This is a genomic window from Streptomyces sp. NPDC059003, assembly GCF_042740445.1.
GTDB lineage: Bacteria > Actinomycetota > Actinomycetes > Streptomycetales > Streptomycetaceae > Streptomyces.
In genome coordinates, this window is the sequence record NZ_JBHYJH010000043.1 from 8,120 (window position 1) to 61,005 (window position 52,886).

Annotated in this window: 26 protein-coding genes and 4 pseudogenes; 19 read left to right on the top strand and 11 right to left on the bottom strand. The window is 70.7% G+C overall.

Annotation, left to right across the window (positions count from 1 at the left end):
* Together ACFWZ5_RS17500 and ACFWZ5_RS17505 are read right to left on the bottom strand one after the other, a co-directional pair.
* Positions 1-972, bottom strand: a 972-nt coding sequence (locus ACFWZ5_RS17500; RefSeq protein ID WP_384890830.1) for a sugar ABC transporter permease, incomplete at its 3' end; no start/stop codon positions are given.
* Between the two features lie 176 nt (positions 973-1,148).
* Entirely contained in the window at positions 1,149-2,279 is a 1,131-nt protein-coding gene (locus ACFWZ5_RS17505) for an MFS transporter (protein ID WP_384798370.1), read from the bottom strand.
* 356 nt (positions 2,280-2,635) lie between these two features.
* On the opposite strand from ACFWZ5_RS17505, the gene ACFWZ5_RS17510 reads away from it, so the two are divergent.
* The 9 genes and pseudogenes from ACFWZ5_RS17510 (at position 2,636) to ACFWZ5_RS17550 (ending at position 24,099) form a co-directional block, all read left to right on the top strand.
* The gene (locus ACFWZ5_RS17510) at positions 2,636-3,523 is read left to right on the top strand and encodes a hypothetical protein (protein ID WP_384798353.1); all 888 of its coding nucleotides are present in this window, start codon (positions 2,636-2,638) and stop codon (positions 3,521-3,523) included.
* Between the two features lie 483 nt (positions 3,524-4,006).
* A pseudogene (locus tag ACFWZ5_RS17515) lies at positions 4,007-4,546 on the top strand (sigma-70 family RNA polymerase sigma factor); the annotation flags it as partial.
* 183 nt (positions 4,547-4,729) lie between these two features.
* The gene (locus tag ACFWZ5_RS17520) at positions 4,730-6,166 is read left to right on the top strand and encodes a glycosyltransferase 87 family protein (RefSeq protein ID WP_384798350.1); all 1,437 of its coding nucleotides are present in this window, start codon (positions 4,730-4,732) and stop codon (positions 6,164-6,166) included.
* A 38-nt stretch (positions 6,167-6,204) separates the two neighbouring features.
* Positions 6,205-7,515, top strand: a complete 1,311-nt coding sequence (locus tag ACFWZ5_RS17525) for a sensor histidine kinase (RefSeq protein WP_384798348.1) — start codon at positions 6,205-6,207, stop codon at positions 7,513-7,515.
* A complete protein-coding gene (locus ACFWZ5_RS17530) occupies positions 7,503-8,177 on the top strand; it encodes a response regulator (RefSeq protein WP_384798345.1) in 675 nt (224 codons plus the stop codon). Before ACFWZ5_RS17525 ends, ACFWZ5_RS17530 begins: the two co-directional genes overlap by 13 nt.
* 607 nt (positions 8,178-8,784) lie before the next feature.
* A complete protein-coding gene (locus ACFWZ5_RS17535) occupies positions 8,785-12,117 on the top strand; it encodes a type ISP restriction/modification enzyme (RefSeq protein ID WP_384798342.1) in 3,333 nt (1,110 codons plus the stop codon).
* Between the two features lie 1,383 nt (positions 12,118-13,500).
* Positions 13,501-14,934 (top strand): serine/threonine protein kinase, encoded by a 1,434-nt coding sequence (locus ACFWZ5_RS17540; protein WP_384798339.1) that lies wholly within the window; start codon positions 13,501-13,503, stop codon positions 14,932-14,934.
* A gap of 260 nt (positions 14,935-15,194) precedes the next feature.
* Positions 15,195-18,308, top strand: coding sequence for an SNF2-related protein (locus tag ACFWZ5_RS17545; RefSeq protein ID WP_384794873.1), 3,114 nt, complete (start codon positions 15,195-15,197; stop codon positions 18,306-18,308).
* Positions 18,309-18,381: 73 nt separating this feature from the next.
* Entirely contained in the window at positions 18,382-24,099 is a 5,718-nt protein-coding gene (locus ACFWZ5_RS17550; RefSeq protein ID WP_384794871.1) for an Eco57I restriction-modification methylase domain-containing protein, read from the top strand.
* Between the two features lie 82 nt (positions 24,100-24,181).
* Here the strand turns inward: ACFWZ5_RS17550 and ACFWZ5_RS17555 are convergent, their stop codons facing one another.
* On the bottom strand, positions 24,182-24,391 hold the full coding sequence (locus ACFWZ5_RS17555) for a DUF397 domain-containing protein (RefSeq protein ID WP_384794877.1): 210 nt from the start codon (positions 24,389-24,391) through the stop codon (positions 24,182-24,184).
* Positions 24,355-25,259: pseudogene (locus ACFWZ5_RS17560) on the bottom strand (helix-turn-helix domain-containing protein). Before ACFWZ5_RS17560 ends, ACFWZ5_RS17555 begins: the two are co-directional and overlap by 37 nt.
* Positions 25,260-25,495: 236 nt before the next feature.
* Between ACFWZ5_RS17560 and ACFWZ5_RS17565 the strand changes: the two are divergent.
* The 6 genes and pseudogenes from ACFWZ5_RS17565 to ACFWZ5_RS17590 all read left to right on the top strand — a co-directional run bounded on the left by ACFWZ5_RS17565 (position 25,496) and on the right by ACFWZ5_RS17590 (position 38,548).
* Positions 25,496-25,932, top strand: a pseudogene (locus ACFWZ5_RS17565) (ATP-binding protein).
* A 103-nt stretch (positions 25,933-26,035) separates the two neighbouring features.
* A complete protein-coding gene (locus ACFWZ5_RS17570) occupies positions 26,036-33,247 on the top strand; it encodes a DEAD/DEAH box helicase (protein ID WP_384794869.1) in 7,212 nt (2,403 codons plus the stop codon).
* Positions 33,240-35,759 carry a UvrD-helicase domain-containing protein gene (locus tag ACFWZ5_RS17575; RefSeq protein WP_384794867.1) on the top strand — a complete coding sequence of 840 codons (2,520 nt, stop codon included), beginning with the start codon at positions 33,240-33,242 and terminating at the stop codon, positions 35,757-35,759. Before ACFWZ5_RS17570 ends, ACFWZ5_RS17575 begins: the two co-directional genes overlap by 8 nt.
* A gap of 59 nt (positions 35,760-35,818) precedes the next feature.
* Positions 35,819-37,411, top strand: a complete 1,593-nt coding sequence (locus tag ACFWZ5_RS17580; RefSeq protein ID WP_384794865.1) for a CBS domain-containing protein — start codon at positions 35,819-35,821, stop codon at positions 37,409-37,411.
* Between the two features lie 75 nt (positions 37,412-37,486).
* Positions 37,487-38,237 (top strand): annotated as a pseudogene (locus ACFWZ5_RS17585) (alpha/beta fold hydrolase); the annotation flags it as partial.
* Positions 38,234-38,548, top strand: a complete 315-nt coding sequence (locus ACFWZ5_RS17590; protein WP_384794863.1) for a hypothetical protein — start codon at positions 38,234-38,236, stop codon at positions 38,546-38,548. The pseudogene ACFWZ5_RS17585 and the gene ACFWZ5_RS17590, both read left to right, overlap by 4 nt.
* Before the next feature lie 934 nt (positions 38,549-39,482).
* On the opposite strand, the gene ACFWZ5_RS17595 is transcribed toward ACFWZ5_RS17590, so the two are convergent.
* From ACFWZ5_RS17595 to ACFWZ5_RS17605, 3 genes are all read right to left on the bottom strand, one after another.
* Entirely contained in the window at positions 39,483-40,814 is a 1,332-nt protein-coding gene (locus ACFWZ5_RS17595) for a class I SAM-dependent RNA methyltransferase (protein WP_384794861.1), read from the bottom strand.
* 139 nt (positions 40,815-40,953) lie between these two features.
* On the bottom strand, positions 40,954-43,002 hold the full coding sequence (locus ACFWZ5_RS17600) for an APC family permease (RefSeq protein ID WP_384794859.1): 2,049 nt from the start codon (positions 43,000-43,002) through the stop codon (positions 40,954-40,956).
* Between the two features lie 205 nt (positions 43,003-43,207).
* Positions 43,208-45,502 (bottom strand): MMPL family transporter, encoded by a 2,295-nt coding sequence (locus tag ACFWZ5_RS17605; RefSeq protein WP_384794857.1) that lies wholly within the window; start codon positions 45,500-45,502, stop codon positions 43,208-43,210.
* Positions 45,503-45,703: 201 nt separating this feature from the next.
* On the opposite strand from ACFWZ5_RS17605, the gene ACFWZ5_RS17610 reads away from it, so the two are divergent.
* From ACFWZ5_RS17610 to ACFWZ5_RS17625, 4 genes are all read left to right on the top strand, one after another.
* Positions 45,704-46,042, top strand: a complete 339-nt coding sequence (locus tag ACFWZ5_RS17610; protein WP_384794855.1) for an ArsR/SmtB family transcription factor — start codon at positions 45,704-45,706, stop codon at positions 46,040-46,042.
* Positions 46,039-46,278, top strand: a complete 240-nt coding sequence (locus ACFWZ5_RS17615) for a hypothetical protein (RefSeq protein ID WP_384794853.1) — start codon at positions 46,039-46,041, stop codon at positions 46,276-46,278. Before ACFWZ5_RS17610 ends, ACFWZ5_RS17615 begins: the two co-directional genes overlap by 4 nt.
* Positions 46,279-46,515: 237 nt before the next feature.
* Entirely contained in the window at positions 46,516-47,184 is a 669-nt protein-coding gene (locus ACFWZ5_RS17620) for a potassium channel family protein (protein WP_384794851.1), read from the top strand.
* A complete protein-coding gene (locus ACFWZ5_RS17625; protein ID WP_190139791.1) occupies positions 47,184-47,849 on the top strand; it encodes a TrkA family potassium uptake protein in 666 nt (221 codons plus the stop codon). Before ACFWZ5_RS17620 ends, ACFWZ5_RS17625 begins: the two co-directional genes overlap by 1 nt.
* 131 nt (positions 47,850-47,980) lie before the next feature.
* On the opposite strand, the gene ACFWZ5_RS17630 is transcribed toward ACFWZ5_RS17625, so the two are convergent.
* From ACFWZ5_RS17630 to ACFWZ5_RS17645, 4 genes are all read right to left on the bottom strand, one after another.
* Positions 47,981-48,721: a DUF3159 domain-containing protein gene (locus ACFWZ5_RS17630; protein ID WP_384794849.1), complete on the bottom strand. Its 741-nt coding sequence runs from the start codon at positions 48,719-48,721 to the stop codon at positions 47,981-47,983.
* A 3-nt stretch (positions 48,722-48,724) separates the two neighbouring features.
* Complete coding sequence (locus tag ACFWZ5_RS17635; RefSeq protein ID WP_384794847.1) at positions 48,725-49,123, bottom strand: OB-fold nucleic acid binding domain-containing protein; 399 nt, start codon at positions 49,121-49,123, stop codon at positions 48,725-48,727.
* 155 nt (positions 49,124-49,278) lie between these two features.
* Positions 49,279-49,962, bottom strand: a complete 684-nt coding sequence (locus tag ACFWZ5_RS17640) for a response regulator (RefSeq protein WP_384794875.1) — start codon at positions 49,960-49,962, stop codon at positions 49,279-49,281.
* 86 nt (positions 49,963-50,048) lie between these two features.
* Positions 50,049-52,595, bottom strand: coding sequence for an ATP-binding protein (locus ACFWZ5_RS17645; RefSeq protein ID WP_384794845.1), 2,547 nt, complete (start codon positions 52,593-52,595; stop codon positions 50,049-50,051).
* Positions 52,596-52,886: the final 291 nt, after the last annotated feature.

The following is a 52,886-nucleotide window of genomic DNA, read 5'->3' on the forward strand; positions in this document are numbered from 1 at the left end:
CCGGTGGGGGTGAGCTTCGGTGGCCGGGCGCGGCGGCGCGCTGGCGCCGGAGCTCGGCGGCTCGGCAGCGGTTCGGTGCGGGTGAGCTTCGGTGGCCGGACACGGAGACGCGGCGACCGCCCCGGGGCGCGGCGACAGAGCACCGTACACATGCGGCCGTACGTCGGCGTCCGGCCGCGGCGGTGAGCTGGTGCCGGGGCCCGGCGGCTCGGCAGCGGTCCGGTGGGGGTGGGCTTCGGTGGCCGGGCGCGGCAGCGTCTCCGCGTCCACGCGGATCAGGGCGTCGGCGATGGCCAGGAGCAGCCAGGCTCGGCCGCGGCTCCAGCCGGGGGGTGGGTCGGTGAGGGGGCGCCAGCCGGTGGGCGGTTCGTGGTGCCAGGCGACGGCGCCCCCGCGGCACAGGTCCAGATGGCGGTGCAGGTGCGCGGCGGCGGCCGCGGTCCCGCGCGGGCCCGCCGTGGCGAGCAGCGGTACGAGGCCGGGTACGGCGTCCGCCCGCGCCACGTGCCGAGGGCCACCGAAGGCCGCGCCCCAGGGGACGAGGCCGAGTTCGGGGTCGAACGCGGCACGGCAGGCGTCGGCCGCGCGGGCCCGCAGGGCGTCGGCCGCCGGGTCGTCGACGGCGGCCGCGGTCCCGTACCAGAGGATCAGCCCCCGGGTCGCGGTGTCGGCGTCGACCCACTCGGCGAGCCGCGCCGTGCACGCGGACGCGGCCTCGCGGTCGGCCGCGGCCCCCGTATGCCGGGCCCGCAGCCACAACAACCCTGCCCAGAAGCCCCCGGTCCACGACCCGCGCCGTGTCGTCGTCCACGCCCCGGTGCCCGGATCGGCGGACAACGGGAAGCGCGCGCCGACGTCCGCCAGGGTCACCCCGACCCGCCCGAGCACGGCGTCGAGTGCGGGACGGGCCCACGCCGCCGCGTCCCCCACAGACGTCCCGTCCCCACCGCCCACGTCACCCCGCACGGCCATGCCCCACCCTCACTCCCCTGCCTCCCACAGCACCGTCACCCCGTACCTACCGAAGAACGCCTCCGCCCCCGCACACCCACGTCACCCGCACGACCACGCCCCGCCCCCACACAGCCACGCCACGCCACCCCACACAGCCACACCCCACCCCCGCTCCCCTGCCACCCACAACACCGTCACCCCGCACCCACCGAAGAACACCCCCGCTCCCGTACCGCCCACCGCAGCCCCACCCCGCACGCCGTCGCGAACTCCGTCGCCACCAGGGCCCAGCCCCAGCCGTACCGGTCCGCGTCCGCGAGGAGGCCGAACAGGGGCGGGCCCAGGGCGAAGCCCGCGAAGAAGCCCGCGGAGACCAGGGCCGAGTCCTGGCCCGCGCGGCCGGGGGCGGCGCGTTGCATGACGAGGACCATGGAGACGGCGTTCGCCGAGACCGCGCAGACGCCCACGGCCACCGCCGCCACCCACACCAGAGGGTGCACCCGGGCCGCCGCCACGAGCAGCAACGCCGCGCCGACCGCCCCCGCCGCGAGCCACCCCGGCAGCCACTCGGCCCGCCCGGGCCTGGCCGCCCTCGACCAGCCGATCCGGCCCACGACCCCCGCCACGCCGAGGACCGCGACGAGCGCGCCGGCCGCCGCGGGGCCGAGGTCGAGGCGGTGGGACCCGTACAGCGCCAAGTACGTGTTGACCGACGCGATGCCGCAGCCGAGGAGGAGCGAGAACGCCGCGAGCCAAGCGATGGTGCCGCGCGGCCGGAGCCCCGCGCCCGCGGCGGGCGGCCGCGCGGGCGGCGCGTCGGCGGGCAGCGCGCGCAGCGCCCACACCGCCGTCACGACCGCCGCACCCGCCGCCGTCCACACGGCGCCGCGCCAGCCGAGCCACCCGGCGAGCGCCGCGAGCGGCAGCCCCGCGGCGAAGGCGCCCAGCTGGACGCCCGACTGCTTGAGGCCGGTGACCGCGCCACGGCGCGCGGGCTCCACGGCGGCCAGGATCGCCTTGTTCGTGGCCGGGTTGGCGAGCGCCTGCGGCAGGCCGCCGAGGGCGACCGCCGCGAGCAGGAAGCCCGCGCCGGGCGCGGCGCCGATCAGCGCGAGCGCCGCGGCGGACAGCAGGAGCAGCGCCGCCAGGGCGCGGCGCGGGCCCACCCGGTCGACGATCCGCCCGCCCGTGGGCGACAGGACGGCGGCGGTGCCGAACCCGATCGTCGTCGTCAGACCGAGCACGGTCGGCGACACGTCGAGGTCGTCCACCAGGCGCGGCCCGAGCGCGCCGAGCAGGAACAGCTGGAGCATCGAGAACGCCATGGCGCAGGTGAGCAGCGCGGTGGGCGCGGGCCGCGGACGTGACTGCGTACGGGCCTTCGTCGGCTCCGTCTGCTCTGTCCCCACTCGTCCGCTCCCCTGGTTCCCTGGTTCCCTGGTTCCCGAAATTCCCGAATTCCCGATAGTGCTTCGGTGCTTCTTCGCTGGCTCTCGACGGTTCTTCGAGCTGGACCGTCCAGGGTGGACGTCCAGAAGCCAACTGGCTGCCGCAGCAGTCGCGCGCGGGGCCGGGCCAGTTCCCGGAGGGCATCGTGAGCTGGGCCACACGCCGGGCGCACGAGGAACATTCCGGACCCGCCGGTGGGCCGTGTGAAGGGGATGCAAAGATGAGCCCCGCCATGACTGGGGGCCGAAGTTGTCGCGCGGTACGGGCTGCGGTGTTCGCGGCCGCCTGTGTGCTGCTCGCGGCCACCGGCCACGCCCTCATGTCGGCGTCGCCGCTGCCGTGGTGGGCGCTGCCCGCCGCGGGCGGGGTGACGTTCGCGGGCGCCTGGTTCCTCGCCGGGCGCGAACGGGGCGTACTCGTCGTCACCTCCGCGTCCGTCGTGGCCCAGGCCGCGCTGCACGCCTGGTTCTCGCTCGCGCAGGCCACGGCCCAGGCGTCGGGGTCCGGCGGGGTGTCGCTCGCCCAGCAGTGGGCCCGCCATCTGCTCTGCGGGGCGGGCGGTTCGCAGCCCATGTCGGAGGCGGACGCGGTCCGCGCCGTCACCGACGCGGGCCTGGCCGACCGGCTGCATGAGTCCGCCGGGCACGTCCGGCACTCGATGGGCATGCAGGAGACGGTCTCCTCGGGCCCAGGCTCGGGCCCGGGATCCGCATCCGCCGCGCACGACATGAGCGGCATGGACGGCATGGGCGGCATGAGCGACGTGGCGGGCACGGGCCACGGCATGAGCGGTATGGACGGCATGACTGGCATGGGCGGCATGCACGGCGGTCATGACATGGGCGGCATGTCGCCGCTCGGCATGCTCGCCGCGCACCTGCTGGCCGCGCTGCTGTGCGGGCTGTGGCTCGCGTACGGCGAGCGCGCGGCGTTCCGCATCGGGCGGGCCGTCGCGGGCTGGCTCGTCGCGCCGCTGCGGCTCGCGCTGCGCCTTCCGCCGCCCCCGCACCGGCCGCGCCTGCGCCCGCGCCGCGACCACGGCGCCCGCAACGCGCGGCGCCTGTTCCTCGTCCACGCCATCACCTCACGAGGTCCGCCGCACGGGATCGCTGTCATCTGACAGCCGGTTACTCCCGGCCCGCCCCACGGACGGCACCCGGCTCGGCGCCACGTCAGCGCCGCGCCGCGGCTCGTCCTACGCGCGACCGGGCACCGGCCCGCACCGCCGCACACCCTGTGCGCGCCACCGGGCCGTACGACACCGTCACCGCCCGCCCTCCGGCGCGGGCGGATCCCGCACGCGGATTCCCGTATCCCGCATTCCTGTAAGGAACATCTGGCGATGGCCCCTGCCCTGAAGGCACCCGCTGCCCAAAAACTCACGAAAGGTTCGGAATGTACGGCGACGGCGACGGCCCCGGCCTCAGCCCCAGCCCGGCCGCTCACCACCACACCCCGCACCACCACACCCCACGCCACGACACCCCGCGCCACCGCAACCCGCGCCACCGCACCCCGTGCCACCGCAACCCGCACCACCACACCCCGTGCGGGTGCAACCCGCCCCACCACGTCCCGCCCCACCCCGCGCCGCACCGACGCCACCGCCGACGAGTCCGTCACGCGGCTCGCGCTCGCGGCGCGTGACGGTGACCCCGAGGCCGTCGACCGGTTCGTGCGCGCGCTGCACCGCGACGTACTGCGCTACGTCGCCCACCTCAGCGCCGACCCGCAGGCCGCCGACGACCTCGCGCAGGACACGTTCCTGCGGGCGCTCGGCAGCCTGCACCGGTTCGAGGGCCGCTCGTCGGCGCGGACCTGGCTGCTCTCCATCGCGCGCCGCACCGTCGTCGACAGCCTCCGGCACGCGGCCGCCCGGCCGCGGCTCGCGGACCGCGACGACTGGCAGACCGCGGCCGAGCAGGCCCAGCCGCGCGGCCTGCCCGGCTTCGACGACGGCATCGCCCTCGCCGAACTCCTCGACGCGATACCCGCCGAGCGGCGCGAGGCGTTCGTCCTCACGCAGCTCCTCCAGCAGCCGTACGCGGAGGCGGCCGCCGCCATCGGCTGCCCCGTCGGCACGGTCCGCTCCCGCGTGGCCCGCGCCCGCGCCACGCTGATCGAGGCGTTGGCGGCCGCCTGATCCGGTACGACAGGAAGGGGGCCGATGCCGCGTGGTGCGGGGTCGGCCCCCTCGGTCCGTCCGGCGCCGCCCGGCCCTGCACGGGTGCCGCTCGCCCCCGGACGACGGTCGGGTAAACCCGACCGCGAAGTGTCGATCTGCCTGTCATGACCGCACCGGTGCCACGCGGCTGCAATGGTCGACGTGCTGATACGCCGCGCGCCGACGCCCTCACCGACAAGCCCCGCCACCAGCCCCGCCACCAGCCCCTCCGCGCCCCTCCTCCGGGTCGGCGGGTGGCTGGCCGCCGCCCTGTGGGCGCTGGCGTTCCCCTTGGTCTCCACCCTGGGGCCGCACCGCGTGTGGGGGATCTCCGCCGCGGCCGGGTACGCGGGAGCCGCGCTCGCCGCGTGGTGGCTGCCCCGACCCCGGGCCCGCGCGGCGTCCGTGACGTGCGCACTGCTCGGCGCCGTCGTCGTCCCCCTCACGCTGCTCCTGCTGACCGGTCAGGGACAGAGCGAGGTCGGCGTGATCGAACGGTCCGGTGTGCTGCTCGTCCGCCAGGCGAGCCCCTACCTGACCGACCCCCAGGACGTCGGCGACTACACCCCGTACCTGCCCGGCATGGCCCTCTTCGGCCTCCCCCGGGCCGTCCTCGGCGACGAAACCGCACCGGCGCGACTGCTCGGCGACGCCCGCCTGTGGTGCGCGGCGGTGTTCCTGCTGTGCCTGGCGGCGGGGCGGTCCGTGCTGCGGGGCCGGGCGCGGGACGGACGTACGACAGGCGCGGCGCGGGACGGACGTACGAGCAGCGCTGCGCGGAACGGACGTACCGGAGACGCGGCGCCGTACCGCACCGGCCTCGCCGTCCTCGTCGCCTCCCCCGTGGTCGCGCTGCCGCTGTGCGTCAGCGGGGTCGATCTGCCGCTCGCCGGGCTCTGCTGCCTCGGGCTCGCGCTCGCGGCGCGGGACCGCCCGGTGGCGGCGGGCCTCGCGCTCGCCGCCGCGTGCTCGCTCAAGTGGACGGCGTGGCCCGCGGTCGCGGTCGCCGCGTCGCTGCTCGCGAGCGGGCCGGGCACGCGGGCAGCACCGTGCGACGCACGGGCGACACTCCGCCGCACCCGGGCGGCACTGCGCTGCGCCGCCACGTCGATCACCGGGACCCTCGTCCTGACTCTCCCCAGCGCACTGCTCGCACCGGGCCCGATGGCGCACCAGGTCCTCGCCTTCCCGACCGGACGCGCCGACGTGGCGACGCCCGCGGCGAGCCCCCTGCCGGGCCGGCTGCTCGCGGACCTCGGCCCATTCGGCTGGTACGTGGCGACGGCGCTGCTCCTGTGCGGCGGGGCCGCGGTCGCGGTGACGCTGGTGGTGCGGCCGCCGTCGGATGCCGTGGCCGCCGCGGACCGCCTGGCGGCGGGGCTGTGCGTGGCGTTCCTGCTGGCGCCCGCGGGACGGTTCGGCTATCTGGCACTGCCGGTGGTCCTGGTGGTGTGGACACGGCTGGCAACGCCTGGGGCGCGGACGCGGCTGGCAACACCTGGGGCGCGAACACAGCGGACCGTACCTGGGGAAAACCCTCCCCCCAAGACACCGGACCGCCCCAGCCCCACCCCCCATCCCCTCGACTACGCTTCTTGACGATCACGTATCGAGCGGTGCCACGGGAGGCCACACACATGTCGGGGCAGCCCGTGGGCGCGGCGGCGGACGAGCGGGGGGTCGCCGTCCGGCAGGCGATGCGCGGGTCGCCGCGGCGGTTCCTGCTGTCGTCGTGGCCGCTGCGGTGCTGGGCGTTCCTCCTCAGCGGGACCCTTGTCGGGTACGTACTCCTCGTACTGCTCCTCGCCCTTGCCGTCGGCGGGTTGCTGCTCTCGGTGGTCGGGGTGGGGCTCGCCGTCCTGACGGCGGTGGCTGTCAGCGGCGTGCCCGTGGGGCGGTTCGAGCGGTGGCGTCTGCGGCTCGTCGAGCCGAACGCGCTGCCGGACGGGCACAGTTCGCTCACGGGCGGCGGCGTACGGGGATGGCTGCGGGTCCGGCTCCGGGAGCGGGCGACCTGGCGCGAGCTCGGCTACGCGTGGCTGCTGGCCCTGGTCTTCTCCAGCGCGGGCCTCGGCATGACGCTGCTGCTCTTCTTCGCGGGGGTCCTCGTGGCGACGCCGCTGATCGTGGCGGCGCTCGCGCCGGAGTCGGTAATGATCATCCCGGGACAAGCGGTGCCGAGCCCGCTGGCGGGCCTCCCCTTCACGGCCGCAGGCGTCCTGCTGCTCGCCCTGGCGGCGTACGCGGCGGGGCTGCTGGCGGGCGCGCAGGTGCGGACGGCGCGGTTCCTGCTCGGGCCGCGCGACGAGCTGAGCCGGCGCGTCCTGGAGCTCACCCGGTCCCGGGTACGCCTTGCCGACGCCTTCGAGGCCGAACGGCGCCGCATCGAACGCGACCTGCACGACGGGGCGCAGCAACAGCTCGTCGCCCTGACGATGACGCTCGGCCTCGCCCGGATGGAACTCGGCGACGCGCAGCCGGCGGCGGCCGAACTCGTCGAACGCGGCCGCGGCGAGGCCCGCCGCGCCCTCGACCAACTGCGCGAGCTCGTCCGCGGCATCCATCCGCAGGTCCTCACCGACCACGGCCTGGCCGCCGCCGTCACGGAGGTCGCGCTGCGCCACCCCGTACCCGTCGCCGTCGACATCGACCTGCCGCGCCGCCTGCCCGACGCCGTGGAGACCACCGCGTACTTCACGGTGACGGAGGCCCTGGCCAACGCGGCCAAGCACAGCGGCGCTTCCCGGGTCACGGTCGTCGGCAGGCTGGAGCGCGCCCGGCTCAGGCTCTCGGTCACCGACGACGGTCGCGGCGGGGCCGACCCGGCCCGGGGCACGGGCCTGACCGGCCTCGCGGACCGCCTGGCGATCCTGCAGGGCCGTCTCACCGTGTCCAGCCCGGACGGCGGCCCGACCGAACTGAGAGTGGAGGTGCCGTGCTCCGCGTAATCCTCGCCGAGGACGCCGTGCTGCTGCGGGCGGGGCTCGTGGAGCTTCTGACGCGCGGCGGCCACGAGGTGATCGCTGCGGTCGGCGACGCCCCGTCCCTGGCCCGCGCCGTGGACGACGAACGTCCCGACATCGTGATCACCGACGTACGAATGCCCCCGGACTTCCGCGACGAGGGCCTCCAGGCCGCGCTCGAACTACGCACCCGACACGGCCAATTGCCCATCCTGGTGCTCTCCCAGTACATCGCCACGGCGTACGCCGCACAGCTCCTGAGCGGCGACGCGGCGGGCGTGGCGGGACTCGGCTACCTGCTCAAGGACCGGGTGGGCGAGGTCGCGGAGTTCCTGGACACACTGCACCGGGTCGCCGCGGGCCAGACCGTGATCGACCCGGAGGTCGTCCGCGTCCTCCTCACCCAAAAGACCCGGACCACCCCCCTGAACCGCCTCACCCCACGCGAACGCGAAGTCCTGACCCTGATGGCCCAGGGCCTCAACAACCACACCATCGCCCACCGCCTCACCATCACCGAGGCATCGGTGGTCAAACACTCCAGCAACATCTTCACAAAGCTGGACCTGGACCCCACAGAGGGCAACCGCCGGGTCCTGGCGGTACTGGCCCACCTGCGCGGCGGCACGGAACCCCCACCACCGTGACGCGCGCCAGATCGCGCCGGTCGAGCGTAAGCTCCGCGCCGGTGTCGCGCTCAGAGGCAAGGGCCACCTTCGCCACGTCCGCGAGGTCCAGGTCCGAGTCGCGATAGTCGGCGCGCACCGACGGGGCGACACGCAGATGACCCTCCGTGCTCTTGGGCAGAACGACACGGTCTCGTCGCACCCGGTGTTCGGATGCCGTCGGCCGCACTGAGCACCGCTTCACGGCCGAGCTCGCGCATGACGTGGTCAATCTCCGAGAACAACAGCGGGGAGATCCCCCAGGAGACCCGCAGCCATGACGGCTTCGTTGACGCACGCACGCAGTCCCCCCGATCGACTCATCCAGCGCGCCTGCAAGATCTCCGCACCTTCCACCGATGGCGCTCCGCACTCTGACGCAAGCCCGGGACGCACTCCCGGACATGCTTCAACGCACCTCCACACAATGACCTTTGACTACATGTCACCAATCAACCTACATCCACTGGCGTTTGCCACTTGGGATGTCATGGGCATTCTGTATGGGTCTGATCGTCGGCGCGGGTGCAACCTTGGGGGGCCGATGGCAAGAGGGGACGCCTGGGCACGGAAGGGCACGACCACATCGGTGGCGGACCTCGTCGCCCGGTTCGGCGAGGAGGTCCGGGCCAAGCTGCAAGGTCCCGCAGGGGCGGTCAGCAGTAGAGAGGACAGCCTCACCGCGCCCGTGGAACAACTGCTGCGCGGTATGGCCTCCCGGCAACGCCTCAAGCTCATCGCCCACGGTCAGAGCCGTGTCAAGGAACTCGGGATACGACCCGACTTCGCCATCTCCTGCGACGGTCGGACCATAGGGCACGTCGAACTGAAACAGCCTGGTTCGGGCGCCGATCCGGAGAAGTGGTCGGTGAAGACCCACGACCGGAAGCAGTGGGAGAAGATCAAGGCCCTCCACAACGTGCTGTACACCGACGGATACCAGTGGGCGGTCTACCGCTTCGGTGCGCAAGTCGGCCCAACCGGAATACTGGCTGGAGACCTGGAGTCCGGTAGCCAGCAACTCATTGCCCCGGACACCGGGTTCGAGCGCGCCCTCACCCACTTCTTCATGCCGGCGCCCATCGACCACGGCAGCATCGACGAGCTGGTCAGGCGCATCGCGAGAATCTGTGCCCTGCTGCGCGACGAGGTCACCGAACGTCTCACCCGTGAGGAGCACGGGGAGGCTGACGCTGCGTTCTCGATCCTGGCCGGGAACTGGAAGGACCTGCTCTTCCCCGACGCTCGCCCGGAGGAGTTCGCGGACCAATACAGTCAGACGCTGACGTTTGCCATGCTGCTGGCTCGTCTTGAACACATTGCTCTGAGCCGGCTTACGCTCCCCGAGGTCGCGCTCCGCCTAGGCAAGCGGCATTCCTTGATGGGCAAGGCGCTGGCGGTGCTGACGGACGACGCCCTCGACGATCTGCGGGGCGTCATCGACCCGTTGATCGACGTCATTTCGGCCGTCGACCCCGAGATGTTCAAGGACGAGTCCGGAGACGCCTACCTCCACCTGTACGAAGGCTTTCTGACCGCCTACGACCCGGAACTGCGGCGGCGGACGGGTACGTACTACACGGCCGGAGAGGTCGTCCGCTTCATGGTCGGCTTCACCGACGAGGTGCTGCGTGACCGGCTCGGCCAGGAGGACGGGTACGGAAGCGAAGACGTCACCGTCGTCGATCCGGCCATGGGCACCGGGACCTTTCTCATCAACATCATCGACCACGTCGCCAAGTCCCTGTCACTGAAGTACGGCAGGACCCTCAAGTCCGGGCTTCTCCGGGAACTCTCGGGCCGACTAGTTGGACTGGAGAAACAGACCGGGCCGTACGCGGTCGCCGAACTCCGTGTGCACCACGCCTTCCGGTCCCACGACGCCGACGTCACGCGCCGCCCGCCGAGGCTTCTCGTCGCCGACACACTCGACGATCCCGCTGTCGAGCACCACTTGGGCTTCATGTACGAGGCGATCGCCCGCCACCGCCGAATGGCGAACAAGATCAAGGCGGACGAGAAAGTCATGGTGGTCATCGGTAATCCGCCCTACCTGCGGGGTGCGAAACAGTCGGGCGTCGGACGTTGGGTCACCGAGGGAAACCCGAACGATCAGGGCCCGATCCTTGCTCGCTTCCACCCGGAGGACAACGGGCGCGTCGGATACGCCCTCGACAACCTCTACGTCTACTTCTGGGCGTGGTCCACCTGGAAGGTTTTCGACCAGTTGACTGCCTCGGGAGCACCGAAAGCCCCCAGTGGAATCGTCGCCCTCATCACCAACTCCGGATACCTGGACAGCGAGGGCTCGGCCGGCATGCGGCACTACCTGCGTGAGGCCGCTGACGAGGGCTGGGTCATCGGTCTCTCCCCCGAGGGCGCCTATTCCGACACTCGCACCCGTGTCTTCCAGGATGTCAAGCGGGAGATCTGCATCGCCGTCTTCGTCCGCCATGGCGCCCCGGACGCGGGTACACCGGCGCGAGTCTGGCGACTCGACGTCCCCGCGGGTACACGCGAGGAGAAGTTCGCCTGGCTGGAAGGGCTCGGCCTCGACGGCCATCGCGACGGGACCTCCTGGCAGCTCTGCCCCACACAGTGGACGGCGCCTTTTCACATCACGTCCGGCTCCGCGTGGTCGGCAATGCCACCGGTGGACGCCCTGCTGCCCTGGACGAGTTCCGGCAACAAGAACAACCGCAACTGGCCCGTCTCACCCAGCCGGGACGTCCTGGAAAAGCGCTGGCGCAGGCTTATCCAGGCTCCCGCAGAGGCCAAGGCGGCGCTGATGAAGAGCACCGGGGACCGCCGGCCGGAGAAGCCCGAACCACCCCTACCCGGCCAGCAGGAAAAGGGCCCCCTCGCTGAGGAGGACGAAACGGTTCCGGTCGTTGTCCCGTACGGGCGAATGACCTTCGACCGGCAGCACATCATCGCGGACCGGAGAGTGATCGACCGGCCGCGACCAGCCTTGTGGTTCGCCCACAACGACCGACGCCAGATCTACTTGTCCGAACTCCACACGGAGTCAGGTCGCCCCGGCCCGGCGGTGACCTTCACCGCCCTTCTGCCCGACATCCATCACTTCAAAGGCACCGAAGGTGGCCGCGTCGTCCCTCTCTACCGCCACCCCCACAAGCCTGAACCAAACGCAACCCCTGGCCTGCTGCGGCTGCTCACCAAGACGCACGGCGTGACGGTCACCGCCGAGGATCTCTTCGCATACATCGCGGGAACAGCCAGCCACAGCGGCTATACCCGCCGCTTCGCCGCGAACCTCGCCGAGCGGGGTGCCCGTATCCCTATAACGCGCGACCCGGCTCTATGGGCGGAGGTCGTGGACGTGGGACGGCGCACGGTGTGGATCCACACGTACGGCCAGCGCTTCGCCGCCCACAACGACAGTTCGCCTGGATCGACCCCGAGGCTTCCCCCTGAGGAGCAACCGGAATGTGTCGTCGTGATCGGAGACGACGACGGTCTACCTGAAGACATCTCCTACGACGCGTCCACGCGAACCCTCACCGTGGGCACGGGCTGCATCTGTCCGGTGGCGCCGGAAGTCTGGGACTACCGGATCGGTGGGGTGCAGGTGATCCGCAAGTGGTTCAGCTTCCGCAAACGCAAGCCAGACGTGGAGCGGCAGACTCCATTGAACGACATCCTGCCTCCGACCTGGCCTTCCCGGTGGACCGTCGACCTGCTGGATCTCATCAACGTACTCGGGCTCCTCGTAGCCCTCGAACCGCGACAGGCCCAGCTCCTGAACGCCGTGAGCAGCGGCCCGCTCATCACCACCGACGACCTATGGGGCGAGGGCATCCTGCCCGTACCTGCCTACGCGACCAAGGAACCGAAGCCGCCGCGGAAGTCTCGACGCACCCCTGGCCCTGGTCAGGAGAGCCTCGACTTCTCGGACTGACACCCGCGTGCTCGGCGGCTGCTCAGGACGGGCACCGCTCGAGCGTCAAGACTTCCGAGAAGCGCAGTGCCTCGCAGACGGCCTGGCTGCCACCTCTGCATGACATCGCTGGCCAGACCGCCCCTCAACGGAAGAACGGCCACCCAACCCGATGAATGATCTGAAACAGGTTGAGCAGTCGGCGAACACTACAAAACCACAGTTCAGGAGCCCTACTTCGCAGGCTCCAAAATCGCCACGCACTCCACATGATGCGTCATAGGGAACAGGCCCAAAAATCGGATCATCTTAAAATCCCAGGTCAGGCGGCACTTTCGGGCCCACCCACCTGGCCGAAACCCCCTTTGAGCGTCAGACGAGCGTCAAGCGATTCCGTCTGGCCAGCACCTTAGGACCGGACGCCTAGAGACCTCACCTTTGATCGCGACAGGCACGAAGGGGTCACCGTTCCACCGGACAGCCGCCTGAGCACTGCACATACTTTGGGGGGCACCTGATAGCTGCCTCCCAGGTGGGCACGGCAGCCTCACCCTCTGCACGCCCCCACTGCCAGGCCAAACAGAACCCATGCACTAGCTTTGCGATCGCCGCCATACGCATTCGCACCGGCAAGCTTGCCGCCGGGAGTGCAGCCTCTCGCCCTTCCTGAGACAGCCCGACCGGCCTGAGGGTGCTCGGAACGCACCGAGCTGAGAAAGACACAGCAGTCTCTCCCTCGTCGCCGAGTCCGGCTACTCCACGCCTTGTCGGCGAACTACGCGACGAGACTCAGTCGCGCACCCATACCTTCCCACGCATCAAGTACCGCTTCGTGGGCTCCGGGCTGGAGATGCGCATAGCGCTCGGTCGTCTGATAGTTCGAACATGAGAGGTCATGGCAAGAGGATCGGCGATGGCCTGCTCGGCTTGTGGCGCAGGTCAGCACCCCATTTGCCATTGCCGGGCGATCTCCAAAACCCGCAGAAGCGTCAAGCGAGCGTCATGCCACAGATACATCAAAGCGACCCATCACAGGTGCCCGTGCGAGCGTCTGGCAGCCTTCCGCTTCACCGAGAGCGGTACCAGTTGGCTCCAACGCGGCGTGCTCGTCGTTCGGGAACGGGTTATCGGACGGACGCGTGCCGACCATCATGTGTGGTCCCCGATTTTCGCCTACACGCTGACGTGCCCGCTCACGCTCGGCGGTAAGGTCCGGGGGCAGAGTCCGTGAACCCAGCCGAGTCCTGCCGGCCTCCGCCCCGCACCGGGTTCCCCGGTCGTAAACTGAAGCCCTTTCCGTAGCTGGTTGGGGGCACGAAAGCACCGATGAACCCGCTGAATACTGCGATCGATCCACGAGCTGTCGGCCCATTCGAACTGTTGCGCGTACTCGGACAGGGTGGGATGGGCCGCGCCTACCTCGCGCGGCGGCTGCCCCTGGAGCGACTGGGACCGGAGTACGAGGCCGCCTACCACCTCGCGGAGCCGGACGACGACAGCGCCGGGCCCGGACTCGCGGTCGTCAAGGTCATCAGGCCGTCGGTGTTCACCGAGTACACGGCGGCCGACCAGCAGAAGGCGCGTGACCGCTTCGAGCAGGAGGTCGACGCGATCCGCTCTGTGCTGAGCGCCCGCGTTCCCGCGCTGCGCGGGGCCGACGTCGCGACCGATCGGCCGTGGCTCGCGATGGACTACGTACACGGGCCCACGCTGCACAGACTGGTGACGGGGAACGGACCTCTCGACGTCGTTCCCTTCGCGGGGCTCGGCCTCGCTTTGGTGGAAGCGTTGCGAGCCATCCACGGCGAGAAGATCCTGCACCGGGATCTCAAGCCGAGCAACATCGTTCTCGGTCCGGCCGGACCGGTGGTCCTGGACTTCGGCCTCGCGGTCCTCTCCGAGCGCCGGTCAAGCGGGGCCCTCACCGAGACCGGCGCGTCCATGGGCACTCATGGCTACACGCCGATGGAGCAGCTTCTCGATGCGAAGCACGTCGAAGAGCCCTCTGACGTGTACGCGTTCGGGGCGACCCTCTACTTCGCGGTAACCAAGGCTCCTCCGTACCCCGTCGCGCCGACGGGCTCACCGCCCGACTGGGAAGGTATCGACGACGGAATCCGTGAGCTGCTCGCCCCGATGCTCCTGCACGAAGCCGGGCAGCGCCCCGTCCTGGACGTGGTGGAGGACCGCCTCACGGCCCTGCTCGCCGCGCACGGCTCGTCGCCCGAGGAAGCGGACGAGGCGCTGGCCATCCTGGTCCGCGACTCCGGGCTCATCCCGGTGCTGCCTCCTGAGGCCCTGACTGATCAGCCCGATCCGAAGGTCCGGGAACAGGCGCAGCGGGCGGTCGACGACGGTGCGGCGCCCGACAGCCCCTGGGCGGCGGCTGGGGCTGAACTCTTCCATGAGCTCTTCGCCGCCTCCGCATCGGATGGCGGCGATGAACTCCCGGCATCGGACGGGGGCGAAGTCGCGGACGACACCGAGGGGGAGAAGAACCTCGTGCCGGGTGGGGACGGCGTGCATCCGGGGGCGAACGGTCACATGGCGACCCCGGCCGATGTACAGCCCCCCGGCCAGGACGGCCCCACCCCGAACGGCGCCACCCCGGTCCCCGCGCAACCAGTGGTCTCGCCGAAGCCCGCACTGACCGCCAGGGACGGCGCCGCACCCTCCGCCCCCACCGTGGCGACCAGCTACCGGCTTCAGCCCCCGGCGCCGCGCGCTTCACAGAAACGGGAGGCGGCGTTCAACGCCTCGCCCGCCACCGTGCCGCCCGCCGCTGCGAAGGCCGCTGACCGTCTACGCCGCGACTACGCGCACAGCCGGCATCTGTAGGGCACGGCACGGCCTCCCGGCGCCGGGAGGCCGTGCCGCCTCGCGCCGTAACCTCATCCGAGCCACCCGACTCTCCCGGGTGTCCAGAACCTCGCTACCCGACAGACCGACAGACCCCGATCGCCACCGACTCTAAGGACCCTCACCCGATGCCCGACGCAGCGCCCGCCGACAGCTCGGTCACTCCTGTCGGGCCGCCCCCGGCCGGGACCGTTATCGAAGTGAGGGACGAGGAGTGGCTGGTACGCAACAGTTCTACGATGCCGAATGGCGAGTACGTCGTTGAGGCCACCGGAGCCTCCGAGCTGGTACGGGGCCGTACGGCCCGTTTCCTGAGCTCGCTCGACGAGCCACGTGTCCTGCGCCCGGAGGACACGGTGCTGCTGCCCGACTCCTCGCAGCACTTCCGGCGCAGCCGTCTCTTCCTGGAGGCGGTATTGCGCCGGACTCCGCTCCCGCAGATCCAGACGGGGCTCGCGCTCACCGATGGATTCCTGCTGGACCGGATGGACTACCAACTGCGCCCGGCGGTGAAGGCTCTGGCGGATCCGCTCCGCCCGCGGCTGCTGATCGGTGACGTGGTCGGTCTCGGTAAAACCCTCGAAATCGGGGTGCTGCTCGGCGAGTTGGTACGCCGGGGACGCGGGGAGAGAATCCTGGTCGTCACTCCGGCCCCCGTTCTGGAGCAGTTCCAGCACGAGCTCTGGACGCGTTTCTCGCTGCCGCTGGTCCGGCTCGACAGTGTCGGCATCGCGCGGATCGAACGGAAGGTGCCGGCCGGCCGGAACCCGTTCACGTACTACAAGCGCGTGATCGTCTCCATGGACACCCTGAAGAACCCGAAGCGGTACCGGCCCTGGCTGGAGGACGTGCACTGGGACGCCGTCGTGATCGACGAGTCACACAACCTCATCAACCGGGGCAGCGACCGCCGGGCTCTGGCCAACCTCCTCGCGGACCGTACGGACGCCCTCATCCTGGCCAGTGCCACCCCCCATAACGGCGACATGGCCTCCTTCACCGGCCTGATGCGCCTTCTCGACCCCATGGCGGTCAAGGACCCGAAGCATCCCAAGCCGGAGGAACTGCATCATCTGATGCTGCGCCGGACGAAGACCAGCACGGAGGTCGCCAAGGCTCTCGACGGGGCCTGGGCACCGCGCGGCGGCTCGTATCCGGTGCCGTGCGCGGCGAGTGACCTCGAGGAGCGGATCTTCGCCGAGCTGGCGGGATTCTGGCTCGCGAAGCCCGGCGAGGAGGCCACGGCCGCAGGGCCGGGCGAGACGGTCCCCGCTCCCATGGCTCCGGCCAGCCGGGCTACCGACGACCGGCTTTTCCCGTACGTCCTGCTGAAGTCCTTCCTCTCCTCCCACCGGGCCCTGTTCGCCACCGTCCGCAAGCGGCTCACCGGACTCGGCCATCGGCTCCCGAAGGAGCACACGGAGATCACCGACCCGCCGGTGCCCAGTGCGGCCGACGCTCTGGCCACGCCGGAAGTCGCGTCCCTGCTGCGTCTCGCCGATCTGGCCCGAGCCCTGGAGGTCGCCACAGCTGACGCGCTGCGGAGGCCCGACGCCGAGCGTGATCTGTCGGCCACCGCCAAGCTGGCGGGTCTGGTCACCGAGCTGCGGCGGATCGGGGTGGGGGCGGGCAGCCCGCGCCGCGCCGTGGTGTTCTCCGAGCGCCGCGAGACGCTGGCCTGGCTCGGCGCCGTCCTGCCGCCGCTGCTCGGCTGGCGGGACGGGGACGAAGCCGCGGCTGCCGTGCGGGTCCTGCACAGCCTCGTACCGGACACCGTCCAGCAGGGGTACGTCGACGAGTTCGCGCGGGCCGGCGGCGACATCCGGCTGCTGCTGACCGGTGACGGCGCCTCCGAGGGCGTCAACCTCCACCGCCAGTGTCACCACCTGATCCACTGGGACCTGCCGTGGAGTCTGATCCGCGTGGAGCAGCGCAACGGCCGCATCGACCGCTACGGCCAGAGTGAGCCGCCCGAGTTCCGGGCCATGGTCCTGACCTCGACAGTGGAAGGCGCGTTGGACGACACCGCCGTCGCCGTGAAGGTGCTGGCCCGTGAGGCTCGCGTCCACGAGATCCTCGGCGCGGTCGAGGCCGCGACGAAGGAGAACGACGCGGACCGCGAGGAGATCCGTGTGATGGAAGCGCTGTTCACGGGCGCTGCCCCGGACGACGCGGTGCGTGACCTGGAGGCAGTACCCGCCGCCACGGACAGCGATGAGGTGCTGACGACCGGACTGCCCGTCGAGCGGCAGACTCTGGCCGAGTTCGGCACGGGCCCGGACGACTTCGGTTCCTTCGAGGATTCGGGCGACTTCGACGATCTCGACGACTTCGACCTGGACGCGATCGGCCATCCTAACTCTGCGGACGACATCGCAGGTCCGGGCGGCAACGGCGACCAGGCCTCGGGCACCACCGAGACCGGTACCACCGAACACGACGACGGGACGGGAAGCGACACACTGCCGCCCATCCCCACCGTCAACACCCTCCGTCTGTTCGCGGACTCCGCCGAGCGCAACCGTCGGGAGTACGTCCTGACCGGCCTGGCCGAGCTCGCCGACCTGGAGCAGTTCCGGCTCCACACCGCCGCCGTCGGGAACGACCTCAGTTTTGACACTCCCGCGGATCTCTTCCGGCAACTCGACGTGCTGCCCCCCGGCTATCTGCGCGACCAGAACATCAAGCGCCGCATGAACCTGACGTTCAGCCGCACGGACGGGGCGGAGTCCTTGCGCCGCGCCCGCGAGGCCGCGGACTCGACCTCCCTGTGGCCGGACGCGCACTATGTCGGCGAGCTGCACCCGGTGGTGGAGTGGATCACCGACAAGGTGCTGGTGCAGATTGGGCGCCAGCAGGCGCCCGTCCTTCAGGTCGACCCGAAAACGTTGGTCGCGGGCCCGGTGGTCCTCACCCAGGGCGTGTGGTCCAACGCGGAAGGCCGTCCGACCGTTGTCGCCTGGTGTGCCGTGGAGGGCTTGGCGAGCGGCAAGGCTCAGGTGCGCGAGCTGACCCGTGAGGTGCTGGCCGAGTACGGGGTCGGCCCCGACATGGACGACCACTACGCCGCCGGCGGCATCGACGCCCTCCAGGCACTGGTGGGGCCCGCGGTCACCGAGACCCGGCGCGAGCTCAAGAAGCTGCGAAGGATCGCGAACGAGAAGGTCGACGCGCCGCTGCGCGCCTACGAACGGCGGGTCGGCCGCTGGCAGCAGCAGTCCCTTCCCGGCTTCGCGGGCGGGCGCGGCGCACGCGACGCCGCGGCCGAACGGCTTCGGGAGGCCGCCGCGCGGATGCGCACCACGGGTGAGCCGATGGTACGGATCCTCGCCGTCCTGGAACCGGGCGCATGACAGGCCCGGCGGCCCCGGCAGAGACCCGTCACCCGTCACACACCGAGCACGAGCATGAGCAGGAGCAACAGGCGTGACGTTCGACTCCCTGATCAACGAAGGCGAGTACTTCCCGCCCTTCTATCTGGACGAGATCCTGCCCAAGCAGCTTCGCGGGGGCCCGCTCAAGGAGTGGACGGCCCTTGAGCGGCAGGGGCAGCGCACTCCGCGGCAGGGCCTGCGCGATCTGGCCCAGCCCTACCTTGCCGCGCGCGCCGCCCTCGCCACCGACGCCGAGAAGTACCACGCGGTCCCGGACACCCGGGCCGTCGCGGCGCAGAAGACGGCGGCCGACGTGCTCAAGGCCGTCTCCGCCGAGTCCGATCCGCCCACCTTCCAGCCCGCTCCGTCCGACGCCGGACCCGGCAGCACACAGGGACCGGCCCCGGCTTTGGGCGCCCTTGTGCCGGACCGGGCCGCCGACGACCCACCCGAGTCCGTGTGGCGGACCGACCTCGCCGCCTGGCACCGCCAGCTGCTCATGGCCCTCGGTTTCGACCCGGTCGCGCCCGGCCACCTCACCGCGACGACACCCACTGGCCCCGTCGCCGTGCCGGTCGCCCACCACGAGCCGGGCCTTGTCGTTCTGACCGGGGGCTTCGCCACCGATGTCGATGCCACGCGCGGTGACGGCTCGGCGAACCGCCTGGCGGCTCCGGTGCGCATCGCTTCCGGGAAGTCCCTGACCACGGTGACCGACCTCGCCGCGTGGCTGCTGACCAACGACAACGCACCCCGTTACGCACTGCTGTTGTTCGGCGGCGTGATGGTCCTCGGCGACAAGGACCGCTTCTCCCGCGGCCAGTACCTCGCGGTCAGCCTCGACACGGCGCTGCCCCGCAAGGCCGCCAAGGGCGCCACCGCCGGCGAGATCGACCTGATCGCCGCAGTCTTCGGCGCCCCGTCGCTGCGTCCTGGAGAGGACGGTTCGGACGACGACATCGCCAAGCTGGTCGCCGAGTCCCGCGACCACTCCGTGGGCGTCACCGCCGAACTGCGGGTGGGTCTGCAGAAGTCGGTGCACCTGATCGCCAACGAGGTACTGGACCTGGCCCGCGAGCAGGGCGTGCACCCCGACGACCTACAGGACTGGCTCCCGGAGGTCCTCAAGGAACCGGGCGACCTGCCCAAGCTGCTCACCCACGAGTCGCTGCGCTATCTGTACCGGCTGCTGTTCCTGCTGTACGCGGAGGCCCGCCCCGAGCTCGACATCGTGCCGATGAAGAGCGACGAGTACGTCACCGGCTACAGCGTGGCCCGGCTGCGCGAGCTGGTCGCGCAAGAGAAGCTGGGCAGCGCGTCGCGGCGCGGCCACCACTTCCACGACTCTCTCGCGCTGCTCTTCGAGAAGGTCTTCACCGGGCATCCGGTGGCCGACACCGTCAAGGACCGGACCACCCTGTCCGCCGCATCGGCGGCCGTCACCGAGCCCACCGAGTCCATCGAGCCCGTTGCCGGGAGCACTCCGGACCCCGACTCCCAGCCGCACCTCGCCGAGGACGACGGTCATGCGGCGGTACGCATCGAGGCCCTGCGCTCCCGCCTCTTCGATCCGGAGTCGATAAAGCTCGTCGGCCAGAGGATCGCCTACCCGACGGCCACGCTGCCCGACGGCAGTCCCGCGCCCGCCAGGCCCTTGGACCTGCGGCTGCGCAACGAGGTCCTGCATCAGGTGCTGCGCCACCTCACCTTCGTCGAGGGCAAGGGCAGGGGCCACGGCGCGTTCATCTCGTACGCGAACCTGAGCATCAACCACCTCGGCGCGGTCTACGAGGGCCTGATGTCCTACACCGGCTTCATCGCCCGGGAAGCGCTGTATGAGGTCGCCAAGGGCGGTGACGAGAGCGGCGGGTCCTGGCTGGTCGAGGAGGGGCAGGTGCGGTCGGGGCGCTATCCGGACGAGCCGGGGAACAGCGTCTTCGTCAAGGATGTCGTGGACCGCGACACCGGGGAGACGGCCTCGCGCGTCCATCCCGTCGGCTCGTACGTGTACCGGCTCGCGGGCCGGGACCGGCAGACCAGTGCCTCGTACTACACGCCCAAGTCCCTGACCGAGGCCGCGGTGGAGCAGACGCTCCGCTTCCGCCTCGACGACGAGGGCCGCGTCGACCCCCTGAAGCCGGAGAAGGCGTGGGTCAACGCGGCGGACGTGCTGCGCTGGCGGGTGTGCGAACCCGCCCTGGGCTCCGGCGCCTTCCTCAACGAGGCCGTCGACCAGCTCGCCGCCCTGTACCTGAAGCTCGCACAGCGCGAACACGGCGTGGAGATCGACCCCGAGGACTACCAGCGCGAACTCCAGAAGGCGAAGGCGTACATCGCCCTGCACAACGCGTACGGCGTCGACCTCAACGACACCGCCGTGGAGCTCGCCGAGATCTCCCTGTGGCTCAACACCATGCACCCCGGCATGAAGGCCCCCTGGTACGGGCTGCATCTGCACCAGGGCAACTCCCTCGTGGGCGCGGCACGCAAGGTCTACCCGGGCCACTCCCTGCACCTGGGGGGCTGGCTGAACGCCAAGGAGCAGCAGCGGCCCCGGCACGTTCCGCTCACCGAGCGGCTGAAGCACCGGGAGGTCCATCAGTTCCTGCTTCCCGCCCTGGGCTGGGGCTCGATCGCCGAGCAGGTGTCGGTGCGCAAGCCGAAGAAGGGCGCGGCGGCGGACGAGCAGCCCGTGAGCGTGGCCGCCGGATCGGTGGCGGACTGGCTCGACCCAGAGCTGATCGAGGCCATGAAGAGGTGGCGCTCGGCGATGCGGCGGAACCCGAAGGGCGAGCAGAAGCCGAAGACGTCGACGAAAAAGGCCGCCACCAGCGCGGCCGACGCCCGCGACAAGGCCGCGGTCACGGACGAGCGCATCGGGCAGGGCGCGTTCGACCTGGGCCTCGACCTGTGGGAGCAGGGCGGCTTCGACTTCTCGGGCACGAGCACGGACGCCGGCGCGAACGCGGAGGCGGGAGCCGTGTCGCCGTCGAAGCAGACCGCCAAGGAGGAGAAGAAGGGGGCGGAGGCTGGGGCATCCGAGGGCAAGCAGGGACGCACTCAGACGGGCCGCCTGATGGCCCTGGCGCGGCGGGTCGAGTACCTGTGGGACCTGGTCCGACTGCGTCTCGACCTGTCCGAGCGCGAGATCGCGCGCACCATCGACGTGTGGGGCGCGACCGCGGCCGACGTGGCGAAGCCCCACGGCGCCGTCCTCATGGACCGGGACGCGGTGGTCCAGGCACTGCGCGCCGAGGGCAGCCCGTACTGGCGGCTGAAGCAGCTGATGGACGCCTGGTGCGCGCTGTGGTTCTGGCCGTTGGAAGAGGTCGGCCTGCTGAACGGCTCGGACCCGGTCTACCGGAACGGCGACGAGGACCTGACGCGGCGCGGCAAGGGGCAGGCCGGCCGCAAGGTGGCCCTGAAGTCCCTGGAGGACTGGATCGCCTTCGCCGAGGCTCTCGTGGGACGGGTGGACACGGACGACAGCACGGGCACGCTGGAAGAGATCCCGAAGGTGTCGGACCTCCCGTCGCTCGACACGTTCGAGACGGAACTCGACCGGCAGATGACGGCCACGTCGGCGTGGGTCTCGCATCTGGACATCGGTGACCTGTTCCCGTGGTACGGCACGTCGTACGAGATCGCGGAGGAACACGGCTTCTTCCACTGGGAGTTGAACTTCGCGCATGTCTTCGCGGAGGGCGGGTTCGATCTGCTGGTGGGGAATCCGCCGTGGGTCCGCCAGGAGTGGGACGAGCCCGCTGTGCTCGCGGAGATCGAGCCGTGGTTCGTCCTGGGCGGGAAGGCGGCCGAGGCCCAGTGGAGCGAGGAAGTGGAGCGTCTGCTGCGGGATCCCCGTCGCCGCTCGTTCTACCTCAACGAACTGGAGACCGTGGCGGGCATCTCCGGCTTCCTGTCTTCACCGGATACGTACCCCGAACTGGTCGGCACCCGGCCGGACATGTACCGGGCGTTCATGCTGCAGGCGTGGCGGGTCACGGGGGAGCGGGGGATCGCGGGGCTGATTCACCCGTCCACGCATTTGACGGGGGCGAAGGAGGGGGTGTTGCGGAGGGCGGCTTATCGGCATTTGCGGTTCCATGCCGACTTCACGAACGAGCTCCTCATCTTCGCCAACCCCGTAGGCAACAGCTCTCACTTCAGCGTGAACGTCTACGGGGCGGAGACCGAGATCAAGTTCCAGCACATGAGTTGGCTGCTCCATCCCCATGTGCTGACCAAGTCACTCAGGCACGACGGCACCGGACCCGTACCCGCGGTGAAGAACGACGGCAAGTGGGACCTGCGCGCCCATCGCGACCGAATCGTCACCGTGGACCCGCAGATGCTCGAAGACTGGCAGGAACTGGCCGGAGAGGATGAACCAGGTCCGACCGAAGAGGCCAAGCTGCTTTTCCCGGTGACGCGGTCCGAAGAATCGGCCATCGCCGCGCTGGCCCGCTGGCCCCACAGACTTGGCGCGCTCGAACCCCGAATCAGCGGTGGTTTCAACGAGAAGACCGACCGTGCAGCGGGCTACTTCTCCTGGACTCCCGGCAGGGCGGAGCAGTGGAACGAAGTGATCCTTCAGGGGCCGATGTTCAGCGTCGCGACTCCCTACCACAAGCAGCCGCCCGAGGGCGGTTCGAAGAGCATGCGCGACTACGAGCCCTGGGACCACCTCAACCTCGGCGAGGACGAGGTGCCACGTACGAATTACCGGCGAGCGTGCGCTGAGTCCCGGTTCGTCGGCGCCCAGGACCGGTGGGTGGACTTCGACCGCGTGGCTCAACTCCGCGCCGACTCGGCTGCCATGGCCGCAGCGGAAGACGACGTGGACGCCTCGCTACCAGAACTAACGACTGAGGAACGCGACAAGGCTTTCGAGTCCCTGCTCAGCGCGGCGAGCATGCGACCGTACTCGGAGTTCTTTCGGGTCGTGTGGCGAGAGATGATCGCCGGCAACACCGAGCGGAGTCTCTTCGCCTGCCTGGTGCCGCCGGGTGCCAACCACATCCACGCAGTTCGGAGCTGCGCACTCGCTAACGATTCGGACACTACGCTGGTAGCTGGCTTCCTCGCGTCCCTGCCCTTGGACTACACCCTGCGAGCCACAGGTCGGGGCCATCTGGACGTGTCAGACGCGCGCGCCATGCCCGCCCCCACCCCCGGTCACCCCCTCGCCAACGCCCTACTCCTCCGCACCCTCCGCCTAAACGCCCAGATCAACGCCTACGCCCCCCTCTGGAACAAGCTCTACGACCCCACCTGGCAGACCGACACCTGGGCCGCCGCCTCCGCATGGCCGTCCGAACTCGCATCCCTCGCCGACGGAGTCACACCGACCTGGACCCCCGCCAGTCCCCTGCGCACCGAACTCGCCCGTCGCGCGGCCCTCGTGGAGATCGACGCGCTCGTCGCCGTCTGGCTCGGGATCAGCAAGGATGAGCTGGTCGCGATGTACAACGCCCGATTCCCCGTACTCAAGCAGTATGAGGAGAACATGTGGTTCGACGCGACGGGCCGCCGTATCGCCAAGGCGCACCAGCAGCACGGATACGGGCAGCCCAAGGATGCCTGGAAGCAGTTGAGTGCACCGGAGCTGTACCCGCTGGAGCACGAGGTGCCTGAGGGATACGCCGAACCCCTCCACCAAGCCAACCGCATCACCGAAATGAAGGCCGCGCATGACACGTTCACGCAACGCCTTCGGGATGCGGGCTGGGAGCCCGGTGACGCGGAGCCGCCCCGGGGCTCCGCCGGGTAGGGCGTGAACGACCTTGGTCCCGGGCGTCGTTGGAGGCGGCGACCGGGACCAAGGGGTGGATGAGTGGCTGTTTCGTAGGGACTCAGAAGTCGGCGTCGGCGGCGAGCCCCACGAACCCGGCCCATGCCTGCGGCGACACGGCGAATATCGGTCCAGCAGCGTCCTTCGAGTCCCGGACGTATACGGCGCCGGGGCCTCCGGCCACCTCAATACATTCACCACCGCTACCCGTGCTGTAGCTGCTCTTGAACCAGGCTAGGTCTCCCGGAGCCGTGGCAGGCTTTCGTTCGATCGTCTCTCTCCCAGCAACTTCTCGATGAACGCGGATGATTCACGCGGCGTGAGAGCCTGAGACCGGATGACGCCATAGCGAGCTTCGAGCCTGCGGACCTGTTGCCGGTCGCTGTAGAGGCGGCTGTAGTCCTGCACCTCCGCGTACGCGATGCGCTCCCCCTGGGCGGCGTCGATCAGCGTGAACGGTCCTCCGAGTGCACCGTGATCCTCACGGTCGATCGGTATCACCTGCACCTCGACGTTCCGCTTGTCGCTCATCAGAAGGAGGTGCTCCCACTGATCCAAGAGCACCTGGCGCCCTCCCAACGGTCGCCTCAGAGCCGCCTCCTCGATGACGAAGCTCATCAGCGGCGCGGGACGCCGCTCGAAGATCTCCTGCCGCGCCATTCGTGCGGCAAGGCGCTGCTCGATCACATCGTCGTCCAGTAGGGGGCGTTCCATGCGGAAGCCGGCCCTTGCGTACTCCTCGGTTTGCAGCAGGCCGGGAACCGCGTACACGGCGTACACCGACAGCGCCTCCGCCCCAGCCTCCAGCCGCGCCGCATTCCGGAAGAACGCCGGATACTGCGCCCGAGCCACCTCCCCCTTCATCGCCTTGAGTACACCCCGGCCCCCAGCACCTCATCGGCCATGTCGATGAAGCGCGGCGGTGGAACGCGCCGGCCCTGCTCGTACGCCGCGATGGCGGACGCCGAGTAGCCCACCCTCGCGCCGAGGTCCTGCCGTTCGAGGCCCGCCGCCGTACGGAACAACTTCAGCTGGCGGCCGAAAGCCGCCACGACTCCCGTGCCCGGCTCGCCCTCGGGGCGCGGCCCGTCGTCCGACCCCTGGCCCCTCACCTCGTCCAATTCCTCGCCGTCAACCACAAGCCCCGCCTTTCCCGGCCTCCTCGGCCCGCCAGGTCGACCCGGTCCAACGCGCGGCCGTACCCGCAGACATGCCGCGCGGCGCGTACACGTACCGCACTCGCGCGTACAACCATTCGGCGTCAGTGAGTCACCGCTGGTCACGCTACGCCACCACCGGGGCGGTTGAGATCGGCGCACCGTCCGCCCATGCGGCCCCCCACACGGAACTCACCAGCCCCAACCACCACCTCACGATGCGATTCAGTTCCACGCCGCGAGGGGCCAGACTGGCGTGGAGGCTCGCCGGGCAGCGGCTCGACGCGTGGGGCGTGCCGTACGGATCGGCCGCGCACGACGAAGTGACCCTGGTCGTGGCCGAGCTGTGCGCCAGCGCCGTGCGGCACGGGCGGGTGCCGGGGCGGGACTTCCGGCTGTGGCTGGGGGGGGCGACGCCGAGACCGTCCGCGTCGAGGTGACCGACACTCGCGCCGAGGGGACGCCCGAGCCCGCTTCTCCCGGGGACGACGGTGAAGGCGGGCGCGGGCTGCTGATCGTCGCGGGGCTCGCTACCAGGTGGGGGTGGCGGGAACGGTCGGACGGGCCGCCCGGCAAGACCGTATGGGCCAAGTACTCCCTGCGGGCCGGTGACCGGTCGGCGACCGGAGGTGATCGGATTCGGCTGAATCCGTAGTGGCCGGTGCACTGTCGGTGCGCCCCCGTAAGCTGGACGGCGATCACTGAGGGACTGAGTGATACGAGGTCCACTGCCGTACCGAGGGGGAGCCGGCCGCGATATGAGACCCACACTGGCCGCGCAGGCGTTGCGCGAGACGACGGTCGAGTATCTGACGACGACGTTCGCGCTGGCCGAGCCGGAGACGCGGGAGGCCCTCACGGACTTCCTGACCGATCCGGGAGACGGGCTGTTCCGCGGCCCGTATCTGCGTGTCCGTCGTCCGTTCCGGGCCGCCGAGAAGGGGTGGGAGCGGCATCTGGACTGGTGGGAGCAGGGCTTCTGGCCGTACGCGCATCAGGCGGAGGCGTTCGAGCGGCTCAGCAGCAAGGGGGGTCGTACACCGAGGCCCACGCTGGTGACCACGGGCACCGGCTCGGGCAAGACGGAGTCGTTCCTGGTGCCGGTCATCGACCACTGTCTGCGCGCGAAGGCGGCGGGCAGGCACGGCATCAAGGCAGTGCTGCTGTATCCGATGAACGCGCTGGCGGGCGACCAGGCCGACCGTCTCGGCAAGCTCCTGGAGGACCACCGCCTACGCGAAGGCGAGGTCACCGCCGGGCTGTACATCGGTGAGGCGAGCGCGACCAAGACGGGCTCGCCGTACGGGCGGGTCATGGTCGAGCGGGCCGAGATCCGCCGCAACCCGCCGGACATCCTCATCACCAACTACAAGATGCTGGACCTGCTGCTCCAACGGCAGCAGGACGCCCCGCTGTGGCGGGACGCGGACCTGGCGTACGTGGTGATCGACGAGTTCCACACCTACGACGGCGCGCAGGGCACCGATGTGGCGATGCTGCTGCGGAGACTCGCGTCCGTGGTGGGCGCCGCCGAGCCGGGGCGCCCGCTCGGCTCGATCTGCCCGGTGGCGACCTCGGCGACCCTCGGCGCGACGGCCGCGGACTCGGAAACCGCAGCCGGCCGGTCAGGAGACGGTGAGGTCGGTGGCGTGGCACAGAGCGCCGCCACGCCCATGCTGGCGGTCGCCTCGCAGGTGTTCGGTGTGCGGTTTCCCGAGGACTCGGTCGTGGGGGAGGACCGGCAAGGGCTCGACGCGCTCCTGTCTCCGGTCGACCTGACACTGCCCGTTCCGGACCCGGCCGCGCTCGTGGCGCTGCCGTATCCGGCACCGCCCCTGGAAGGGCAGGACGGTGAGCCGAGTCCCGGTATGACGGCGCTCGCGCGGGCGGTGCTGGACTGCGACGCCGACGACCCGAGGGAACTGGGCCGGCGCCTGCTCGCCCACCCGCTCACCCACGCTCTGCTGCGGGCGGGGCTCGACGAGCCCCGGACGCCCGCCCAGGTGCTGGCCGCGTTCGGCACGGACTCTGATACGGATTCCAGCACGCAGGCCGGGGCGGGCACCGAGTCCTGGGCCTGGTCCGAGCAGGACGCGCCGCTCCTCGAAGAGGCGCTCGCCCGGTTCGTCGCGCTGATCTCGGAGGCCCGCGCCCCGGACGCGGCGGCCGGTCACGAGCGCCCGCTCCTGCTCGTCGAGTCCCACCTGTGGCTGCGGGCGCTGTCCCGGGTGCTGCGGTTCGTCGGGCCGCGCCCGGTGTTCTCCTGGTCGGACGCCGACCAGGCCGCCGTGGCGCCGGACGCGGACGCCCGTACGGCTGCGGGCGGACCTGGCGGGGCAGACCGGGCCGTCGTGCGGGCCGCACAGGAGGAGCGGAGGCGGCACGCGCGCGGTGCCGGGCGTTTGCCCTCCGTGTACTGCCGGCACTGCGGACGGTCCGGCTGGAGCGCGATCTGTCCCGAGCGCAATCCGGCCTCCCTGGTCAGCGTTCCGGAGGAGGTCTACCGCCGCAGCGCGTCGCGCGGCTCGGCCAAGGGCCGGGTCCGGGCGCTGATGGCGGCCACCCCGGGCGAGGCGGCTGAGCAGGCACGGCGGACCCTCGCCCGGCGGGCCAGCCGCCGCCGCAGGGGCGCCGGCGACGAGGCGACGGTCCTGGTCCTGGAGAGCGACGGTGAACGGCTGCGGGGCCTCGACCCCGAGGAGGTCCTCCTCGACGGCGACGAGATCGCCGATGCCCCGGACAGCGGCGTCTTCGTCAAACTCTGGTACGAGAACGGTGCACAGAACGAGTACTCCCAGCAGGATCGCTGCCCCGCCTGCGGTCAGGCCGAGGGAATCCGCTTCCTCGGTGCCGGTGTCGCCCCGCTCGCGTCCGTGGCCGTCACCCAGCTGTTCACCGGCGGCGAGCTGCCCAAGAAGGACCCCGAGGGACGAGACCGCAGGCGGACCCTGATCTTCAACGACGCGGTGCAGGACGCCGCGCACCTCGCCGGATTCGTGGCGAGCCGGGCCTGGAAGTTCTCACTGCGTTCCCTGATCGACGAGCAGCTGCGCGAACAGACCGAGCGGGAAGCCGACTTCGCGGCTCGCGGAGTGCCGCTGAACGAACTGATCGCGGCCCTGGTGCGCCGTGCGGCCGTCGACGAGGATCGGCTGCTCGCCTCCGTGGTGCCGCCGGACCTGCACGACGTGGACCGGGTGGCGGGTCTCCTCGCGGGCAAGAAGCGCATCCCCGGCCGCACCTGGGAACTGGTCGGTGAACGGCTCGCGCTGAACACCATCCTGGAGTTCGGCCTCAACTCCCGCCTCGGCCGCACCCTGGAGCTCACCCGCACCGCCGCCGCCGAAGTGTGCCTGCCGGACCCCGAGCGGGCCGCGAAGACCGCCGAGGCGCTGTACGAGAGGCACGAACGTGCCCTGCGTGCCGGTCAGTTGCCCGATGACCCTCCGGAGGCGGGCGAGGAGGGCGGACGGCCCGGCGCCGGATGCCCGGCGGCGCTGCGGCAGCTCCCGCCGCCCGGGAGCGAGGAGCGGCTGAGGCATTTCGAAGGGTTCGTACGCGGCCTGCTCGAACACGTGCGGGTGAGCGGTGGCATCCAGCACACCTGGCTCAAACGGTTCGTGAAGGACGAGGGGCGCAACCGCCACTCGGTGTGGTGGGGACGACCCGAGGGGATGCCCGCCTTCGGAAGGAACTCGGGCGCGCCGGCGTTCGTGCTGGTGGGCGGCCGGGCTGGGTCGACCGACTTCGAGCGCGTCGACAGCCGCGAGAACTGGTACGCGGACTTCACCGAGCGTTGCCTGGGCCTGGAACGGTCCGCCGCCGGAGCCTTCCTCGCCGACCTGCTGGAGCAACTGGCAGAGGAAGACATCGGAGCGCTGGCCGTGCGGCGCACCGGCGATGCCAGGCCAGGCAGTGGCCACGGACCCCGCGTGTACGGGCTGACACCGGGCCATGTGCGGGTCCGGCCGCTGGACGACGAACAGACCACTCGCGCCGCGCTGACCTGCCCGGAGTGCGGGTGGACGCAGACCGTGCCGCCGGAGCGGGTGGCCGTCTGGCAGGGGCTGACCTGTCTGGTGAAGGGCTGCGCCGGCGAACTCGCGTCACCGTCGCTCGAAGCGGGCGGCCGGGCCGCCCGCGATCACCGCCACGACTACTACCGACGCCTGTACCGCGAGGCCGGACCGTACAGCGTCGTCGCCGCCGAGCACACCGGTGTACTGAAACGCAAGGAACGCGAAGAGGTCGAGCGGGGCTTCAGGGAAGGCAAGCGGCACACCGACCCGAACGTCCTGTCCTGCACCCCGACGCTGGAACTGGGTATCGACATCGGTCAGTTGGAGGCCGTCGTGCTCGCTTCCCTGCCCGCCACGACGGCCAACTACGTGCAGCGTGTCGGCCGCGCGGGGCGCTCGACGGGCAACGCGCTGATGGTGTCCCTCGCCGACACCAGCCCACGCGCCCTCTACCACCTCGCCGAGCCACGCCACCTGATCGCAGGTCAGGTCCTGCCTCCGGGCTGCTTCCTGTCGGCTGGCGAACTGCTGTGCCGCCAGTACACGGCGCATCTCATCGACCTGGCCGCCCGCGGCCGACTCGACGGTGTACTGCCGCTGCCCGACCGGGCGACTGCCCTGTTCGGCCGCGTCGGCTGGCTGCACACGTTCCGCCGAGCCGTGTCCGGACGCACGGACCTGGCACACACGTTCTTGGATCTCTTCCCCGCCATCGAGGGCGTCGCGGACTCCGGCGTGTCCGATGAGGCCTGCGAGACCCTGCTCGAATATGCCAAGACGAAGCTCGCCGCCCGAGTGGCCCGGGCCGAGGACGCCTGGGAGTCGGAGCGCGCCGCACTGATCGACCGCCGCGCCATGATCAACGAGGCGGCGAACTCCCTCACGGACAAGGTCGAGGACCAGGCGCGCGACCAGCGCGCACTGCGCCGCGAGGCCACCGCCGTCACCAAACGCATCCAGCAGCTGAGCCAGTCCGGTGCCCAGGGCTTCCTCGTCGAGCACGGCCTACTGCCCAACTACAGCCTCGTGGAGGGCGGCGTACGCCTCGAAGCTGCCCTCACCCATAAGGAACCGGCGCCCGCCGCCCGCGCGGCGACGGACGACAGCGACCAGGCACCCAAGTCTCGCTGGCGCACGGAGACCCGCCTGTACGAACGGCCAGCCGAGTCCGCGCTCACCGAACTGGCCCCCGGCAGCGCTTACTATGTACGCGGGTACCGGCATGTCGTCGACGGTTTCGATCTGGGTTCCCGCACCCCCGGCAACGAGGACGCCTCAACGGCCCTGCGTACCTGGCGGCTCTGCCAGGAGTGCGGGTACGTACGGACGTCACCGGACGCCGAGCAGGACACCTCGCCCTGTCCGCGCTGCCAGGGGCCCGGAATCGGCGGACGCTCGGCCCTGCACCAGGTCATCGTGCCCCGCAAGGTCACCTCCCGCGACAAACGGGACGACGCCCGGATCATCGACGACCGCGACACCCGCACCGAGCGCCGCTACACCCAGGTTGTCGCGGTCGACGTCAATCCCAAGACGATTCTGCGCAGTTGGCGCCACCAGGGCACGACCTTCGGCGTGGACCATGTACGGGAAGCCGTCATCCGGCACTTCAACCTCGGCCCCGTACGGACCATGGGCCGCCCCGACACACACATCGCGGGCGAGCACACCACCGTGACCGCCTTCTCGGTCTGCCCCCTGTGTGGCGGTGCCACCGACCGCGAGCCGGAGCACGCCCCCACACAGGTCGAGCTGAGCGAATCGGTCGCCGGGCGACCGGAGTTGCGCCACCACCGGCCGTGGTGCCCGACCCGCCGCAAGGACCGGCCCGCCACCGCCGGGGACCAGCGGGTCATCACGGCCACCGAGCACACCACGGAAGCACTGCGCATCCTGCTGCCCGCCGCGACCCTGCTCGTCGAGGAGCGTCTGGCCTCCTTCTCGGCAGCCCTGCACCTGGGCCTGGCCCAGCGCTACGGAGGCGACCCGGCCCACATCCGGTCCACGCCCAGCACCGAACCCGACCGCGAGACCGGCCTCACCCGCCACTACCTGGTCCTCTACGACGCGCTGCCGGGAGGCACCGGCTATCTCCAGCGGCTCGTGGACGGCGAGAACGGAGCGGAGTTCCGAGCCGTTCTCGCCGCCGCCCAGCGCAAGCTGCGCGACTGCCCCTGCAAGGACGGGGGCGGGTCGCGCCGCGCTTGTCACCGGTGCCTGCTCCCATACGCCAAACAGCGTGAGTACCCGCTGATCGACCGGCAGGAAGCACTGTGGATGCTGGACGCGCTTCTCGGCGAGGACGGACACAGCGACTGGGACGTACGCGAGGCCGGGACCGTGGCCCCCGGCTCGCGCGTCCGGTTCGCCGCCCAGGCCGAGAGCGATCTGGAGCGCCGCTTCATCGACTGCCTGGACCGCTGGCTCGCCCGACCCGAGAACCGGGCGGAGCAGAGCCACGGTGAAACACCGACCGGGCGGCACGGCAAGCGGTTCGCGCTGCGCCGCCGCGACGGCTCCGCGATCTGCTGGGAGGCCGTGGCCCAGAAGCCGCTCGACGAGCACGGCACCCGGCCCGATTTGATACTGCGCCCGGTCACCGATGGCGCCGTGGCTGACGCGGCCGACCCTCTGTCCGTGGCCGTCTACCTCGACGGCTACCGCTGGCACGCCTCGTCGCAGACGAACCGGATCGCCGACGACGCGGCCAAGCGGGCCCGGCTGCGCGCCGACGGCACTCTCGTCTGGCAGATCACCTGGGACGACGTAATGGCCTGGGAGCGTGAGCTCGCGCCACCACCGGCCGAGGCAGCCGACCGGGCCGACGACACTGAGGAAGCACCGACCCCTCTCGCCGACCTGCTGGCCGGCCGGGCGTCGGACGCCGCCTGGCCGCCCTACCGGGTGACGGGCGACGACTCCCCAGGCGGTCAGGTCCGCGTGAAGTGGGCCAGGCGCCGCCGCGACCCGGCGGAGGCTGACGCACTGCTGTACGCGGGGGCGATCCCCTCACTTCTCGGCTATCTGCGCAACCCGAACCTGAGGCTCTGGCACAAGCTGGCCGAACTCTGCGTGGGCGGGCTGCTGTATGTCACCAGGGGAGCCGTCGACGCGGGTCCGGCGGAGGCAGTGCCGTGGATCGAGGCCGCCCTGCGAGGAGAGCACCCGCCCCCCGCCGCGGGCGAGGGGCTCAAGCTCATCCCCGCCGAGGACGCCTCCGGGCTGCCGCTCGTCGCGGTCGTCGACCGGCGCGAGGGGAGGCAGCGCTGGAGTGCCCTGGCCGTCCTCGACGACCGGGGCAAGACCGTGCACGGTGACGGGCCGGACCACCGACGCCGCTGGAAAGCCTGGCTGTGCTGGGGGAACATCCTTCAGTTCCTCGATCCCACCGGATCGGGGCAGGCCGACGGCCTCGTCCTGGCCAGGACCTCCCTGGACGGCTTCGACGCGGGACTGCTCGCCGCGACAGCGGTCCGCGGCGACGGGCTGCTGCCCGCGCTGCGCAAGGAGCAGCCCGGATCGGGTGTGGACCGGTCGGAGACACCCGCTGTTCTGCTGGCGGCAGGCACGGCAGCGGCCGAAGACCCGTTGACGCCGGTCGAACGCGCGGCGTGGGGCCTAGTCTTCGGCGAGCTGGCGGAGGGCGACGAACCGGCACTCGGCGAGCTGGCCGAAGCCCTGGCCGAGCGCGGTGACGTGCCGGTGCCCACAGTGGGCTGGGACGCCGAGGGGATCGCCCGTCCGATCGAACTGGCCTGGCCGGACCGCCGCGTCGGCGTCGTGTTCGCCCAGGATGCCCAGGACACCGCCTATATGACGCAGTGTCATGCCGCTGGATGGCAGGTGCGCGCCGCAGGAGAATGGGACGTGACGGAGCTCGCCGCCCTGACCGGCGGGCGACCGCACAGCCCCGACGGAGGCGACGCGGGGGAAGGAGACCGGGGTGAGTGACAAGATTCGTACACAGGTCTCCATCGCACCGCAGGCGCACGAGGACGTACGCGTCCTCGGCGCGGGCGCGAAGAACTCGGTGGGCGACTTCGTCCGACGCCTGCGGGCCGACCGGACCAGCCGGGCCATCCGGCTCGCCCCCCTGCGGGCCGCCGGCTCCAACGGGCAGCTGTCGCTGGCCACCCTGGACGGCGGGCGCATGGCCCTGCTCCTGGAGACGGAACAGCACCGCTTCACGCTGCTCGCGGTGCGCGAGGGCACGCGTGCCCACGACGACCTGACGCGTCTCACGGTCACGATCAACGAAGTGTCCGGCGGCATCGAGCTGGTCGACCAGGCCCAAGTGAGCGCCACCGTCGTGGCTCTGCCCGAGCGGTCCACGGTGTCCGGAGCGAGCCACCCGGGGCGCCGCGCGGACCGTGAGCGTGGCGGGACGGGCGGGGCCCAGGACACGACCGCTGCCGTGAGCGGCCCCGAGGCCGATCACGCACAGGCGGCACAGGGCGACGCCGATCACGCGGAACTGAGCAGGACGGGTAGTACCGGTACGTCGTTCAGCGACGTCGGCGTTACGGGGAACCGGGCGGAGCCGGCACCCGCGCAAGGCCCGCCGCTCCCTCTGTTCGACCAGTACGACGCGGTCACCCTCACCCGTCTCGGGGTCATTCCCTCGCTGCTTCCCTCCCTGCGACGGGTCACCGACGAGCGCCGCCTGGAGGCCCTGCTCGGTCACAATCTGCCGCAGCTCACCCGCGAGGTCCTGCGGGCCTTGCACGCGGGCATGAACACGGCCGACGTGCGCCGCCACATCACCGAGCAGTGGCGGGCGGAAGGCAGTGTCGACCCGGGCGACTGGGCCCGCGCCGCACGCCGGCCGGTCTCCCAGGTCAGCACGGAGGACACGGCGGTTCTCGGCGCGCTCGGCGACAGCTTCGAAGCCTGGCGGCTGTTCCTTCATCCCGAGCAGCGACGGCTCGCCACCACGGCGTTCAAGGGCTCCGCCAAGGTCACCGGCGGTCCCGGTACCGGCAAGACCGTCGTCGCCCTGCATCGCGTACGGCACCTCGTGGACAGACTGCCGCCGGGCCGTACCAGGCCGGTGCTGCTCACCACCTACAACACCAATCTGGCTGCGGACCTCAAGCACCGGCTTCAGCTCCTCGGCGGCGAGCAGTTGCTGAGCCGGGTGCACGTCGTCTCCATCGACCGGCTCGCCCGCACGGTCGTCACCGAGCATCCCACCAGCGACCTTGGCAGTCCGCTGGACGACAAGGCAGCCCTGGACCTGTGGCACACGGTATGCATGGAGGAGGGGGTCGACGGATACGATGCGGAGTTCCTCGACTCCGAGTTCAAGCACGTCATCCTCGCGCAGGGCTGCGGCACCCAGGGCCAGTACTTCCGTGCGGAACGGCCGGGCCGGGGCAGGCTTCAGCGTCCGGAGCGCCGACAGATCTGGAGCCTCGTCCAGGCGTACCGGAACCGGCTCGCGGGTCCGCCCCGGCGTACCACCTACGCCTTGGTCGCTGACGAGGCCGCGCGACTCGAACAGCATCACATGGCTCGCGTGACGGAGCAGCAGCGTTACAAGGCTGAGCAGGGAGGCCGGGATCTTCTGCACCGAGAGGCAGGAAGCGGGATGTGGCTCAAGCCCCGCTATCAGCACGTGGTGGTGGACGAGGCCCAGGATCTGTCCGCATCGCATTGGCGCATGCTGCGTGCAATGGTGCCCGAAGGCCCCGACGACATCTTTCTCGTCGGCGACGCCCACCAACGCATCTACTCCCACCAGGTTGTCCTGGGGCGTCTCGGTATCCGCACCCCCGGCCGGGCATCCCGCCGCCTGAGTCTCAACTACCGCACCACACATCAGATCCTGGGTAGCGCACGAGGCCTGGTGAACGGCGAGTCCTTCGACGACCTGGACGACGGTCCCGACACGCTCGACGGCTACCGCTCCGTACTGACGGGCCTTGCCCCTCAGTTCTGGCGGGCTCCCGACTGGGCCACGGAGAAGAGGGCGCTGGCCACTCTCATCCAGGAGCGCCACGACCGGTACGGAACCCCGTACTCAGCGATGGCCGTGTGTGTGCCCGACGGGGCCTCGGCCACGCAGCTGGCCGCCACACTCGGATCGGACCCGTTCCGGATTCCCGCCGTCGAGATCGGCAACGACGGGCCCGGCAACGGCGAGGGCGTACGCATCGGCACCATGTACCGCTTCAAGGGGCTGGAGTTCCAGCGGGTATTCCTGGCCTCGGTGAGCGAGGGCCAGGTACCGCATCAGCGCATCGAGGGCTTCCGGGACACAGATCCCCAGCGTTATCAGCGTGAGCACCGGCGCGTCCGCTCGCTCCTGTTCGTGGCAGCGACGCGCGCGCGGGACGAACTGGTGGTGAGCTGGAACGGCCGGGCTAGTCGATTCCTCCCGGAATCAGCCGTCCACGCCGCCTACAGCGCGAGCGCCCTCGTGTCGGGCGAGCGACCTCCGTCCGATTCCCACGCGGCTTGAATCAGCCGGTCACCGCATGGACATCCGCTACGTTCATGAGGTCACGCGGGGTGAACCGAGTGCCCCACGAGGTGGCTTCGGAACAGCTGCACGGACCGAAAAAACGGGGGCTTGTTGTGCGGGCATGGACGATACGCGGCGGCCAGTTCGGAGAGCGCGAGCAGCAGGCGCTCACGGAAGGACTGACCATCGCGGGCTGGGAGGAGGTCGGAGACCTCGGCGGGTGCACGTCCGTGGGCGAGATCGGCGACTTGCTCACTGCCGCGTATCCGGACGAGTCCCGTGGGACCATCGACAACTGGAAGCACCAGCTGTGGCGTTTCCTCTCGATGGAGATAGGCGACCTCGTCGTCATGCCCCGCAAGTACCAACCGGTCGTGGCCATCGGGCGATTGACGGGCGATTATGAGTACCGTGACACGGCGGCACCGGGCTATCGCCATGTGCGGCGGGTGGACTGGGTGCGTCCGGCGGTGGAACGTGCCGCTATCGGGGGCGACCTCCGCGACAGCATGGGTGCCTTCTCCACGGTCAGTGAACTTTCCCGACGCGACGCCGCGCAGCGTGTGCAGACACTGGCCGAGACGGGCGATGACCCCGGTTACGAGGGCGGGATCGAGCCGCCCGCCGACATCGCGGCGCTCGTGCGCGACGTCCAGGAGGACGGCACCCGTCAGCTGACCGCCCGTGATCTGATCGGTCTGTGGGACTGGTCCCGGCGCACCACCGACGTCATCGACTTGGTCGACCAGGAACTCCGGACGCGTGGGCTGCGGGCGGAACCACATTTCGCCGAAGGTCAGTTGGACGATCTGATCACGGTTTCCAGCCAGGAAGCCGTTTCGGGCGAAGAGGGCCGTGACAGCTCGACGACGACCTACGGGCCCGGTGGTTCACGTGACAGTCAGGGCGTCGAGGGCAGCAAGGCCCGCGATCTCAGCTGGCGGATAGGTAACCTCCCCCTCGTCCGCGAGGTGGTTACCGTGGGCCTGGAGGAACCGCTGAGCACGGCCATCACCCCCATGATCGAGCACGACTACTCCCAACTGCCGGTGGTGGACCGGCACAACGTCCTGCGTGGAGTCATCACATGGGAGGGCATCGCACGTGCCCACCTCGGCAAGAGGGACGGGACGATCGCCGACGCCATGAGCCCCCACCCCCAGACGGCGCGAGAGCAGGAGGAACTCTTCGCGCGCATCAGCGACATCCAGCAGCACGGATTCCTCGTCATCGTGGACACGGAATACACCGTGCGCGGCATCCTCACCGCCGCTGACCTGGCCGGTCAGCTCCAGGAGCGCGTCGAGCCCTTTACCCTGCTCGAAGAGGTGGAGCGCCGACTGCGCCGCATGACCCAGCACTTCACCGCTGAGGAGCTCCCGATGGAGATCCGTAGCAAACGGGCGAACGGCCGCCAGTTCACCCTTGGTCAGTACAAATTCCTCCTCAACAACGCTGACTGCTGGGCCAAGTTGGACTGGCCTTACGGGCAGCAGGACATCCTCAATCGGCTCAAGACGGTCACCGACTACCGCAACGCACTGGCCCACTGGGCCGTCGACAAACCTGCCGAGGATGCGGCGTCGCTCGCTGCGACACGGCAGCTTTTGAAGCTCCTCAAGGTCATTGACCACGATCCGAGATCATGACCGGCTGGCGCGTCCAACGGCCCCCTGCCCACTCCTCATAGACAGGGCCCGGCAGTAGGCAGCGACGCAGCGGGCGCGTTCGCCGGTCTCGGTGCCGCGAGCGTGGCCGTCGACCTGTCTGAGCACGGCTTCGGCTCCCCCACCCAGCGGGTACCTGCTGCCCGGCCGTCCCGGCCTACGGACCGAAAGGTTTCGCGGCTCGCCGACGTGACGCTGGACAACTGCGCTGGTTTGTCCTGGACACGGTGCGCCAGGTCCGCCGCTACGACCGTGTCGTGCTCGTCGCGCACAGTGCAGGCGGCGGTCCTGTGTCGCTCGCCGTGGAACGCGCGCCCGAGTTGGTCGACCGCGTCGTCTACCTCTCAGCGTTCGTCCCCGCCGCCCCCCGGTTCTCCGACTCCTCTGAGCACGCCCGAGAACGCCACCGCACAGGGCCAGATCCTCAACCTCGGTGGTCCCGGGATACTGGGCGCCATACGGATCGACCTGTTGTCGCAGGCCCCCGCCTACGACGAGGAGCTGAGGAAGACCCACTACCACGGCACACCCGCCGACCACATCGACCGCTGACGCTCCGCACTGAGCCCCGATCTGCCGCTGGCCGTCCCGACTACCGTCACCCTGACCGCGGAACGGTGGGACCGCGTCCCACGCGCCTTCCTGCGCTGAGATGACGACCGGGCGCTGCGGACGGCCGCGCAGACCTGATGATCCCGGAGGCGGACCGGCCCATGCCGGGCGAGCCGTTCAAGTTCGTACCCTACCGGGCCGCCACAGCCCGTTCGCCGCCCGCCCGCAGGAGCTGGCCAAGGCTCTGATGCGGTGAACGGCCAGCCTTCCCTGCTGCCGATGGTGGTGAGCGCGACCTCCGTGCAGTTGCTCGGCGTCACGGTCGCGAAGATTGCTGTGCCGGCCATCCAGTCCGGTCTGGGCGCGAGCCCCGGCTCTATGCATCTTGTGCTGGCCGGATACTCCCTGGCATACGCGTGCCTGCTCATCACCGCCGCACGGCTGGGTGACGGGTACAGATACCAGCGGCTTTTCATGCTCGGCACCACGGTGTTCACGACCGGATCAGTGGTCTGCGTGCCGCCGCGCCCGGCGCGAGATGGCTGCTCGCGCCCCAGCAGGGTGTAGGGGGCAGGCGGCGGCCTGGTCGCCCCGCAGACGCTCTCCCTCATCCGCACCGGCGTTTCTCCAGAACGCCGCCCATGAGCCCTCGCCCTGTACGGCGCCACGATGGGCGTGGCCTCACCACCGGCCGGACCGCTCATCGGCGGGCTGCCTCATTGGCGCCGATCTCTTCGGCCTCCACTGGTGCACGGTCTTCTTGGTCACGGTCCCGGTAGCACTCGTCTCGCTGGCCGGAGTGGCCGTGCTGCCCGCTACGCGTACGGACGGACAGCGCGCGGGCTGGGTCAGGGCGTGCTGACCACCATTGGCTTCGCCACCCGGGTCCCTGCCATGCGCGCTGGGCAAGGAGGCCGGCTGGCCCTGGTGAACCTGGGTCTCCTTCGCCGTGGCCGGGGCGCCCCTCACCTAGGCCGTTTCTTTGGGATCATCTCGCCGACCAGATGAAGATGGTGGCGAGATGATCCCAAAGAAACGGCCTAGTTCGGTGTCCGAGCTGCTGCCCACGGCCCAGCGACTCGGCGGCTCGATCGGGATGACGGTGGCCGGCCTTGCCTACTTCGCGCTTGGCCGACGGCACGAACGCGGCGTTCACCCACACCATGGCCTACTAAGCCGTGGTCTTCGTGCTCGCGGCGCTGATTGCCCTCCGGCTGCGGCGTACCGGCTCCGAGCCGGAGCAATCCCGGGGGGCCAACTTGGAACGCAGCGCCGTCTCGCATCGACCCTGTGACCAGACGCCACAACGCTCGGCCACAGCCTCGAAGCGAGCGTCACTCAAGCGTCAAGAAACTTCGCAGGAGGTCTGCAAAAAGCGACCAATACAAGCAGCGCCACCCAGAAGCCACAGGTCAACGGCGCTCAGAGGTAATTCGCTCCGCTCGACCCCCTACACGCGGGAAAACATTTCGAGCATACGCCCGACCCACAAAACCGCAGGTCAGTCGCCCTTCTTCACCGGCTCCAAAATCGCCACGCACTCCACATGCTGAGTCATAGGAAACAGATCGAACGCCCGCAGCATCCGCACCCGGTACCCCCCGTCCCGGAAGTACCCCAAGTCCCGCGCCAGGGCGGCCGGATCGCAGGCCACGTAGGCGATTCGGCGGGCGCCCAGGCCCGCCAGGTGGTGGACCGTCGACTTGCCCGCGCCCGCGCGTGGTGGGTCGAGGACGATCAGGTCGACCTCGGTGATGCCCGTGCGGGGGAGGACCGACTCGACCTTGCCCTGTTCGATGCGGACGCGGTCGAAGGGGGTGAGGTTGTGGCGGGCGTCCTCGACGGCGCGCTTGGAGGACTCGATGCCGAGGACCGCGCCCGTGTCGCCGACGCGGTCCGCGATCGCGCCGGCGAAGAGGCCGACGCCGCAGTAGAGGTCTAGGGCCGTCTCGCCCTTGCGGGGCAACAGGCCCTGCATGACTGCCGTGACCAGGGTGTCCGCCGCCTTGGGGTGGACCTGCCAGAAGCCGCCGTTGCCGACCCGGTACGTACGGCCGTCCGCGCGCTCGCGGACGAAGGGGCGGCCGTGGACGCGGTGGATGCCGCCGTCCTTCTCGCCGACGCGGAGGACGGAGACCGGCTTGTCGAGTTCGACGAGGGGGAGGCGGGCCCCGGGGCGCGGGGCCAGGATCACCTGGCGGTCCCCCGAACCCGTCGCGGCGATCGCGTCCACCGACTCCATCCCCGACCAGTCCCGCGACTCGATGCCCAGCTCGGTCACGCCGGGAGCCGCGATCATGCAGTGGTCGATCGGCTCCACCTCGTGGGAGCGGTGGCGGCGCAGCCCCGCGCGGCCGGACGCCTCGTCCACCGCGTACTGGATCCGCGTGCGCCACGCGGGGACCTCGCCCGCCGGGAGCTTGTCGCCCTCCGCGGGCATGACCGTGCCGTCCCAGCCCGCCTCCTCGGGGGTCAGGCCCGCGAGGCGCTGCAGCTGCTCCGCGATGACCTCGCCCTTGAGGCGGCGCTGGGCGCCCGGCTTGGCGTGCTGCCAGTCGCAGCCGCCGCAGCGGCCGGGGCCCGCGTACGGGCAGGGGGCCTCGACGCGGTCCTTGGACGGTTCCAGGACGGTCACCGCGTCCGCGCGCAGGAAGCGGGAGGACTCGTCGCCCTCCGTCACACGGGCGACGACCTTCTCTCCGGGAAGGGCGTGGCGTACGAAGAGGACGCGGCCCTCCGCCGTACGGGCGATGCAGTGGCCGCCGTGGGCTACGGGGCCGACCTCGACCTCGTACTCCTCCCCCACCAGCGAGTTCTTCGGTTCTGCCTGCATGGCGGGGTGACTCCACAACGTAAGAAGGAGGCGGTCAGAGAAAAGCGGCCGGCAGCGGAGCGGCCGGACAACAGCCCACCAGTCTACGTGGGTGTCGTCCGGCCGCTCGCCCAGGCACGGGCACGCGCGCGGGGCACGCTCAGGACTTCGCGCTCTTCTCCTTCGCCCGCTTCTCCACCGGCCCCCGCCGCACCGAACCCGGCGCGTTCCACTCCTGCCGCTTGCGGGCCCGCTTCTTCGCGGCCTCGGAGGACTCGAGCTGGTAGGGGACGGACGTGACCATCACGCCGGGGGTGAACAGCAGGCGGCCCTTCAGGCGCAGGGCGCTCTGGTTGTGGAGGAGGTGCTCGTACCAGTGGCCCACCACGTACTCGGGGATGATCACGCTGACCGCGTCGCGCGGGCTCTCGCGGCGCAGCGACTTCACGTACTCGATGATCGGCCGGGTGATCTCGCGGTACGGCGAGTCGAGGACCTTGAGCGGGACGCTGATGTGGCGGCGCTCCCACTCCTCGCGCAGGGCCTTGGTCTCGGCCGGGTCGACGTTGACGCTGAGCGCCTCCAGCGTGTCCGTGCGCATCAGCTTGGCGTACGCGAGGGCGCGCAGCGTCGGCTTGTGGATCTTGGAGACCAGGACGATGGAGTGGACGCGGGAGGGGCGGACGCTGTCGTCGGAGGGGCCCTCGGGGGCCGCGATCTCATCGGAGACGCGGTCGTAGTGGCGGCGGATCGCGGTCATCGTCGCGTAGAAGATCACCATGCCGAGCAGCGCGACCCAGGCGCCGTGCGTGAACTTGGTGACGAGGACGACGATCAGGACCAGGCCCGTGAAGAAGGCGCCGAAGGTGTTGATCGCGCGGGAGCGGACCATGTGGCGGCGCTTGCCGGGGTCCCGCTCCGTGGCCAGGTGGCGGTTCCAGTGCCGGACCATGCCGATCTGGCTGAGCGTGAAGGAGACGAAGACGCCGACGATGTACAGCTGGATCAGGCGGGTGGAGTCCGCGCCGTAGATCCACACGAGCAGCGCCGCGGCGCCCGCGAGCAGCACGATGCCGTTGGAGAACGCCAGGCGGTCGCCCCGGGTGTGCAGCTGGCGCGGCAGATAGCGGTCCTGCGCGAGGATCGAGCCGAGCAGCGGGAAGCCGTTGTACGCGGTGTTCGCGGCGAGGAAGAGGACCAGGGCCGTGGCCGCGGCCAGGACGATGAAGAGGAAGCTGCCGTCGCCGAATACCGCCTCGGCGACCTGGGAGATCACCGGGTTCTGGACGTAGTCGCCGCCGAGGGCGGCGCCGTTGTCCAGGAGGTCCTTCGCGGGGTTCTCGGCCATCTTGACGTTCGTCGCCATGGCCAGGGCGATGATGCCGCAGAACATGGTGACGGCGAGGGCGCCCATGAGGGCGAGGGTCGTCGCCGCGTTCTTGGACTTCGGCTTGCGGAAGGCCGGTACGCCGTTGCTGATGGCCTCGACGCCGGTGAGCGCGGCACAGCCGGAGGAGAAGGCGCGAAGGAGGAGGAAGACGAGTGCGAAGCCCGCGAGGCCCTGGTGCTCGGCCTTGATCTCGTAGTCCGCGGTCGGGGCCTTCATGGTGTCGTCCAGGACGAAGCCGCGGAAGGCACCCCAGGCGATCATGATGAAGACGCCGGCCACGAAGACGTACGTCGGGATCGCGAAGAGCTTGCCGGACTCCTTCACTCCGCGCAGGTTCATCAGCGTCAGGAGCACGATGACGGCGACCGCGCAGAGCACCTTGTGCTCCACGACGAAGGGCACCGCAGAGCCCAGGTTCTCGATGCCCGACGAGATCGACACGGCCACGGTCAGGACGTAGTCGACGAGCAGGGCGCTAGCGACCGTGAGGCCCGCCTTCGGCCCGAGGTTGGTGTTGGCCACCTCGTAGTCGCCGCCGCCGCTCGGGTACGCGTGCACGTTCTGCCGGTACGAGGCGACGACGGTGAACATCAGCACGACGACCGCGGCCGCGATCCAGGGGCTGAAGTGGTACGCCGACGCGCCCGCGATGGACAGGACGAGGAGCACCTCGCCGGGCGCGTACGCGACGGAGGACAGCGGGTCGGACGCGAACACGGGGAGGGCGATGCGCTTCGGCAGGAGCGTTTCTCCGAGCCGGTCGCTGCGCAGTGCGCGCCCGATGAGGATCCGTTTGGGCACGTCGGTCAGTTTGGACACGCAGAGGATCGTAAGCGCTTCATCAAGACCGCGCCCACCCAGTACCCCCAAGTGCTAGGGGATACCAGCCATGGCCGGGCGCGGCGCCGGGCCGCTCGGAGCCATTCCTTCCACTTGAGGTGACGGTGCCGACGGTGACACACGCAACAGCGGGTGGTCCGGGGCCGAAGCCCCGGACCACCCGCTCACCGCACATCGCCCCCGCTCAGCGCCCCGCGCCCAGCGGCTCGGCGGCCGGCGGCTCCGTGTCCACCGGCGCCGTGTCCACCGGCGCCGCGATCCCGCGAGTGATCCGCGCCTCGGCCCTCGCCACCGCCTTCGACGGCCACCACGTGGCACGGCCGAGCAGCAGCAGCGCCGCCGGCAGGATCATGATGCGGATCACGAACGCGTCGAGCAGCACGGCCACCGCGAGCACGAAGCCCATCTGCTTCATCTCCAGGATGTGCAGCATCACGAAGCTGGCGAACACGGTGACCATGACGATCGCCGCGCTGGTGACGACCTTGGCGGACGACGCGATGCCCTCGATGACCGCCTGCCGCGTGGGCACTCCCTGGAGCGCGGCCTCACGGATCCGGCTGACGACGAAGACCTGGTAGTCCATCGACAGGCCGAAGAGGATCACGAAGAGGAAGAGCGGCACGCGCGAGGAGATGCCGCCGAGCGACATGAAGGACAGCGGGTCCTCGGCCCACGTCCCCTGGAAGACCAGGACGAGCACCCCGAGCGCGGAGGCGGCCGAGAGCAGGTTGAGCACGACGCCGAGCAGGCCGAGCACCACCGAGCGGAACGCGTACACCGTCATGGCGAAGGTCGCGAGGAGCAGCAGCCCGAGGACGAGCGGCATCGTGTCGTTCTGGTGGGCGACGTAGTCGACGCCGCGCGGGATGTCGCCGCTGACGGCGGCCTCGGCGCCGGGCACCGCGCCGACCGTGGCGGGCAGATAGTCCTCGCGGATGCGGTCGAGCGACTGGACGGCCTTCTTCGAGTACGTCGCGTGCGGGGCGAACACTTCGAGGGTGGTGACGCGGCGGTCGGCGGACGTGCGGATCCGCGGGGCGCCCCGGTGGTGCGCGAAGAGCGGGTCGGCCTGGGCCCTGGCGTCGAGCGCGCGCAGCGCGCGGCCGACCTCGGCGGACTTCGCGGCGTCGGCGCGGACCACCACCTGGTGGCGGACGCGCAGGTCGGGGAAGTCGGCGAGGAGCCGGTCGTAGTCCCGCATGGCCGGGATCTCGCGCGAGAAGCTGTCCCGTGACGGGTCCTTGAGCTTCAGGTCCAGGGCGGGCAGCGCCAGGCCGAGCAGGGCGAGAACGGCGACCAGGAACGTGGCGACGGGGTGCTTGCGGGCCGGGGTGAGCAGCGCCGTCCAGAGCTTTCCGGGGCCCTTGTCGGCGTACGACAGCGGGGGCTTGCCCTTGGCCACGCGCCGGGCCGAGCGGCGCTCCGCCCGCCGGCCGAGCTTGACGAGGAGCGCGGGCAGCACCGTCACGGAGCTGACGACGGCGACGGCCACGACGAGGATGGTGCCGGTGGCCAGGGAGGAGAAGATCACGTCCCCGGCGAAGTAGAGCGTCACGGTGGACACGGCCACGGCGAGGCCCGACATCACGATGGCCCGGCCCGCGGTCGCGGCCGCGGCCTCCACCAGCGCCTCGGGGCTGAGCCGCCCGTTCGCGCGGGCCCGCTCCTCGCGCTCGCGCTTGAGGTAGAAGAGCGTGTAGTCGACGCCGACGGCCATGCCGATCAGCAGGATCATGCTCATCCCGACGCCGGTGTCCGGCACCAGGTGTGAGGCGACCATCGACAGGCCCATCGCGGCCATGATCGAGGTGATGGCGAGCAGCAGCGGCACCCCGACCATGACCACGGAGCCGAAGACCAGGGCCAGCGTGATCAGCGTGATCGGCAGCGTGATCTTCTCCGAGAAGGCGAGGTCCGCGTCCCGCTGATCCTCGACGCCCTTGCTCACCGACGCGTTGCCCGCCTGCTCCACGACCAGGTCCGGGTGGGCCCGCTGCACCTGCTCGGTCACGGCGAGCAGCGCGGGCACCTTCTCCCGGTCGTCCTGCTCCTCGCCCGCGACGGCGACCTGCACCCGCAGGGCCGTGCCGTTCCTGGCGAGGACCGGCGCCTCCACCCCGGCCACCTCGGGCAGCCTCTTCATGCGGGCGGTGACGTCCCTGGCCGCCGCCCGGGCCGCGGCGCGGTCCAGCGGGCCGGACTCGGCGCGGATCACCACCTGGTCCGTGGACCGGGTCTGGAGGCCGCCCTCGGTCGCCATCGCCTCGGCGCGCCCCGCCTCGCCGACGCCGAAGTCCGCCGACGAAGCGGCGTGCGTCCCGGCCGCCATGCCGCCGCCCAGGCACAGCGCCACGAACAGCAGCCAGCCGACGACCGCCCGCCACGGGTGGAGCGCGCTCCACCGCGCCACCCGCACGGTCAGCGAGCGCCCACCTCCGCCCCATATGCCCGCCCCGCCCGGCTTTCCCCTGCCCATGTCCGGCCCCCTCGCATCCGCAGTCGTCCACTCGGTCCTGCATGTGTAAGTGGAGACTTACAGGTGAAGGATGGATGCGTCAACTGTCAGGTTGAGGCGAGTGATTCCGGTGCGGCTCGGGGCCCGGCGAAGGGTTTGACAGTGGTTCACAGCGTGCGTAAGCCTTGGCTGACAGGTGTCGGGACAACGCAGAGGCGGGCCATGAACAGCGAGAAGCTGCTTGCCTTCCTCGCGGCGGTGGGCCACGCACAGCGGCTCCGGATCATCACGGAGCTGGCCCCCGGGCCGATGTACGTCAGCGAGCTCGCCCGGCGCCTCGGAGTCTCCCGCCCCCTGCTCTACATGCACCTGGAGCGCCTGGAGAAGGCGGACCTCGTGATCGGGCGCCTGGAGCTGTCCGACGACGGCAAGGCCCTCAAGTACTTCGAACTCGCGCCGTTTGACGTGCGATTGAACGTGGATACGATTCTGGCTGCTGCCCAGCGGGACGGGGCGAGCGAGGCCGGACAGCAGCAGTCTTCCGAGGGGACGCCCCAATGAGCGACGCGATCATCCCGATCGCCTTCTTCGTCATCCTGGCCGGCGCGATCGTCGCCGTCGCCCACTTCCAGACGCAGCGCAGCCGCGAGCGCGACCGGGAGTACCGGGAGGCGATGGACGCCTACCACAAGGCGGTGGAGGCGTCCCGCGCCGAGGCCGACGCCATGCGCGTCCAGCTCGTCGAGCTGAACGTCCGGGTCAAGTCCATGGAGAGCATGTTGCGCTCGGTCGACTAGCCGCGCTCGGGCGACCGGGGAGAGCGAGGGCGCACTCGGGCTCCGACCCGCGTACGAAAGCCGTTAACGTGGTCTCTGCAAGCGCGCCGGGAGACACCCCGGGCGAGCCGAGAGCGCCCCGCACCGCGAGCCGCAGGGCGGACAGCGCCGCGGCCGTGGCGCAGCGCGCCGGGAAGAGAGTCATGAGTACGGCATTTACGCAGGTCAAGTGGGCCACGAGGAGCGCGGGGTAGCCACGTGCACATCGTCATCATGGGGTGCGGGAGAGTCGGTTCCGCTCTCGCGCAGACCCTGGAACAGCAGGGGCACACGGTCGCGGTCGTCGACCAGGACCCCACCGCCTTCCGCCGCCTGGGCTCCGGCTTCGGCGGCCGTCGCGTGACCGGCGTCGGCTTCGACCAGGACACCCTGCGCGAAGCCGGCATCGAGGAGGCGGGCGCCTTCGCCGCCGTCTCCAGCGGCGACAACTCGAACATCATCGCCGCCCGCGTGGCCCGCGAGATGTTCGGCATCGAGAACGTCGCGGCCCGTATCTACGACCCGCGCCGCGCGGAGGTCTACCAGCGCCTCGGCATCCCCACGGTCGCCACGGTCCGCTGGACCGCCGACCAGATGCTGCGCCGCCTGCTGCCCTCCGGCGCGGAACCGCTGTGGCGCGACCCCACCGGCGGCGTCCAGCTCGCCGAGGTGCACGCGTCGGTCGCCTGGATCGGCCAGAAGATCAGCCGCCTCCAGGAGGAGACCGGAGTGCGCGTGGCCTTCCTCACCCGGCTCGGCGAGGCGGTCCTGCCGACCTCGCAGACGGTCCTGCAGGAGGGCGACCTGGTGCATGTGATGATGCGCACCGACGAGGTCGAGAAGGTCGAGGCGGCGTTCGCCGAGGGCCCCGAGGAAGGCGGTCACTGATGAGGGTCGCCATTGCCGGAGCCGGCGCGGTGGGCCGTTCCATCGCCGGAGAGCTCCTGGAGAACGGGCACGAGGTCCTGCTCGTCGACAAGGCGCCGACGGCCATCTCCGTCGAGCGCGTCCCGCAGGCCGAGTGGCTGCTCGCCGACGCCTGCGAGATCACCTCCCTCGACGAGGCGGCGCTCCAGCGCTGCAACGTCGTGATCGCCGCGACCGGCGACGACAAGGTCAACCTGGTCGTCTCGCTGCTCGCGAAGACCGAGTACGGCGTCCCGCGCGTCGTCGCCCGCGTCAACAACCCGAAGAACGAGTGGCTCTTCAACGAGTCCTGGGGCGTCGACGTCGCGGTCTCCACGCCGCGCCTGATGTCCGCGCTCGTCGAGGAGGCGGTGAGCGTCGGCGACCTGGTGCGCCTGCTGCGCTTCAGCCACGGCGACGCGAACCTGGTCGAGCTGACGCTGCCGCCGGAGTCCGCCCTCGCGGGCACCCGCGTCGGCGACGTCCAGTGGCCCGAGGACACCTCGCTCGTCACGATCATCCGGGGCACGCGCGTCCTGACGCCGACCCCGGACGACTCGCTGGAAGCGGGTGACGAGCTCCTCTTCGTAGCGGCACAGGCGCGCGAGGAGCAGCTCGAGGACCTGCTGTCAGCTCGGCGGGACTAGCCCGTCCAGGGGGTACCCCCTGCTCGAAGAGCTTGGGGGAGTTTGAGGACGAGGCCCGAAGGGCCGATGAACGGCAACGCAGGTGGGGGGCACCCGGAAACTCTCCGGGTGCCCCCCCCACCTGCGTACGGCTAGCTCTGTGCGGCCTTGCGGCGCTCCTCCTCCGCCTTCTCCTCCGCCTCCATCTCCGCGAAGACGTCGATCGGCGGCGGGGCCTTGGCCAGGAAGACCCACGTGAAGTACACCGCGAGGACCATCGGCGGCAGCTTCAGGGCGATCAGGACCCAGCCGAGCTGCTCGGTGTCCGCCCACCAGTACAGCGGGAAGAGGATCGCGTACTTCGCGAGGAAGATCAGGCCCCAGGCGAGCGACGCCTTTGTGTACGCCTTCTTGCGGCCGGGGTTGCGGGTGCGCCACGACATGTTCTCGCGGAACACCGGGCCGAGGAGCAGGCCGAGCAGCGGGAAGCCCACCAGGGCCGAGAGGAAGAACGCGGCACCGAGGCCCGTGCCGTAGATCATGCCCGGCAGGTAGAAGTCCTTCGCGTTGCCCGTGAACATCGCGAAGGCGACGCCGAACGCGACGCCGAAGACGCCGCTGAAGGCGTGCTTGACGGTGTCGCGGCGGACCAGGCGGACCACGACCAGGAGCAGCGCGACGGCGAGCGCCGCGATCGCCGACAGGTGCAGGTCCTTGGTGATCGTGTAGATCAGCACGAAGAGCAGCCCGGGCACCATGGTCTCGACCGTGCCGCGGATGCCGCCGAAGGCGTCGAAGAGCGCGGCCTGCGTCAGAGCCCTCGTGTCCACGGCGTCAGGGGCTTCGGGGTGCTCCCCCACGGCCTGGTCGGTCGGCTTGTCGACTGACGTCACCGGCTACTCCCGTCCGAGCGGTCTGAGTTCGTACTTGGGGTTGAAGAGCACTCTGCGGCCCCGGTCTATGGAGATCCGGCCCGACGCGATCAGACGGCGCCCCGGCTCGATGCCCACGATGGAGCGCCGGCCGAGCCACACGACGTCGAGGGCGGCGGAGCCGTCGAACAGCTCCGCCTCCAGGGCGGGAACGCCCGCGCGCGGCCGCAGGGTGACCGTGCGCAACGTACCAGTAACCGTGACGATCTGGCGGTCGTGGCAGTCGCCGATGCGGGTGCAGCCGGCCGTCTCCGCGTCCTCGCGCAGCTCCTGCGACTCCAGGTCCTCCTGGGAGGTCGAAAGCCGGTCGAGCATGCGCCGGAAACGACCGGCCGGCTTGCCGGATCCAGGAACAGCACTCATACCCGAAGCGTACCGGTGGGCACGGGCACCCCGACAATGGGTGCGCTCACCTGTGCATATGCCCGCGCACTACCGCTCGAAGCGGTACCCCATCCCCGGCTCCGTGATGCTGTGTCTCCCGGGGGGTAACCCCCGGACCCCCAGCCGCTTCCCGCCTACCGCTCGAAGCGATATCCCATCCCCGGCTCCGTGATGAAGTGCCGCGGGTGCGCCGGGTCCGCCTCCAGCTTGCGGCGGAGCTGGGCCATGTAGACGCGGAGGTAGTTCGTCTCCGTGCCGTACGAGGGGCCCCACACCTCCTGCAGGAGCTGCTTCTGACTGACGAGCCTGCCCGCGTTGCGCACCAGGACCTCCAGGAGGTGCCACTCGGTGGGGGTCAGGCGTACGTCGCGGCCGCCCCGGTTGACCTTCTTCGCGGCCAGGTCGACCGTGAAGTCCTCGGTGTCGATCGTCACGTCGTCCTCGCCGGGCCCGGTGGGCTCGGCGCGGCGCACGGCGGCGCGCAGGCGGGCGAGGAGCTCGTCCATGCCGAAGGGCTTGGTCACGTAGTCGTCGGCGCCCGCGTCCAGGGCCTCGACCTTCTCGTCCGAGCTGTGCCGGGCGGAGAGGACCAGGATGGGCACGCGGGTCCAGCCGCGCAGGCCCTTGATCACCTCCACGCCGTCCATGTCGGGCAGACCGAGGTCGAGCACGATCACGTCGGGGTGGCGGGCGGCGGCGAGCTGGAGGGCGGTGGCGCCGTCCGGTGCCGCGTCCACCTCGTACTTGCGCGCCTTCAGATTGATCACGAGGGCGCGTACGATCTGCGGCTCGTCGTCGACCACGAGCACCCGGGTCATTCCTACCTGCCTTTCGGGCTTGTCAGTGCCGCTCGCGCGGCGGTCGGTGCCATGTACGCAGCGGCCGGTGGCCGTGTCGGTGGCGGTCACGAGGTCATCTGGGCGGAGAGGTCGGGCACGACGGGCGGCCGGCCCGCGGCCACCTTCAGCGTGAGCACCATCGTGAGGCCGCCACCGGGGGTGTCCTCCGCGTTGAGAGTGCCCCCCATGGACTCCACGAAGCCGCGGGCGACCGCGAGGCCGAGGCCGACACCGCTACCGCGTGGAGCGTCACCGTAGCGCTGGAACGGTTCGAAGATGCGGTCCTTTGCGTCATCCGGCACCCCGGGACCGCGGTCCACCACGCGCAGTTCCACGCGTTCGGCCAGCGCGCTCGCCGACACGAGCACGGGGGCGTCCTCCGGCGCGTACTTGACGGCGTTCTCCACGATGTTCGCGACGGCGCGCTCCAGGAGGCCCTTGTCGACGGCGACCATCGGCAGGTCCTCGGGGATGTCGAGGTCCACGCTGCCGTCGGGGACGCCGCCGAGCGCCATCGGCACGACCTCGTCGAGGTCGATCTCGCGGATCAGCGGGGCGACCGTGCCCGTCTGGAGCCGGGACATGTCAAGGAGGTTGCCGACGAGGTGGTCGAGCCGGTCGGCGCCCGCCTCGATGCCCGCGAGCAGCTCGGCCTGGTCCTCGTCGGACCACTCCACGTCCTCGGAGCGCAGCGAGGAGACGGCGGCCTTGATGCCGGCGAGGGGGGTGCGCAGGTCGTGGCTGACGGCGGCGAGCAGGGCGGTGCGGATGCGGTTGCCCTCGGCCAGGGCGCGGGCCTCGTCGGCCTGGGACTGGAGGCGCTGGCGGTCGAGGACGACGGCGGCCTGCGCGGCGAACGCGGCGAGGACGCGCCGGTCCTCGGCGGGCAGGACCCGGCCGGACAGCGCGAGCGCCATGTGGTCGCCGACGGGGACGTCCACGTCGGCGTCCTCGGGGCGGCCGACGTGCGCGCGGGCGCCGACGCTGCCCGCGCAGGTCCACGGCGACACGTCGCTCTCGCGCTCCAGGAGCGCCACGGCCTCCATGCCGAAGGTCTCGCGGACGGTCTCCAGGAGGGACTCCAGGCTGTTCTCGCCGCGCAGGACGCTGCCCGCCAGGTGCGAGAGGATCTCCGACTCGGCGCGCAGGCGGGCCGCCTGGTGGGTGCGGCGGGCGGCGAGGTCCACGACGGAGGCGACGGACACCGCGACGGACACGAAGACGCAGATCGCGACGATGTTCTTGGCGTCGGAGATCGTCCACTGGTGCAGCGGCGGGGTGAAGTAGTAGTTCAGGAGCAGCGAGCCGAACGCCGCGGACGCGAGCGCCGGGAGCATGCCGCCGAGCAGGGCCGCCGCCACGGTGAGCGTCAGGAAGAGCAGCATGTCGTTGGCGAGCCCGAGGTTCGCGTCGACGTGCGTGAGCAGCAGCGTGAGCAGCGCGGGGCCGACGATGCCGGCCAGCCAGCCCCAGATGATCCGGGAGCGGCCGAGCCGTGCGCCGCGCGCGACGGGCAGCCCGCGCCCCTTGGCGACCTCGCTGTGCGTGACGATGTGCACGTCCAGGTCGGGACCCGAGTCGCGGGCGACGGTCGCGCCGACGCCGGGCCCGAACATGTACTGCCAGGCCTTGCGGCGCGAGGAGCCGAGGACGATCTGGGTGGCGTTGACGCCGCGGGCGAAGTCGAGCAGGGCCGCGGGGATGTCGTCGCCGATGACGTGGTGGAACGTTCCGCCCAGGTCCTCGACCAGCGTGCGCTGGACGGCGAGCTCCTTCGGCGAGGCCGAGGTCAGGCCGTCGCTGCGGGCGATGTAGACGGCGAGGATCTCGCTGCCGGAACCTTTCGCCGCCATGCGGGCGGCGCGGCGGATCAGGGTGCGGCCCTCGGGCCCGCCGGTGAGGCCGACGACGATGCGCTCGCGGGCCTGCCAGGTGGAGCGGATGTTGTGCTCGCCCCGGTACTGCTGCAGGTACTCGTCGACCCGGTCGGCCACCCACAGGAGCGCCAGCTCGCGCAGGGCGGTCAGGTTGCCCGGGCGGAAGTAGTTCGACAGGGCCGCGTCGACCTTGTCGGCCTTGTAGATGTTGCCGTGCGCCATCCGCCGGCGCAGCGCCTGCGGCGACATGTCGACCAGCTCGATCTGGTCGGCCCGGCGCACCACCTCGTCCGGCACCGTCTCGCGCTGACGCACGCCCGTGATCGACTCGACCACGTCGCCCAGCGACTCCAGGTGCTGGATGTTGACCGTGGATATGACGTCGATGCCCGCTTCGAGGAGCTCCTCGATGTCCTGCCAGCGCTTGGCGTTGCGCGAGCCGGGCACGTTGGTGTGCGCCAGCTCGTCGACGAGCGCGACGGCGGGGGCGCGGCGCAGGACGGCTTCCACGTCCATCTCGGTGAAGACCGATCCGCGGTACTCCAGCTCCTTGCGCGGCACCTGCTCCAGGCCGTGCAGCATCACTTCCGTACGGGGACGGCGGTGGTGCTCCACGAAGGCCACGACGCAGTCCGTGCCGCGCTCGATACGACGGTGCGCCTCGGAGAGCATGGCGTAGGTCTTGCCCACGCCCGGTGCCGCACCGAGGTATATCCGTAGCTTCCCGCGTGCCATGGCCTCATTGTCTTCCTGAAACTGCTGTGTACGCAGCGTCGACCTTACGGCCAAGAATGACGGCAAATCGGACGAGGCCGACCTTCCTGGGGCTCCTTTACGCAACCCTGATGCCCTCGGCCACGCCAGGAGACCCCTGGGACGCCTGTTTTTCGGCCGTTCCCGGCGGCTATGGCGCCGCGTCCGACTCCGTATTCCCTGCCGTATTCGACGATGCGTACAAGAACGTCTTCGATAAACGCCCGCGGGAAACACGTACGCGAAAGCGGCCCGTGGCGGTCCGGTGAACCA

Bases quoted from the DNA above. Each gene is read 5' to 3' on its own strand.
- ACFWZ5_RS17505 (WP_384798370.1), bottom strand. From the start codon at position 2,279: ATGGCGTTCTCGATGCTCCAGCTGTTCCTGCTCGGCGCGCTCGGGCCG.
- ACFWZ5_RS17510 (WP_384798353.1), top strand. From the start codon at position 2,636: ATGACTGGGGGCCGAAGTTGTCGCGCGGTACGGGCTGCGGTGTTCGCG.
- ACFWZ5_RS17525 (WP_384798348.1), top strand. From the start codon at position 6,205: ATGTCGGGGCAGCCCGTGGGCGCGGCGGCGGACGAGCGGGGGGTCGCC.
- ACFWZ5_RS17540 (WP_384798339.1), top strand. From the start codon at position 13,501: ATGGGCCGCGCCTACCTCGCGCGGCGGCTGCCCCTGGAGCGACTGGGA.
- ACFWZ5_RS17545 (WP_384794873.1), top strand. From the start codon at position 15,195: ATGCCGAATGGCGAGTACGTCGTTGAGGCCACCGGAGCCTCCGAGCTG.
- ACFWZ5_RS17570 (WP_384794869.1), top strand. From the start codon at position 26,036: ATGAGACCCACACTGGCCGCGCAGGCGTTGCGCGAGACGACGGTCGAG.
- ACFWZ5_RS17595 (WP_384794861.1), bottom strand. From the start codon at position 40,814: ATGCAGGCAGAACCGAAGAACTCGCTGGTGGGGGAGGAGTACGAGGTC.
- ACFWZ5_RS17605 (WP_384794857.1), bottom strand. From the start codon at position 45,502: ATGGGCAGGGGAAAGCCGGGCGGGGCGGGCATATGGGGCGGAGGTGGG.
- ACFWZ5_RS17610 (WP_384794855.1), top strand. From the start codon at position 45,704: ATGAACAGCGAGAAGCTGCTTGCCTTCCTCGCGGCGGTGGGCCACGCA.
- ACFWZ5_RS17615 (WP_384794853.1), top strand. From the start codon at position 46,039: ATGAGCGACGCGATCATCCCGATCGCCTTCTTCGTCATCCTGGCCGGC.
- ACFWZ5_RS17625 (WP_190139791.1), top strand. From the start codon at position 47,184: ATGAGGGTCGCCATTGCCGGAGCCGGCGCGGTGGGCCGTTCCATCGCC.
- ACFWZ5_RS17635 (WP_384794847.1), bottom strand. From the start codon at position 49,123: ATGAGTGCTGTTCCTGGATCCGGCAAGCCGGCCGGTCGTTTCCGGCGC.
- ACFWZ5_RS17640 (WP_384794875.1), bottom strand. From the start codon at position 49,962: ATGACCCGGGTGCTCGTGGTCGACGACGAGCCGCAGATCGTACGCGCC.
- ACFWZ5_RS17645 (WP_384794845.1), bottom strand. From the start codon at position 52,595: ATGGCACGCGGGAAGCTACGGATATACCTCGGTGCGGCACCGGGCGTG.